Origin of the sequence: Enterobacter sp. MGH85 (genome assembly GCF_001037655.1) — a bacterium.
GTDB lineage: Bacteria > Pseudomonadota > Gammaproteobacteria > Enterobacterales > Enterobacteriaceae > Enterobacter > Enterobacter intestinihominis.
In genome coordinates, this window is the sequence record NZ_KQ089925.1 from 3,812,813 (window position 1) to 3,870,109 (window position 57,297).

The window sequence follows — 57,297 nt, forward strand, 5'->3', positions numbered from 1 at the left end:
AAAGGCCAGCGCCTGTCGCGCGATGCCCTGCGCGTGCAGCTTGACGGAGCCGGTTACCGTCATGTCGATCAGGTGATGGAGCACGGCGAATACGCGACGCGCGGTGCGCTGCTGGATCTCTATCCAATGGGCAGCGACCAGCCGTATCGTCTGGATTTCTTCGATGATGAGATCGACAGCCTGCGCGTGTTCGACGCCGACACCCAGCGCACGCTGGAGGAAGTGGACTCCATTAATCTGCTGCCCGCCCATGAGTTCCCGACGGATAAAACCGCCATCGAACTGTTCCGCAGCCAGTGGCGCGACAGGTTCGACGTGAAACGTGATGCCGAACATATCTACCAGCAGGTCAGCAAAGGCACCCTTCCGGCCGGGATCGAGTACTGGCAGCCCCTGTTCTTTAACGAACCGCTGCCGGCGCTGTTCAGCTACTTCCCGGCGAATACGCTGATTGTTAACACCGGGGATATCGACGCCAGCGCCAGCCGCTTTGAAAGCGAAACGCGCGCCCGCTTTGAAAACCGGGGCGTTGACCCGATGCGTCCGCTGCTGCCGCCGGAAATGCTGTGGCTGCGTACCGACGAGCTCAACGCCGAGCTAAAACGCTGGCCGCGTATGCAGCTCAAAACCGATTCGCTTGCCGATAAGGCGGCGAACACCAATCTCGCGTTCCGGACGCTGCCCGATCTGGCCGTCCAGGCGCAGCAGAAATCCCCGCTCGATAACCTGCGCAAGTTTCTTGATTCCTTCACCGGGCCAGTGGTGTTCTCCGTTGAGAGTGAGGGTCGTCGTGAAGCGCTGGGCGAACTACTAGGGCGGATCAAAGTTGCACCGAAGCGCATTCATCGCCTGAGCGAAGCGACCGGAAATGGTCGTTACCTGATGATCGGCTCCGCCGAACACGGATTTATTGATACGCTCAATAACCTGGCCTTGATTTGTGAAAGCGACCTGCTGGGCGAGCGCGTGGCGCGCCGTCGTCAGGACAGCCGTCGCACCATCAACCCGGACACCCTGATCCGCAACCTGGCCGAACTGCACCCCGGTCAGCCGATCGTTCACCTGGAACACGGTGTGGGTCGCTATCAGGGAATGACCACCCTCGAAGCAGGCGGCATCAAAGGTGAATACCTGATGCTGACCTACGCGAACGACGCCAAACTGTACGTGCCGGTGTCGTCCCTGCACCTTATCAGCCGCTACGCCGGTGGCGCGGAAGATAACGCGCCGCTGCATAAGCTGGGCGGCGACGCCTGGTCACGCGCGCGGCAGAAGGCGGCGGAAAAAGTGCGCGACGTGGCCGCCGAGCTGCTGGACATTTACGCCCAGCGCGCGGCCAAAGAGGGTTATGCGTTTAAGCATGATAAAGAGCAGTACCAGCTGTTCTGCGACAGCTTCCCGTTTGAAACTACGCCGGATCAGGCTCAGGCCATAAATGCCGTGCTGAGCGACATGTGCCAGCCGCTGGCGATGGATCGCTTAGTCTGCGGCGACGTGGGCTTCGGTAAAACCGAGGTAGCAATGCGTGCCGCTTTCCTGGCGGTGGAAAACAACAAGCAGGTGGCGGTGCTGGTGCCGACTACCCTCCTCGCCCAGCAGCACTTCGACAACTTCCGCGACCGCTTCGCCAACTGGCCGGTACGCATTGAGATGCTGTCGCGTTTCCGCAGCGCCAAAGAGCAGACGCAAATCCTGGAACAGGCAAGCGAAGGCAAAATTGACATTCTGATCGGCACCCACAAGCTGCTGCAAAGCGACGTGAAGTGGAAAGATCTGGGGCTGCTGATCGTCGATGAAGAGCACCGCTTTGGGGTGCGCCACAAAGAGCGCATCAAAGCGATGCGCGCCGACGTCGACATTCTGACCCTGACCGCCACGCCGATCCCGCGCACCCTGAATATGGCGATGAGCGGCATGCGCGATCTGTCGATTATTGCCACCCCGCCGGCGCGCCGTCTGGCGGTGAAAACCTTTGTTCGCGAGTACGACAATCTGGTGGTTCGCGAGGCGATCCTGCGTGAAGTGCTGCGCGGCGGCCAGGTATATTACCTGTATAACGACGTTGAAAACATTCAGAAAGCCGCCGACAGGCTGGCAGAGCTGGTGCCGGAAGCGCGCATCGCCATTGGTCACGGCCAGATGCGCGAGCGCGAGCTGGAGCGGGTGATGAACGACTTCCACCATCAGCGTTTCAACGTGCTGGTATGTACCACCATCATTGAGACCGGGATCGACATTCCGACGGCGAACACCATCATCATCGAACGCGCGGATCACTTCGGCCTGGCCCAGCTGCATCAGCTGCGCGGGCGCGTCGGGCGTTCGCACCATCAGGCCTACGCGTGGCTGCTGACGCCGCATCCGAAGGCGATGACCACCGACGCGCAAAAGCGTCTGGAAGCTATCGCCTCGCTGGAAGATCTGGGTGCTGGCTTTGCGCTGGCGACGCACGACCTGGAGATCCGCGGCGCCGGTGAGTTGTTGGGTGAAGACCAGAGCGGCTCCATGGAAACCATCGGTTTCTCTCTGTATATGGAGCTGCTGGAAAATGCCGTCGACGCGCTTAAAGCCGGACGTGAACCGTCTCTGGAAGATCTCACCAGCCAGCAGACCGAAGTGGAACTGCGCATGCCTTCCCTGTTGCCGGATGATTTTATTCCTGACGTGAATACCCGTCTGTCGTTCTACAAACGCATTGCCAGCGCGAAACGCGAAGGCGAGCTGGAAGAGATTAAAGTCGAACTGATTGACCGTTTTGGGATATTGCCCGATGCGGCGCGCAACCTGCTGGATATTGCCCGCCTGCGTCAGCAGGCGCAGAAGCTGGGCATTCGTAAGCTTGAAGGCAACGAGAAAGGCGGCGTAATTGAGTTTGCCGAGAAGAACCACGTCGATCCGATGTGGCTGATTGGCCTTCTGCAAAAACAGCCGCAGCATTTCCGTCTTGATGGCCCGACGCGTCTGAAATTTACTCAGGATCTGACGGAACGTAAAATCCGCATGGACTGGGTGCGTAACTTTATGCGTCAGTTGGAAGAGAACGCCATCGCATAACGGTTTCCCCCGCCAGCGCCCGGCTGGTGGGGGACAATTTACAAACTCTTTGCACTTCGCCCGATCTTCCCGACCATACATTCGCCATAATTATCATTAACGCCTTATAAAACAATAACCTTATCATTTGTATGGATTATGATAATGATGATTTCTTCGCGTTTTACCCGCTGGTTAACTCTGGTTGCGCTGGCCGCGACGGTTGCCGTCGCGCTCCCTGCTCGCGCCAATACCTGGCCTCTTCCGCCCGCCGGCAGCAACGTCGTAGGTGAAAACCGCTTTCACGTGGTTGAAAACGATGGCGGTTCGCTGGAAGCGATTGCTAAAAAATATAACGTCGGGTTCCTGGCGCTGTTGCAGGCCAACCCGGGCGTAGATCCCTATGTGCCCCGGGCGGGCAGCGTACTGACGATTCCGCTGCAAACCATCCTGCCGGACGCGCCGCGTCAGGGGATTGTGATAAACCTCGCCGAGCTGCGTCTTTACTATTACCCGCCGGGGAAAAATGAAGTAACCGTCTACCCTATCGGCATCGGCCAGCTGGGAGGCGATACGCTCACGCCGACCATGGTGACCACCGTCTCCGACAAGCGCGCTAATCCAACCTGGACTCCGACGGCAAACATCCGCGCCCGCTATAAGGCACAGGGTATCGATCTCCCTGCCGTGGTTCCCGCGGGCCCGGATAATCCGATGGGGCACCATGCAATTCGCCTGGCGGCATATGGTGGGGTTTATCTTCTGCACGGAACGAATGCGGATTTTGGTATCGGGATGCGCGTCAGCTCCGGCTGCATTCGCCTGCGCGATGACGACATCAAAACGCTCTACCGCGTGATCGCCCCTGGCACGAAAGTGAATATCATCAATACGCCGATTAAAGTGTCTGAAGAGCCGGGTGGCGTCCGTCTGGTTGAGATCCACCAGCCGCTATCGAAAAACATTAATGACGATCCGCAGACGCTGCCGATTAATCTGAATGCCTCGATGGTGAGCTTTAAAACGAATGCAAACACCGATGGCGCAGTGATGGAGCGGGCGATGGAAGCGCGCTCGGGGATGCCAACCGATGTCACGCGGCATCATGAGGTTGCTCAGCAGTCAATGTAGAACGGTAATAACGACAAACGCCCTGCATTAGCAGGGCGTTTTTTTTTGCAGTGGCATAACGGAGGGTTGCGTTACGCTTATTTGTAGATAACTGCGGTACCGTGCAGGGTGTTAGGACCGGTCACAGAGGTGATGCGGAATGATTTCGCACCCATTTCGTCAGCTTTTTGTGCCAGCTGATCTTCCAGAGAGCCGAGGTTAGTCCCGGCAGTGGCAGAGATGGTACCGACTTTCTGCTGGTCTGCTGGAGTGGATTGCACTTCAACAGCAGCGAAGCTTGCGAAAGAGAGTGAACTCAGAACGGCGGCAGCGATGAGGGTTTTAACGTTTTTCATGATTTTATACCTTTGGGCAGATGATGTAGTGGTCGTTAGTTATTTAGTTAACGATCGATAGGTAAATGATAGATGTGATCCAGGTCACACGTCAACCCATTTTTATAATGGTCGTTAAATTAATTTCATTTTCCTTATATTTCATAAAGATAAAATTAAATTATTTTTAAGAAATCACCGCTGGTCGTCGCAGACGTTTATTTTTATAATGACTATTCAACAAAACAACAGAGGACCAACGGCACATGACAACCGATGTCACGCGTTGCGCAAAGAAAAGCCGTGGCCGACCAAAAGTGTTCGACAGGGATGCGGCGCTCGATAAGGCCATGACGCTCTTCTGGCAGCATGGGTATGAAGCCACGTCGCTCTCCGACCTGGTGGAAGCAACGGGCGCGAAAGCCCCTACCCTGTACGCAGAGTTCACCAACAAAGAAGGCTTATTCCGGGCCGTTCTGGACAGATACATCTCGCGCTTCGCGGCAAAACACGAAGCCCAGCTATTCTGTGAAGAAAAAACGGTTGAGCAGGCATTGCAGGATTATTTCTGCGCAGTCGCAACCTGCTTTACCAGTAAAGACACGCCCGCGGGCTGTTTTATGATCAACACCTCCGCGACCCTCGCGGCATCGTCGAAAGAGATTGCCAACACGGTCAAATCGCGCCATGCGATGCAGGAGGAGACGCTCAGCACGTTTCTGGCTCAACGCCAGCAGCGCGGTGAAATTCCGGCACATTGCCGTCCGCAGGAGCTAGCCCAGTATCTGAGCTGTATTCTACAGGGGATGTCCATCAGCGCCCGTGAAGGCGCGACGCTGGAAAAACTGCAGGGGATTACGCAAATAACGCTGCGCCTGTGGCCTGAACTTCTTAAACTCTGACGCAAAAAAAAGCTCCTCAGCCTGAGCGCATGAGGAGCTAAGTTCAGAGAACATCTTTTTTACACTTTGTTATTCAGTATCAGCTGACCATTGCTGTCGAGAGGGATCTGCGTACCAGGATCTTTATCCATGCGGATTTTGCCCTGCTGATCGCTAATTTTGTAGGTTACGTCGTAGCCCAACATTTTTTCAGACTTGTCATACACGGTTTTACAGCGCTGCTGCGTTGTGGTGTAGGTATCATTTTCCTGCATCGCGCCCTGCACCTGGTTACCGGCATAACCGCCACCCAGCGCACCAACTACCGTCGCGACATCCTTACCACGGCCACCACCAAACTGATGACCAATCACCCCACCAGCAACCGCGCCCAGCACGGAGCCAGCGATACGGTTTTCATCCTGAACCGGACGACGATGGGTGACAGAAACATTACGGCACTCCTGACGAGGCGTCTTGACCGTCTCTTTGATCGGTGTAGCGGAAACCACCTGCGCATACTGCGGGCCACGATCAAGTACGTTCAGACTGGCAACGGCAGCCACACCTAACGCAGCTGCGACGCCAATCCCTATACCCGCCAACATTGATTTATTCACGGGACTTCCTCCTTTGTTGCAATTGGTAGCAATTTTGCAGCGCAATAAACGCTTCGCCAATAAGATAAAGGATCAAAAAACCGGGGGATGAGCTGGGATAGCGTCTGTTTAAGAGAACTCTTAAGCGTCAGGAGCGAAATGCACAGCATGATGTGCTAAAAATTCCCTCCGGAGAGCCCGGAGGGAGGGAGAAATTAGTGCAGCTTCAGGCGTGGGCGGATAACGCGGTTGATGCGGCCGACCAGCATCATCAGGCCGGTTTTGAAGTAGCCGTGCAGCGCAATCTGGTGCATACGGTACAGAGAAATGTACACGAAGCGGGCGATGCGCCCTTCCACCATCATGGAGCCGCGCATCAGGTTGCCCATCAGGCTGCCCACGGTGGAAAAGTTTGAGAGCGACACCAGAGAGCCGTGGTCTTTGTAGACATAGGCTTTCATCGGTTTGCCTTTCATCTGCGCCAGGATGTTATGCAGCACGAGGCTTGCCATCTGGTGCGCGGCCTGGGCGCGAGGAGGCACAAACCCGCCTTCCGGACGCGCGCAGGAGGCACAGTCGCCGATAGCGAAGATGTCCGGATCGCGCGTGGTTTGCAGCGTCGGCTCTGTCACCAGCTGGTTAATACGGTTTGTCTCCAGCCCACCGATATCTTTCATGAAATCAGGCGCTTTGATCCCCGCAGCCCAGACCATCAGGTCGGCCTGGATGTATTCGCCGTCTTTGGTATGCAGTCCGCCCTCATCCGCGCTGGTCACCATGGTCTGGGTCAGCACGCGCACGCCCAGTTTGGTCAGCTCGTTGTGCGCCGCGCCAGAAATACGCGGCGGCAGCGCAGGCAGAATACGTTCACCTGCTTCCACCAGCGTCACATTCAGCGCTTCATTAGTCAGTCCTTTGTAGCCGTAGCTGTGCAGCTGTTTGACCGCATTGTGCAACTCCGCCGATAATTCAACGCCCGTTGCGCCGCCGCCCACGATAGCAATGTTAACCTTGCCGTTAGCACCCATGTTGTTGGTGTACTTCAGGAACAGGTTAAGCATCTCCTGATGGAAACGACGCGCCTGATGCGGGTTATCCAGGAAGATGCAGTGCTCTTTTACGCCTGGGGTGTTGAAATCATTGGACGTACTGCCCAGGGCCATCACCAGCGTGTCATAGGCCAGCTTGCGCTCAGGAACCAGCAGCTCGCCTTTATCATCACGCAGCTCAGCCAGCGTGATGGTTTTATTTTCACGGTTGATGTCCACCACCGAACCCAGCTGGAACTGGAAGTGGTGGTTACGCGCATGTGCCAGATAGCTGAGCGCATCCACGCCCTCATCCAGCGACCCGGTCGCCACTTCGTGCAGTAACGGCTTCCACAGATGGCTGTGGTTACGATCCACCAGCGTGATTTTGGCTTTCTTACCGCGACCCAGTTTCTTACCCAGCTGCGTCGCCAGCTCCAGTCCGCCAGCACCACCGCCGACAATCACTATCTTTTTCAATGGCGTAGTCAACGTGACCCCCTCAAATTATTAACCAATTGTTAATTAAAAGTTATATAAATAACCCTTAATTAACAACAGGTTACTGCGCTGAAACCATTCATATTCATTGAGAATAGCACGTCAGGCGCATTGGTCATACCAAAATTGATATGTATCAAGTTTTGATGGTTTAAAAGTAGACAACTCTGACAAAAAAGAGGCCCGGCACGCTTTCACGTACCGGGCCTTTGTCAGGTTCAGGGAGTTCAGCCCAGCGTTTTAAAGGCCTTAATACGCTGCAAGTGCGGGGAAATATTTTTGAACTTGTGGGTCTGCTCTTCGTCCCAGACAATTTCGTAGTAATGATGCAGAAGTTCAGCAGCGCGGGAGCTGTCCAGCGCTTCATCGTTGCGGGAGAGGATCGCCAGACACCGGTCGCGGTTCTTTTCGCGGAAATTGCTCACGCATTTTGTTGCGATATCGGCGTACTCTTCCGGACGGTCAATCTTGCCTTCCATGTTTTCGTTTGGAAACAGGTTAGGATTAAAAATGACCTGACGGATATCGCACAAAAAACCGATGCGCTCTGCCCAGTATCCCCCCAACCCCACGCCGCAAATCAGCGGGCGATCGTCGATATTGAGCTGCAACATTTTGTCCACTTCTTTAAGCAGATGCTGCATGTCATGCTTCGGATGACGCGTGCTGTAACTGATCAGCCGGACATCCGGATCGATAAACTGCAATTGCAGCACTTTCTCATGATTACCAGGACTGTTTGAGTCAAAACCGTGTAAATAAATGATCATCGTCTCACCACGCTACGCCTTCCGGGATGAATTAAAGGGCTGCTTTATGTGCCTGCCAGCGCTCGTTCAGGGCTTCAAGCCGGGCGTTTACCGTTTTCCAGCGCGCCGAGTCCATCAGCTCCTGACGACTAAATGAACCTTTATGATACAATTGTGTAACACGTTCAGCATTGATCGGCGACAGGTTATCCAGCACGCTCACCGCCCCTTTACGATTATTGCAGACGAGGATCATATCGCAACCCGCATCCAGCGAAGCCTGCCCACGTTCGGCATAGCTTCCCATGATCGCCGCCCCTTCCATGGATAAATCGTCAGAGAAAATAACGCCATTGAAGCCCAACTCCTGACGCAGCACGGTTTTAAGCCAGTGCGGAGAGCCGCTGGCCGGACGCGGATCAACGTCACTGTAGATGACGTGCGCAGGCATAATAGCGTCCAGCTTGTTATCGGTAATCAGCGAGCGGAAAACAGACATATCTTTAGCGCGAATGTCTGCTTCCGGGCGCGGATCGCGCGGGGTTTCTTTATGGGAATCCGCCGTCACCGCCCCGTGGCCCGGGAAATGCTTGCCGGTGGTTTTCATGCCCGCATCGTGCATACCGTCAATGAAGCGCGTCGCCATTGCCAGCGCGATACGTGGATCGTCATGATACGAACGCTCACCTATTGCCGCACTAATGTGTCCTACGTCCAGCACCGGGGCGAAGCTGATATCGATATCCATGGCGATCATCTCGCTCGCCATCAGCCAGCCTGCGTCCTGCGCCAGTTGACCGCCCTCTTCAGCACCCAGCAGCGCAGCAAAAGATTGTGCGGCGGGTAAACGCGTAAACCCTTCGCGGAAACGCTGCACGCGTCCACCTTCCTGGTCGACGGCCACCACCAGGCGATTGCGTGACGCCGCGCGGATCTGGCGAACCAGCTCGCGCAACTGCGCCGGATCGTGATAATTGCGGGTGAAAAGAATCAGCCCCCCTACCAGCGGGTGCGCCAGAATTTCGCGCTCTTCCGCATCAAGCTCAAACCCTTCAACATCCAACATTACTGGACCCACACCAACCTCTCTTATCCTTTCGTTTGTAACTGACGCCAGGCATCATTTGCCAGCGCAATAAATTGTTCGTCATCTGTCTGCTGAAGGCGCATTTCAAACCATCCCGCCATCAGCATCAGCACCCACGGACGCCAGCGCGCGACCTGCCGCGCAAGAGTGAGTACATTTATGTTGGCGTTTCGGGCATAGGCGGTTATCAGCTGCACGCGCGAAGCCTCATCAGGCATCCAGACCGCAGCGAGTTCAAGCGCCACGTCACCATCCCCGGCATATTCCCAGTCGATAAGTTTCTCGCCCGCCGTGGTATGAACGATATTCCCCGCATGGACATCCATATGCAGCGGCGCCAGACGTAACGCCTTCGGCTCTCCCGCTTTACGCAGCCGCTTAAGCTGCGCCAGCCAGAAGGGCGTGCGTCGTCCAGGCGCAGCCTGCTGCCAATAGCTATCCAGTAATGGAAGTAACGTCACCTGCCAGCCCAGACGCGGCTGTCGATGCAGATGATACAGCATGGCTGCCAGCGTGGGCGTATCGGGAAGCTCGCTTTTGATCTCACCCGCAATAAACGCCACCGCCATCCAGTCCCTGATAAAGAGATGAGGTTTCGGGGCAAGGTCGGCGGGAAGGCGCTTCAGGGCGCGGAACTGGCGACGAAAATGGGCGGCAGGCGCGGCGGCATCGTGATGCTGACGTAAAACCAGCCGATGGTCGCCACGCTCAATAATGCAACTCGCGCCGCCAAGCCCGACGGGGGCTTGCGGCGCGATAACACGGTACTGGGGGAAATAACGCGTCAGGACATCATGACGCGTGCGCTTATTGTTGCGTAACGGCACCTTTACCTGACCAGATAATTTCGCCGGTTTGAACCAGCATTAACTGCATCTGCAACGACGGCGTGTTCACGTTGCCTGTCGCGTTAGAATAAAGGACATACTGCGCGCCAACGTTGCGGGCGATACCAATCGCTTTACTGCGCGAACCCAGGCTGTCCTGAGGCGACAGACCAAGCTGTTGCTTAGCGACCGCGAGCTGCTGGGCTGAGACCAGCGTAAATTTACCGTTGTTTGCCAGCGCGTTGCGCAGGGTTTCCGTCGCTTCTCCCGCATTCAGGGAACCGTTTGTACGGTTGTTCACGCTGTCCACCAGCAGCACACTGCCAGGCGTAACGCCCTGTGCCTGCAACATTTTGCCCACCATCGGCTGCATCGCGCCGTTCCAGTCATAGTGCCGCACTCGCGGCGCAGGCTGCGCGGTATCGTCCGGATGTTCGATCGGGCCAGGCTGCGCAGGAATAGTCGGTACAGACGGCACGGTTGGAACAGGTTGCGCCGGTGTTGTTGGCTGTTCCGTTCCCGGCTTCGCCTGATCCACCGGTGCAGGTTCTTCCGTTCGCGTCACACAGCCTGCCAGAAAGAGTGCGAACGCACTCAGGAGCGCATAACGGCTCATTGTTTTAATCAAGGTTCACTCCTTACAAATAAAGATAAAGTCTCACCTTATGTGCACCCAGATAGCTGGCGCTGCCGTAGAGCGTGACCGACGATCTTGCCGGGACCGTCACGCTACGCGGCGCCTCAAGCGGGTGCATCTCAAGACCTCTCACGTCATACCAGTAGAAGCGATAATGCACCGTCACTGGCTCTTGCCTTTCGTTATAGAGCGTAGAGGAGGCAGAAGACTGGATTTCGCTTATGGTCAACGAAGGATTTTCCGCCGTGATGCCCGCAGCAAGCACTGAGGACTCCATCACCAGCGTCTGTTCTTCACTGACCGGGATGGCGGGACGCGCGCTGCACCCAACCATTACCAGCGTCACGATCAGCGCTGCAATACGCCCAGTTAACATATTAAAGACCTTTATGTGCCAGCATCGGTCCCAGTGGACGTCCACCCAGAAGATGCATATGAATATGATAGACTTCCTGGCCGCCATGGCGATTACAGTTCATGATCAAACGGTATCCATCTTCAGCAATCCCTTCCTGCTCAGCAATTTTCGCGGCCACCGTAAGCATACGGCCCAGCGCAACTTCATGCTCGGTTTTAACGTCATTGACGGTCGGAATCAGAATATTGGGAATAATAAGGATGTGCGTCGGCGCCTGGGGAGAAATGTCGCGGAAAGCCGTGACCAGTTCATCCTGATAGACAATATCCGACGGAATTTCGCGGCGGATAATTTTACTGAAAATCGTTTCTTCAGCCATGACCTTTTCCTTTTAAGTTTAATCTGGCGTCGTGCGTCCGTTGTTAACACACATTGTCTGTTTTACTGTGTGACACAACACAACAGTATGAGCGAGTTTCTCCTGTCCTTTCAACCTTCTCCCGTGATTTCTTTCCTGATTATCGCCCATCTGGCTGAAGAGGCATCGCTTTAGGACATTTCTTTTCTGAAACCTGATTTCAGTTCATCCCGAAACATCTGTTTACAGCGTTAATCACAATGCGTATATTTCGCATTTGCATTTTCATGCGCATTTTTAACATAGAAAACGACGTCAGCCCGTGCTAGCGGGACTGTCGCGCACTACCTTCACCATTCACTAAGGGTTTGATGATGTCTTTCATTAATCACACCAGGGATGGGCAACGTCAGCCTGCCGCAACACCTTCGTTGCTGGCCGCCTGCATTGCTATGGCATTGACGCCAACCACCGCTTTCGCTGCTTCAACAGCCGAAGATACCGTCGTCGTTGATGGGGGTTTTGATAACACACAGGATCTTTCTGCCAGCCAGGATCAGGATTACAGCGTAAAAACCACCACCACCGGCACCAAACTGTTGCTGGTTCCCCGCGACATCCCACAGTCCGTCAGCGTTATCAGCCAGCAACGTATGGCTGACCAGAATCTGCAATCCATCGGCCAGGTGCTGACGAACACCACGGGCATTACGGCGCAGGTGCAGGACAGCGATCGTACCGTATTTTACTCACGCGGATTTTTCGTCAGCAACTACGCCTATGACGACCTTCCAACGTCCATCAGTGAAGTGTGGAACTTTGGTGATACCGCCGCCGATACCGCAATTTATGACCGCATTGAAGTGGTCCGCGGCGCCACAGGCCTGATGTCCGGGACGGGCAACCCGGCGGCGTACGTTAATATGGTGCGCAAGCATGCGGACAGCCAGGAATTTAAAGGCAACGTCTCCGCCAGCTACGGCAGCTGGGACAAGCAGCGTTACGTGCTGGATCTCCAGGCGCCGCTGGTGGAATCAGGTAAGGTACGGGGTCGTCTGATCACGGGTTATCAGGACAACGACAGCTTCGTGGATAACTACCACTACCGGAAGAAATTCCTCTACGGCGTGATGGATGCAGATGTTACCGACAGCACGACCCTCTCGGTAGGGTATGAGTATCAGGAAAGCCATACCGCGGACCCAACCTGGGGTGGGCTGCCGACCTGGTACAGCGACGGAAGTAAGACCAACTACAATCGCAGCCAGACCGTCGCGCCTGACTGGGCCTATTCAGATAAAGACAGCACCCGCATCTTCGCTAACCTGACCCAGCGTTTCGATAATGGCTGGGAAGCGCACATCAACGGCATGCATGCTGAAACCAACTTTGACTCTAAGCTGATGTATATGTCCGGTTATCCGGATAAAGAGACCGGCGCGGGCCTGGTGGGTTACGGCGGCTGGAACCGCGGGGAACGCAAACAGGATGCGGTCGATGCCTTCCTGCGCGGCGGTTTCGATCTCTTTGGCCGTCAGCACGAGATGATGTTCGGCGGCAGCTTTAGCCGTCAGCGTAACCATTACGACAACACCATGCCGGATGCAGTATACGGCATGGTTGATGTCGGCAACTTTAAGAACTGGAACGGGAACATTGCCGATCCGCAGTGGACGCCGTGGAAACTCTACAGCAAGGATGATATTCGCCAGTCTTCAGCCTATTCCTCTGCGCGTTTCTCACTCGCCGATCCGTTGCACCTGATCCTGGGGGCGCGTTACACCCAATACAACATTCGCTATAACCCCGCTGGTTCGCCGAATACCCGTCTGGAAAGCACCAAAGATGATGTCACGCCGTATGCCGGCCTGGTGTATGACATCAATGAGGACTGGTCGACCTACGTCAGCTATACCTCTATCTTCCAGCCGCAGGATAAGCGCAATGCCAGTGGACGTTATCTCGACCCTACCACGGGTAAAAGCTACGAAGCAGGGGTGAAGGCAGACTGGTTTAATACCCGCCTCACCACCTCGTTGGCGATTTTCCGCATTGAGCAGGATAACGTGGCCAGCAACACGTATACCTACATGCCGAGCGGTGAGTCGATTTATGAATCGCTGGACGGGGTGGTCAGCAAAGGGGTCGAGTTTGAGCTCAACGGTGCACTGACCGATAACTGGCAGCTGACCTTTGGCGCGACGCGTTACATTGCAGAAGATAAGAATGGCAACGCCGTCAGCTCCGATCAGCCGCGCACAACCATGAAGCTGTTCACCCGTTATCAACTGCCAATGCTGCCGGAACTGACCGTGGGCGGTGGCGTAAACTGGCAGAACAAAGTGTGGACGGACGTGGAAGGCGGTCCGGCAGGACGTTCCCGCGCGGAGCAAGGCAGCTATGGGCTGGTGAACCTGTTCAGTCGCTATCAGGTCACCAAAGACTTTGCTGTTCAGGCTAACGTCAACAACCTGTTCGACAAAGAGTATTACGACTACGTCGGATCGTATGTAGTGTATGGCGCGCCACTGAACGTTTCGGTGAGCGCGAGCTACGATTTCTGAGTATTAAGCCCGGTGGCGCTGCGCTTACCGGGCCTACCCATCACGTAGGCCGGGTTAGGCGCAGCCGCCACCCGGCACCACAAACCGCAATAATAAAAAAGGCAGCCAATCGGCTGCCTTAGTCTCCCCAGATCACAGCTTAGTTGTTGCGGATGTACTCATCCATTTCGGTTTTCAGGTTATCGGATTTCGTTCCGAAGATTGCCTGAACACCAGAACCTGCAACAACGACGCCTGCTGCGCCCAGTTTTTTCAGACCCGGCTGGTCGACTTTCGCAACGTCGGCAACGCTCACACGCAGACGAGTGATACACGCGTCCAGGTTAGTGATGTTCTCTTTACCGCCGAAAGCAGCAACCAGAGCAGGTGCCATTTCGCTGGTCACACCGGCTTTGCTGTCTTCCGTTGCATCTTCACGACCCGGCGTTTTCAGGTCCAGTGCTTTGATCAGCACGCGGAAGACGGTGTAGTACACCACTGCGTAGCCCGCACCCACGATAGGGAACAGCCACAGCTTGCTGCTGTTACCGGACAGAACGATGAAGTCGATCAGGCCGTGAGAGAAGGACGTACCGTCACGCATACCCAGCAGGATACAGATTGGGAATGCCAGACCTGCCAGTACCGCGTGGATGATGTACAGGATCGGCGCAACGAACATGAAGGAGAACTCGATCGGCTCGGTGATACCGGTCAGGAACGAGGTCAGCGCTGCGGAGATCATGATACCGCCCACTTTTGCACGGTTCTCTGGTTTAGCAGAGTGCCAGATAGCAATTGCAGCTGCCGGCAGACCGTACATTTTGAACAGGAAGCCACCAGACAGTTTACCTGCCGTTGGGTCGCCCGCCATGTAGCGTGGGATGTCGCCGTGGAACACCTGACCTGCTGCGTTGGTGTATTCACCAATCTGCATCTGGAATGGAACGTTCCAGATGTGGTGCAGACCAAATGGTACCAGGCAGCGCTCAATGAAGCCGTAGATACCGAACGCCACAACCGGGTTCTGGTAAGCTGCCCACTGAGAGAAGGTCTGGATTGCCGTACCGATTGGTGGCCAGATGAAGGACAGGACCACACCGGTGAAAATCGCGGCCAGACCAGAAATGATCGGCACAAAACGTTTACCCGCGAAGAAGCCCAGATACTCAGGCAGCTTGATGCGATAGAAGCGGTTAAACATATACGCTGCAATCGCACCGGAGATGATACCACCGAGAACACCGGTGTCCGCCAGGTGCTTAGCGGCAATCTCTTCAGCAGGTAAATGCAGTACCAGCGGCGCAACCACAGCCATGGTTTTCACCATGATGCCGTAAGCAACAACGGACGCCAGAGCGGAAACACCGTCGTTATTGGTGAAGCCCAGAGCAACACCGATAGCGAAGATCAGCGGCATGTTAGCAAAAACAGAACCGCCTGCTTCGGCCATCACGTGGGAAACTACGGCTGGCAGCCAGCTGAAGTTTGCAGAACCGACACCCAGCAGGATACCTGCGATAGGCAGTACGGATACTGGCAGCATCAGCGATTTACCGACCTTTTGCAGGTTAGCAAATGCATTCTTAAACATAATTGAGAGTGCTCCTGAGTATTTGTGCTTTTTTTTACGTTTTCACGCATTGGCCCGGGGGGAGTACCGCGCCGTGGACAGGACATCTAAGCGCCCTTTATTTATTACACAGAGTAAAATAATTCCCTCTGAGTTTGTTTGACGGCTATCACGTTTCAGTTCAAGACGGCCAAAAAACTTGCAGATATTTACATAAAGCATGTCTGGATGTGTCTAAAAACGCCATCACCGCCCCGAATGAGGCGGTGAACTTTACTCGCTTTACTTATTAATTACGAGCCTAAAAATAACAGGTGTATCAGACAGATTGCAGGCGGGCGGGGTCAATATGGAACAGGCTGGCGAAGTTTTCCGTTGTCACGCGAGCCAGTTCTTCAATACTGACACCTTTCAGAACGGCCATATACTCAGCGACATCCCGGGTCATCGCTGGCTGGTTCTCTTTGCCACGATGAGGCACCGGCGCCAGGTACGGGGAATCGGTTTCCACCAGAATACGATCCAGCGGAACATAGCGCGCCGCATCACGCAGTTGCTCAGCATTACGGAACGTGACAATCCCCGAGAACGAGATATAAAAGCCCAAATCAAGCAGCTTACCCGCCGTTTCTCTGTCTTCTGTGAAACAGTGTAGTACGCCACCGCAATCCGTCACCTTTTCTTCCCGCAGGATACCCAGCGTGTCGGCGCGCGCATCTCGGGTGTGAACGATAACCGGCTTATTCAGTTCCCGGCCAATGCGGATATGGTTACGGAAGGATTCCTGCTGGCGAGGTTTCGTTTCCGGAGTGTAGAAATAGTCCAGGCCGGTCTCGCCCATCGCCACTACGCCCTCTTCTGCGGCAAGACGGCGTAAATCCTCAACGTCGTACGCTTCATCCTGATTCAGCGGATGCACGCCGCAGGAGAAGACGACATTATCGCGCTCGCCTACCAGTTCACGCATGGAGCGGTAACCCGGCAACGTGGTCGCCACGGCCAGGCAAAATTTCACATCGCGCGCGGCGGCTTTCGCCAGCACGTCGTCTACATTTTTATGCAGGGATTGATAATCCAGGCCATCGAGATGGCAGTGTGAGTCGACTAAAAACATAATGTCTCTCTCAGAGGTGGGAAACCGGCGGTATGACGCCCGGTTGCAGGTAGTGTTCAATACGCAGTAACTGGTCGGTCAGTAAAAGCTCGCGATTGAGACCGGTTACCGTCAAAAGTTGTTCACGACTCTGGCAGATATCATGAAGGATAGCGTGCAGCGACTGCCCTGACAGGCGATTCGCCAGCGTGGTGACCAGCGCCCACACGTCAGGGTTAGTCAGAAGCGTAGCCCCCTGCTGAATTTTGAGCGCATCCAGCAGCAGCGCGGCCAGCCAGTGCAGCCGTTCCGGAGCCTGATCGCTGTTCAGCGCTGGCAGCACGCTCAGCCAGTCATGGATGTCGAGGGCTGATTCAACCGCACGACACAGCGTTTCACGCTGGGACCACACTTCGGGCTGTAATAAGGCCAGCGCAGCCGCAGGCGCACCGCTGCACAGGCGCAACGCTGAGAGCGCCGCGTCTTGTGACACCGTCACTTCCCGCTCAAGCCAGGCGAGTGCCCAGGATTCCTGAGGGACAGCAAGGTGGTGAAGACGGCAGCGACTGCGCAGCGTCGCCAGCAAGCGTTCCGGCTCGCGGCAGGAGAGGAAAAACCAGGTGTTTTCTGGCGGCTCTTCCAGGGTTTTTAACAGCGCGTTGGCTGCGGCTTCCGTGAGCAGCGCGGCATCTTTCAGCCACACCACTTTCGCCCCCCCCAGACGCGCATATTCGTACAGTTTCTCACTGACCTCACGCACCGCGTCGATACCGAGCGTATTTTTGCCCTTCTCAGGTTCGAGGGTGTAATAGTCAGGATGCGTGCCCGCCTGCATGAGCTGGCAACCCCGGCATTTACCGCAGCTTTTATGTCCTTCCGGCTGTTGGCACATCAGAAAGCGGGTGATGGCGTAAATCAACGCATCATCACCCATTCCCGGCAGCGCCTGGATCAGTAACGCATGATGCCCCCGACCAACCTGATAGCTGCCGATCAGCTGTTCAAAGTGTGGGCGCAACCATGGATACCATTTCATGCCTGCTGCTCCTGTAGCCACTGCGTAACGGTCTGCTGAATATCACATGTAACGTCTTCAAGGGATTGCGTCGCATCGATGGTACGAATGGTCTTGTCCTGCCCGGCCAGTTCAAGATAACGCGCACGGGTGCGGTTAAAGAAATCAAAAGACTCCTGTTCGATGCGGTCCAGTTCGCCGCGGGCACGGGCGCGCTTCAGGCCCACCTCAGGGGTCACGTCCAGATACAGCGTCAGGTCAGGACGGAAATCGCCCAGAACCGCGTCGCGAAGCGTAGCCAGCATGGCCTGATCGATACCCCGGCCACCACCCTGATACGCCTGGGTTGAGAGATCGTGGCGATCGCCAATCACCCATTTGCCTTCTGCCAGAGCGGGTTTGATCACCGTCTCCACCAGCTGAACGCGCGCCGCATAGAACATCAGCACTTCCGCTTTGTCGGTAATAACTTCATCGCCAACGGATTTGATATCCAGAACCAGGCTGCGCAGTTTTTCCGCCAGCTGCGTACCGCCCGGCTCGCGGGTGAAGACCATGTCGGCGACGCCAAGCGATTTCAGCGTATCCACCACCACGTTACGGGCGGTGGTTTTGCCCGCCCCTTCGAGTCCCTCAATGACAATGTATTTACTGCGCATTTTTTTCCTTAAGTGCCTTCAGATAGTCCTGAACGGAGCGATTGTGGCTGGCCAGGTTGGTATTGAACGTATGCCCCCCTTTTCCGTCAGCCACAAAATAGAGATACGGCGTTTTGGCCGGGTGCGCGGCGGCCTTCAATGATGCTTCACTTGGCGTCGCAATCGGTCCAGGCGGCAGGCCGCTAATCACGTAGGTATTATACGCCGTTGGCGTTTCCAGATCTTTTCTGGAAATCCTGCCGTTGTAGTTTTCGCCCATGCCGTAGATGACGGTAGGATCGGTTTGCAAACGCATGCCGATGCGCAGACGGTTAATAAACACCGAGGCAACCTGGTCACGTTCGGCAGCAACGGCCGTCTCTTTCTCGATGATCGAGGCCATCGTCATGAACTGGTTTTGATCTTTATAAGGCAGGCCCTCTGCTCGCCCTTTCCACGCAGCGTCTACCGCCGCGACCATTTTGTTATGCGCTCGCTTCAGAATTGCCACATCCGTCGTGCCTGCCGTATACATCCACGTATCGGGCCAGAACCAGCCTTCCACCCACTCGGGATGTTCGAATTTTAAGGCGTCTGCCACGGTCTGGTAGCGGTCATCTTTCAGCGTATGCTTGATGTACGGCGCGTCACGCAGTTGCCTGAGATAATCGCTCAGACGCATACCTTCCACAAAACGCAATGGGAACTGGGCTTCTTTACCACTCTCCAGCAGTTGCAGCATCTCGCGCACGGTCATGCCAGGGGTGAAACGATAGGTACCGGCCTTGAAATGGGACAGGTCCGGCTGAATACGCAGCAGCCACTGGAATACGCGTGGACGATTGATAATTTTGTCGTCATACAGCTGCTGACCAAGCGCCTGCCGCCCGGTCCCCGCTTTCAGGGTAAATATCGTCTCGTCTTTAATCAGGATCTGACTTTCAGCCAGCTGACGGACTTTCCACACTCCCGCTCCGCCAGCGATTCCGAACGCAACGATAAGAAGGAGGACAAAGCGTAACATTTTCTTCATGACTACCTGGTTTGCTCACATAACGGGGCCAGAAACTGGAACAGCTCGCGGGATGACCAGCACTTGCGGTCATAAGCGCGAACGGGGACAACGGGCATCAGCGCATTGCAGATAACAACTTCTTCGGCAGCCAGCAGCGCCTCTTCCTTAGCGTTAACTTCGACAACGCGAAAGCCTGCGCGTGCCAGCTGTTGCAAACAAAACTGCCGCATAATGCCGTTGACTCCGGCCTGCTCCAGCGAAGGCGTGAATACGTCACTGCCCTTCCGCCAGAGTAAATTAGCCGCACAGCATTCCGTAATGTACCCTTCGCTGTCAAGAACCAGCGCCTCCCCGGCCTCCGTCTGCTCAAGATGAGTACGAATAAGCACCTGTTCAAGACGGTTAAGATGTTTTATGCCAGCGAGCATCGGGTTTCGCCCCAGACGTACCGGGCTAAGCGCCAGGACTACGCCCTCTTCACGCCAGTGCGCGTAATGGGAAGGATAATCTGAAACGGAAAGGATCCGCGCAGGATGCTGGCAGGCAGAACCGCTATAGCCCCGACCACCGCTGCCGCGGCTGATAATGACTTTCAGGACGCCGCTTGCTTTATGTGACGCCAGCCGACGCATTTCACTTTCAAGAATGTCCCACTGCGAGAAGGGGATCAGTAATGCTTCGCAGGCTTTTTGTAAACGAAGGATATGGGCCCCGAGCAGGCACACGCCACCGTCGAGAATACGCGCGGTCGTGAAACAGCCATCGCCAAACTGGGTCGCCCTGTCGCTTGCCGGCAGCATTTCTTGCTCAAGGCCATTAATTAAAAACATAGTGGCTCCTTATGCATGGAGGCTCAGTCTGGCAGGATGTGGTTAGCCGGACAAGGGGATATCACCTAATAAAAAAGGCCCGGCAAGCGGACCTTTATTATCGTCAGCGACTAACCAGACTCAGACCTTTTTGAAGATCAGAGAACCGTTAGTCCCACCGAAGCCGAAGGAGTTACACAGGGTGTACTCCATACCGCTAACCTGGCGCGCTTCGTGGGGAACGAAGTCCAGATCGCAACCTTCATCTGGATTATCCAGGTTGATGGTTGGCGGTACAGCCTGATCGCGCAGCGCGAGAATAGAGTAGATTGATTCTACTGCACCCGCCGCCCCCAGGAGGTGACCGGTCATGGATTTCGTGGAGCTCACCAGTACACGGCTGGCAGATTCGCCGAAGATAGACTTAACCGCCTGCGCTTCTGCTTTATCGCCCGCAGGGGTAGATGTCCCGTGCGCGTTAACGTAGCCAATCTGTGCCGGCGTAATGCCCGCATCACGGATGGCGTTTTCCATCGCCAGCGCAGCACCTGCGCCGTTCTCTGGAGGAGACGTCATGTGGTAAGCATCGCTGCTCATGCCAAAGCCAACAACTTCAGCATAAATTTTCGCGCCACGTTTTTTCGCGTGTTCGTACTCTTCCAGTACGATCATGCCTGCACCGTCACCCAGCACGAAACCATCACGGTCTTTATCCCACGGACGGCTCGCCGCCTGAGGATTATCGTTTCGGGTAGAGAGCGCACGCGCTGCACCGAAGCCACCGACGCCCAGCGGGGTACTGGCTTTCTCAGCACCGCCCGCAACCATAGCATCTGCATCGCCGTACGCGATGATACGCGCGGCCTGGCCGATGTTATGCACGCCAGACGTACAGGCTGTCGCGATTGAGATGCTTGGGCCACGCAGGCCGAACATAATGGTCAGGTGACCTGCCACCATGTTTACAATCGTAGACGGAACGAAGAACGGGCTGATTTTACGCGGGCCGCCATTCACCAGAGATGTATGGTTTTCCTCGATCAGGCCAAGACCGCCAATCCCGGAGCCGATAGCAGCGCCGATACGGGTAGCGTTCTCTTCCGTAATCTCAAGGCCAGAATCCTGCATGGCCTGAACGCCAGCGACAATTCCATATTGAATGAAGGCATCCATCTTGCGCTGTTCTTTGCGCGAGATGATCTCTTCACAGTTAAAATCCTTTACTAAGCCAGCAAATTTCGTTGCATAGGCGCTAGTATCGAAATGGTCGATTAGGCTGATGCCGCTCTGACCGGCAAGGAGAGCTTTCCAGGTGGACTCTACGGTATTGCCGACAGGAGACAACATGCCAAGTCCGGTCACAACTACACGACGCTTAGACACGTTTGTCCTCCAGGGAGGGATAAAAAAAGAGATTCGTGGGACTACAAAAGATAAAACTCAGGCGGTCGAATGACCGCCTGGAGATGTTCACTTACGCCTGGTGACCGTTGATGTAATCAATGGCAGCCTGAACGGTGGTGATTTTCTCAGCTTCTTCGTCCGGAATCTCAGTATCAAACTCTTCTTCCAGAGCCATTACCAGCTCAACGGTGTCAAGAGAATCTGCGCCCAGGTCTTCAACAAAGGAAGCGGAGTTCACAACTTCTTCCTGCTTAACGCCCAGCTGTTCGCCGATAATTTTCTTAACGCGTTCTTCGATAGTGCTCATACTCTTAAATTTCCTATCAAAACTCGCTTTCGCGATGGTTTTCGTAGTGTATAAAATGTTGAAAAATTTGCAACTAAATCCCGGCAGGTCTTACCACGATTTTACGTTATTTTGAGGCCATTTGCCCAAATAACGCAAATATTTTCGATCGTGATTAAACCATGTACATCCCGCCGTTGACGTGGAGGGTTTCACCAGTGATGTAACCCGCTTCGTCAGAGGCTAAAAATGCAACCGCGCTGGCGATTTCTTTAGGGTCGCCAAGACGACCCGCTGGAACTGCCGCCAGCGTACCCGCACGCTGATCATCGGTCAGCGCACGCGTCATGTCCGTTTCAATAAAGCCCGGAGCAACAACGTTTACAGTAATTCCGCGGGACGCGACTTCGCGCGCCAGCGACTTACTGAAACCGATCAGACCTGCTTTCGCCGCAGCGTAGTTAGCCTGACCAGCATTTCCCATGGTACCAACCACAGAACCTACAGTGATAATACGTCCATGACGCTTTTTCATCATAGCGCGCATTACCGCTTTTGACAGACGGAATACCGATGACAGGTTGGTTTCGATAATATCGTTCCACTCATCATCTTTCATTCGCATCAACAGGTTGTCGCGAGTGATCCCGGCATTATTGACCAGAATATCCACTTCGCCAAACTCTGCGCGAATATTTTCCAGAACAGATTCGATAGATGCTGGTTCAGTCACATTCAGTACCAGACCTTTGCCGTTCGCACCCAGATACTCGCTGATGGCCTGTGCGCCATTCTCGCTGGTCGCAGTCCCGATCACCGTCGCGCCGCGCGCAACCAGTGTTTCAGCAATAGCACGCCCGATACCGCGGCTTGCGCCGGTCACCAGGGCAATTTTTCCTTCAAAACTCATGGTATTCCTCTTTTATTGCGAGAGTGCCGCTTTCATTGCTTCCGGCTCGTTAATCGCCGAGGCAGTCAGGGTGTCTACAATACGTTTTGTCAGACCGGTAAGTACCTTACCTGGACCGACTTCATACAGATGTTCAACGCCCTGAGACGCCATAAATTCAACGGTTTTGGTCCACTGAACTGGGCTGTAGAGCTGGCGAACCAGCGCGTTACGGATAGCCTCCGGCGCGGTTTCGCACTTCACATCGACGTTATTCACAACGGAAATCGTCGGTGCGTTAAAGGTCATTTTTTCCAGCTCAACCGCCAGCTTATCGGCAGCGGGCTTCATCAGCGCACAGTGAGACGGCACGCTCACCGGCAGCGGCAGTGCACGTTTTGCACCCGCAGCTTTACAGGCAGCGCCTGCACGCTCAACCGCTTCTTTATGACCCGCGATAACTACCTGGCCTGGCGAGTTAAAGTTTACCGGAGAAACGACCTGACCTTCAGCAGATTCTTCACAGGCTTTAGCAATAGAAGCATCATCCAGACCGATGATGGCAGACATGCCGCCCGTGCCTTCTGGCACCGCTTCCTGCATAAACTTACCACGCAATTCAACCAGACGGACCGCGTCAGCGAAGGCAATCACCCCTGCGCAGACCAGCGCAGAGTATTCACCCAGGCTATGACCCGCCATCAGCGCCGGCGTTTTGCCGCCCTGCTGCTGCCATACGCGCCACAATGCGACGGAGGCTGCCAGCAGTGCCGGTTGAGTCTGCCAGGTTTTGTTCAGCTCTTCAGCTGGGCCCTGCTGGGTCAGCGCCCACAGATCATAACCCAGCGCGTCAGAAGCTTCACGGAAAGTCTCTTCAATAACCGGATAGTTTGCTGCCATTTCAGACAACATCCCAACAGTTTGTGAGCCCTGTCCCGGGAACACAAAAGCAAATTGCGTCATTTTTTAATCCTTATCCTAGAAACGAACCAGCGCGGAACCCCAGGTGAACCCACCACCAAAGGCTTCAAGCAAGACCAGTTGGCCCCGTTTAATTCGTCCATCGCGTACCGCTTCGTCAAATGCGCACGGTACCGATGCCGCAGAGGTGTTGCCGTGGCGATCAAGCGTCACCACAACGTTATCCATAGACATGCCCAACTTCTTCGCCGTCGCGCTGATAATACGCAGGTTAGCCTGATGCGGTACCAGCCAGTCGAGTGCGGCGCGATCCAGATTGTTCGCTTCCAGCGTCTCATCAACAATGTGAGCGAGTTCGGTCACGGCCACCTTGAACACTTCATTACCCGCCATTGTCAGGTAAATCGAACTGTCCGGATTAACGCGATCGGCGTTAGGCAGCGTTAACAGCTCGCCGTAGCGACCGTCAGCGTGCAGGTGCGTGGAGATAATGCCTGGTTCTTCGGACTGCCCCAACAGTACCGCGCCCGCGCCATCGCCAAAAATAATGATTGTGCCGCGATCGGTTGGATCGCAGGTACGCGCCAGCACATCAGCACCGATCACCAACGCATATTTTACGGCACCCGATTTAACATACTGATCGGCGATGCTCAGCGCATAGGTGAAACCCGCGCACGCCGCTGCAACATCAAATGCCGGGCAGCCTTTGATGCCGAGCATGTTCTGCACCTGGCACGCTGCGCTTGGGAAGGCATGCGTGGCAGATGTTGTCGCCACCACAATAAGCCCGATCTGTTCTTTATCAATGCCAGCCATCTCAAGCGCTCGCTGAGCGGCTTCGTAGCCCATGGTGGACACAGTTTCGTCTGGCGCGGCGATACGACGTTCACGGATACCTGTGCGCGTGACAATCCACTCGTCAGACGTATCTACCATTTTTTCAAGATCGGCGTTGGTACGCACTTGTTTTGGCAGGTAGCTGCCGGTACCTAAAATCTTCGTATACATGTACGCTCAGTCACTTTTAGCTAATACAGATCCCAGGCGAGCGGCAATCCTCTGAGGGACTTGTCGCTGCACCGCCTGCACTGCCTGTTCAATCGCGACGGTAAATGCTCGCTGATTGGCGGCGCCATGACTCTTAATCACGATGCCGCGCAATCCTAACAGACAGGCGCCATTATACTGGTCGGGGTTGAGGTGACTGAATCGCCGCGTCAGGCTTTTTTGTAACCAACGCTTTAATAAAATCAGCCACCAGGACCTTTTTTTACCTTCTCCCTGCGATTTCAGCAGAGAAAGGAACATTCGTACGACCCCTTCCATGGTCTTCAACGTCACGTTTCCGGTGAAGCCATCACACACTAATACATCCGTTTTGCCCGTCAGCAACTCATTGGCTTCGAGATAACCAATATAGTTGATGGAGGGAACCTGTTTGAGTATTTCCGCAGCGTCGCGGATACTGTCCAGGCCTTTGGTCTCTTCTTCACCAATATTCAATAACGCAACGCGGGGATTGGTAATCCCGACCACGTCTTCTGCCAGCACCGACCCCATCACGGCAAACTGAGCCAGCATTGTACTATCACAATCTACGTTAGCGCCCAGATCGAGCACCACCGTTTTGCCCTTCTGCTGATGCGGTAACACCGTCACCAGCGCCGGACGCTCAATGCCCTCAATCGGCTTGAGCAATAATTTCGACAGCCCCATCAGCGCGCCAGTATTTCCCGCGCTGACGCAAGCCTGCGCTCGCCCTTCTTTCACCAGCTCCAGCGCCATGCGCATAGAGCTGCCGCGGCTATTACGAATAGCCTGCGATGGCCGGGCATCACTGGCAATAACTGACTGCGCAGGAATAATCTGCAGACGCGAACGTTGTTCAAAGTCAGCTTTTGCAAGTAATGGCGTGATTGTGTCGGGATTACCGACTAAAAGAAGTGTGAGTTGCGAATTAGAATTCAGTGCCTGCAATGCTGCAGGCACTGTCACGGTAGGGCCAAAATCTCCCCCCATGACATCTAACGCCAGGGTTAGACGTGTCAAGGTATCGTCGCAGCCTGGTTCGGTAAACTCCCCGTTTTCACGGGGAAGTTCCTCACTAAGCCTAATCACGCTGACGCGTGATTACTTAGTGATAACCTTGCGGCCGCGGTAGAAACCGTCAGCGGTGATGTGGTGACGCAGGTGTTTCTCACCAGAAGTCTTGTCTACAGACAGGCTGGTAACTGCGGTCAGCGCGTCATGGGAACGACGCATGCCACGTTTGGAACGGGTTGGTTTATTCTGTTGTACGGCCATGGACCTTACTCCTCAATTACTTACGCTTTAAGCTGGCTAATACGGCAAATGGATTTGGTTTTTGCGCTTCATCAGGCAGTTCCCCAAAGACCATGTCCGCCTCGGACACTTCACAGTGTTCAGAATCATGCACCGGAACGACTGGCAGGGAGAGGATGACTTCATCTTCAACCAGCGCCAGAAGATCGATTTCACCGAATTCGTTAACCTCAATCGGTTCATACGCTTCCGGGAGTGCTTCAGCCTGTTCGTCAGAACGAACCGGGCTGAAACAATACGTTGTGTGAACATGCTGTACAAACGGTTTCCCGCAGCGCTGACATTCGAGCGTTACCGTCACCTTTGCATCACCGGTTAAAACGGCGAGGCGCTGGTTGTCGATAGCGAACGACATGGAGCACTCTACATCACTGTCCACACTGACTACAGATTCGGCAATACGCTCAGCCTGATCGGAAGAATAGATTCCTTCGTAATCGAGGCGTTTTTGAGCCGTACGAACCGGATCAAGAGTCAGGGGTAATTTTACCTTTTGCATAGGGCGCGCATATTAACTTTGTAACGTCATAGAGTCAAAGAAAAAGGCAACCAGAGCTGCCTTTTGCCAATTATTCGCACACATTGCGGCCTGTAGTTTAAAATGGCTGGCATCGATACGCTATATCTGGTGATAAAAATATGCCAAATCTCGTCCTTGCTTCCACTTCACCTTATCGCCGAATGCTGCTGGAAAAGCTCGGGATCCCGTTTGAATGCGCCGCGCCGGAGGTGGATGAAACGCCACAGCCGGGCGAGTCACCGCGTCATCTGGTGACCCGTCTCGCGAAAGAGAAAGCACAGTCGCTGGCCGTACGTTACCCCGCTCATCTGATTATAGGCTCCGATCAGGTTTGTGTGCTGGGCGGCGAAATCACCGGTAAACCGCATACGGAAGAAAACGCCTGCCAGCAGCTTTTGCGTGCGCGAGGCAGTATCGTGACCTTTTATACCGGCCTGGCGCTTTATAATTCGGCCTCCGGTCATCTGCAAACCGAGTGCGAGCCATTTGATGTGCACTTCCGTCATCTCAGTGATGAGGAGATTATGGATTACGTGCGTCGGGAACGTCCTCTGAACTGCGCAGGGAGTTTCAAAAGTGAAGGACTGGGAATTGCACTGTTCGACAAGCTGGACGGGCGGGATCCCAACACGCTGGTGGGGTTGCCGCTGATTGCGCTGTGCCAGATGTTAAGGCGAGAAGAGTGTAATCCGCTGACGATGTGATTTTTGCCCAGCGGCGCTTCGCTTGCATGGGCCTACGGATTTCGTAGGCCGGGTAAGCGCAGCGCCACCCGGCACATAATCAGCCGCGCAGAACTTTCAGGCAGCGTTTCAACTGCTCATCCAGCGGCGCTTCAATACGGATAACTTCACCGGTATTAGGATGGGTAAACTTCAGCGCTGCCGCATGCAGGAACAGACGCGACAGCCCCGTACCCGCCAACTGCTTATCAAACTCGCGATCGCCATAGCGATCGTCGAACGCAATCGGATGGCCTGCAAACTGGGTATGGACGCGAATCTGGTGAGTACGCCCCGTCACCGGACTACAGCGCACCAGCGTGGCGAATTCGTAGCGCTCTTCTACTTTAAATCGCGTCTCAGACGGTTTCCCTTCCTGATTAACACGAACAATGCGCTCACCGCTTTGCAGAATATTTTTCAGCAGCGGCGCCTGCACCACTTTCACGTGGGACTGCCACTGGCCGCGCACCAGCGCCAGATAATCTTTCTGCATCCCTTTTTCGCGCAGCTGTTCATGCAGGGAACGCAGTGCAGAACGTTTTTTCGCCACCAGCAGCACGCCTGAGGTATCACGGTCAAGACGGTGAACAAGTTCGAGGAAACGCGCTTCCGGGCGCAGCGCACGTAAACCTTCGATCACGCCGAAGCTCAGACCGCTCCCCCCGTGTACCGCCGTTCCGGACGGTTTATTCAGCACCAGAATGTGGTCGTCCTCATAAAGGATAACGTCGCTCAAAGCCGCGACTTTTTGCAGCTTCGGAGAAACGACCTCTTCTTCACGCTCTGCAACACGTACCGGTGGAATGCGGACTTCATCGCCCGCCTCGAGCTTGTACTCGGGCTTCACACGTTTTTTGTTCACCCGCACCTCACCCTTACGCAAGATGCGATAAATCATACTTTTTGGCACACCCTTCAATTGGGTGCGCAAAAAATTATCGATACGTTGCCCCGCCTCGTCGTCGGCGATGGCAACCATTTTTACGGCTGGAGTCTCTGTTTTCATGGTTGGCGATTCTAAATAGCGTCTGACATTAGCGCCACTCATTTTTCTATGCTTATATTTACTTTTATCCGGACCACTCCCCTTTCGCGCAATCGATTTGGTGGTTATTAAACCAATCACCCCGTTGAAGTGAAGAAACTGTGAGTAACCGGGTGATAATTGGTAAAAGTCATCTTGCTATAACCCGGCGAGCAGTGGAATAATGAATCCGTTTTCCGCGTTAAATCCGGGTTTTGTAAGGATGTCGACGGAATGACCAATTTTGTCTGACCGATCATCCACGCAGCAATGGCGTAAGACGTATTGATCTTTCAGGCAGTTAGCGGGCTGCGGGTTGCAGTACTTCCCGGTATAAGGATTGTTCTCTGGAGAGTTTTCCCAGGCAATTCCCCTGATAATTGCGCTGTGTTTCCCTATGAAATACAGGCAACCGACACTCTGCGCCTCTTAAGCGAGCGACAACCGTGAGGTTGGCGACGTGAATAGACACGAGGCCATCGGTTCATACCCCGGAAAGCGTCACCTTGCCCGCAGCTTTGTCGTCAATGTAAGAATAACGAGTAAGTTACGATGAAAAGAATGTTAATCAACGCAACTCAGCAAGAAGAGTTGCGTGTCGCCCTTGTGGATGGGCAGCGCCTGTACGATCTGGATATCGAAAGTCCTGGACACGAACAGAAAAAAGCGAACATTTACAAAGGCAAAATCACCCGCATTGAACCAAGCCTTGAAGCTGCATTTGTCGATTACGGTGCTGAGCGTCACGGTTTCCTTCCTCTCAAAGAAATCGCCCGCGAATATTTTCCTGCAAACTACAACTCCCATGGCCGTCCGAACATCAAAGATGTTCTGCGTGAAGGTCAGGAAGTTATCGTCCAGATCGATAAAGAAGAGCGTGGCAACAAAGGCGCCGCGCTGACCACCTTTATCAGTCTGGCAGGAAGCTATCTGGTATTGATGCCAAACAACCCGCGTGCGGGTGGCATCTCTCGCCGTATCGAAGGCGATGACCGTACCGAGCTGAAAGAAGCACTGGCAAGTCTTGAACTGCCAGACGGCATGGGCCTTATCGTGCGCACCGCAGGCGTTGGCAAATCTGCCGAAGCGTTGCAGTGGGACCTGAGCTTCCGCCTGAAACACTGGGAAGCCATCAAGAAAGCGGCAGAAAGCCGTGCTGCGCCGTTCCTGATCCACCAGGAAAGCAACGTCATCGTGCGTGCCTTCCGTGATTATCTGCGTCAGGACATCGGTGAAATTCTGATTGATAACCCGAAAGTGCTTGAGCTGGCTCGCCAGCACATCGCCGCGCTGGGTCGCCCGGATTTCACCAGCAAAATTAAACTGTACACCGGTGAAATCCCGCTGTTCAGCCATTATCAGATTGAATCCCAGATCGAGTCTGCCTTCCAGCGTGAAGTGCGTCTGCCGTCCGGCGGTTCTATCGTTATCGATACCACCGAAGCGTTGACCGCCATCGACATCAACTCCGCGCGAGCAACCCGCGGCGGCGACATCGAAGAGACCGCCTTCAATACCAACCTTGAAGCCGCTGATGAAATCGCCCGCCAGCTCCGCCTGCGCGACCTGGGTGGTCTGATCGTTATCGACTTCATCGACATGACCCCGGTTCGCCATCAGCGTGCGGTTGAAAACCGTCTGCGTGAAGCGGTGCGCCAGGATCGCGCGCGTATCCAGATCAGCCATATTTCTCGCTTTGGCCTGCTGGAGATGTCCCGTCAGCGCCTCAGCCCGTCTCTGGGTGAGTCCAGCCATCACGTCTGCCCGCGCTGTTCCGGTACAGGTACCGTGCGTGACAATGAATCTCTCTCCCTCTCTATTCTGCGTCTGATTGAAGAAGAAGCGCTGAAAGAGAACACCAAAGAGGTTCACGCTATTGTTCCAGTGCCGATTGCCTCCTACCTGCTGAACGAAAAACGTGCAGCGGTGAGCGCAATCGAAGCGCGTCAGGGCGGCGTTCGCTGCATCATCGTGCCAAACGACGAGATGCAAACCCCGCACTATCACGTGCTGCGCGTGCGCAAAGGCGAAGAGACAAGCACCCTCAGCTACCTGCTGCCGAAGCTGCATGAAGAAGAAATGGCGCTGCCGTCTGATGAAGAGCCTGCCGAGCGTAAACTGCCTGAGCAGCCAGCTTTAGCGACCTTCATCATGCCGGAAGCACCGCCAGAAGCGACGCTGGAAAAACCAGCGGAAAAACCTGCTGTGCAGAAAGTGGCTCCTGCCGCGCCAAAAGCGCAGCCTGAGCAGCCTGGTCTCCTGAGCCGCATCATCGGTGCGCTGAAAAAAATGTTTGCCGCCGAAGAAGTTCAGCCTGAGGAGCCGAAAGAAGCGCCAAAAGAAGCGAAACCAGAGCGTCAGCAGGACCGTCGTAAGCGTCAGAACAACCGTCGCGACCGCAACGACCGTGGCGATCGTAATGAGCGCCGTGATAATCGTTCCGATAACAACGAAGGCCGTGAACAGCGCGAGGACAACCGTCGCAACCGTCGCGAGAAGCAACAGCAGAACGTTGAAGATCGTGAGATTCGCCAGCAGGCGGGCGATGAGTCCGAGAAGAGCAAACAGCGTGACGAGCAGCAGCCTCGCCGCGAGCGTAACCGTCGTCGTAACGATGACAAACGCCAGGCTCAGCAGGAAGTCAAAAACCTGAATCGCGAAGCGCCTGTAGAACAGCAGGACACTGAGCAGGAAGAGCGTACTCAGGTTATGCCGCGTCGTAAGCAGCGCCAGCTGACCCAGAAAGTACGTGTGGGTGTTGTTCAGGCCGAAGAAAACGACGTTATCGCGGTTGAAGCGGCTGAAAGCACAACGGGTACTCAGGTTGCGAAAGTTGACCTGCCAGCCGTAGTGGAAAATCAGGTTGAGCAGGACGAAAGCAGCGAAAACCGTGATAACGCAGGTATGCCGCGTCGCTCCCGCCGTTCTCCACGCCATCTGCGCGTGAGCGGTCAGCGTCGCCGTCGTTATCGTGACGAGCGTTACCCGACCCAGTCTCCAATGCCAATGACCGTGGCGTGCGCGTCACCTGAGATGGCATCCGGTAAAGTCTGGATCCGTTATCCGGTTGCACGTCCGGAGCAGGCTGTTGAAGAACAGGCTGTGACCGAAGAGGTGATTGCACCGGTCGTCGCAGTGGAAGACGTCGTGACTGAAGCGGCAACCGTGGTCGAACCGCAGGTTGTTGAAACAGCGCCGCCGCAGGCTGTGGAAGTGGAAACGACCCATCCTGAAGTGATTGCTGCACCGGTTGATGCCGCACCGCAGATCATTGCCGAAGAAGATACCGTGGTGGCTGAAGAAGTCGCGGAAGACGCTAAGCCTGTATCCGCAGCAGAAGAGCCCGCAGACGTTGCCGTCGAAACGGTGACGGAAGAGGTTGTTCAGGACGTCGAGATTCAGGTTGAACCTGTTGTCGAAGAGGTCAAAGCGCCTGAAGTGAAATCTGAGCCGGTTGAGATCGTTGAAGCTGTAGCGCCTGCTCACATTGCTACCGCGCCAATGACTCGTGCCCCGGCACCTGAGTACGTGCCTGAAGCACCACGCCATAGTGACTGGGTTCGTCCGGAATTCAACTTCGAAGGTAAAGGTGCTGCCGGTGGTCACAGTGCGACGCACATGGCTACTGCCCCAGCTACTCGTCCTCAGCCTGTTGAATAACGCACGCTAAGACTGAAAGCCGACCTTCGGGTCGGCTTTTTTATGGCTGTTGCAGGGGCTTTCTCATCCCGGTGACCTCCGGCATTATCTGCCGCATCAGCTCCAGAAAACGCCGCAAGCGCGCCGGATAATAGCGTGACCAGGGATAAACCAGATGTACCGGTAGCGCTGCTGGCTGCCACTCTGGCAGTAAATGCACCAGTCGCCCTTCCCGAATATCATCCTGTACCGTCCAGCTGGATACCACCGCCACGCCTAGCCCGGTGAGTGCCGTATTGCGCGCTACATACAAGCTGTCGGTACTCAGGCGTGGCGTAATGGTAACTCTCGCCGGGGTGGGTGTTGCCTCGTGGAAGAGCTCCACATGGCGTTGATAAAAAGAGCTAATGGCAATCCAGGGGAGATGTTGCAGATCGCCCGGCGTGTTAACCGCGGGAAAACGGGCAAGGAGTGCCGGTGACGCTACCACCGAGCGCGGCACTTCAGCCAGTAGCACAGACACGGTTGCCGGATCGACTTCCACGCCCACCCGAATAGCACAGTCAAGGTTGTCGCCGAGGAAATCAACCGAGCGATCGTTAAGCATCCACTCAACAGAAAGCTGGGGATAGCGCTGCAAAAATTGGGTTAACGGTTTTAGTAGCTGATCCTGGCCAAACGCGTGAGGGGCGCGCACCCTCAGCACCCCGACCGGTTCATCTTCCGTCTGCCCCACCTCGTCTTCCAGCGCCAGCCAGCTGTCAATCACCCGTCTGGCATGCTGATAGCAGCGTTCACCGTCATCGGTCAGCCGTGTCGTATGGGTTGTGCGCAGCATCAGGCGCACGCCCAGCATGGTCTCGAGCGACTGCAACCGTCGGCTCACCGTGGCCTGGGTTGTTGCCAGCTGACGTGCCGCCGCAGAAAGGGACCCCGCCTCCACAATGCGAACAAAGGTTCGCATCAGTTCTACCCGATCTATACGCTCAGTCCGTTTCATATCATTTACACCTATACGCTACACGTATAAGCGTTTTACCACCGCGCCCGCTACCGTCGCAAGGCGTACTGATAAAATATAGCCGCACACGACGAATGAGGAACATCTTATGAACACAACCACCATCCGGGCCGTAAGCCGCTGGGTAATCTTAATGCTGGCGCTCGGTGCGGGCTTCAGCGTGGCATCCATCTATTATGCCCAGCCTCTGCTGCCGCTGATGGGCTCAGACCTGCACCTGAGCATCGAAGGCATGGGCATGGTCCCGACGCTCACCCAGGCGGGTTATGCCTTAGGCATCCTGTTTCTGCTCCCGCTCGGCGATCGTTATGACCGCAGAACGTTGATCCTGATAAAAAGTGCAGCTCTGGCGCTGTTCCTGCTGAGTTGTAGCCTGACCGGACAACTGCACTCCCTACTGCTCACCAGCCTGCTGATTGGCATGGCCGCCACCATGGCGCAGGATATTGTCCCGGCCGCAGCGATCCTCGCGCCGGAAGGCAAACAGGGAAAAACAGTCGGCACGGTGATGACCGGCCTGCTGCTGGGGATTTTGCTCTCCAGAACCGTGAGCGGCGTGGTGGGTGAAGCCTTTGGCTGGCGAGTGATGTATCAGCTGGCCGCAGCAAGCATTGCCTTTATCGGCGTGGTGATGTGGGCCGTGCTTCCCCGCTTCGCCGTTCATTCCACGCTGAGCTACCCGGCGCTGCTGCGCTCCATGGAACACCTCTGGCGTCGCTACCCGGCGCTGCGTCGGGCTGCGCTGGCTCAGGGTTTTCTGTCGATTGCCTTTAGTGCATTCTGGTCGACGCTGGCGGTCATGCTGCTGGAACGGTATCACCTTGGCAGCGCCGTGGCGGGTGGTTTTGGTATTGCCGGAGCCGCAGGCGCGCTGGCCGCACCGCTGGCAGGCGGTCTGGCCGATAAGCTGGGCGCCGGTAAAGTGACCCAACTGGGTGCCGCGCTGGTGACCCTCTCGTTTGCCCTGATGTTCCTGATGCCAGCCCTGGGTGTACACGGCCAGTTGCTCCTGATTGCCCTCTCCGCGGTCGGTTTCGATCTCGGTTTGCAGTCCAGCCTCGTGGCGCACCAGAACCTGGTCTACAGCCTTGAGCCGCAGGGCCGTGGGCGCCTTAACGCCCTGCTGTTTACCGTCATTTTCATCGGAATGGCGCTGGGTTCGGCATTAGGCAGCAATATCTATACGCTGGCAGGCTGGACGGGCGTGGTAGCACTGGCAACCCTGTGTGGTGCCATTGCGCTGGCTATCAGAGTGATTGAAAGCGCCCGGGTGGTGTCCGCTCAGGCAGAAAGTGTGTAAAAAAAATGCCCAACCCGGACGGGTTGGGCAGTCAAAACATGCCCAGTTTCAAGACATGTCAAACAGGTCAGAGTCTTATCTGTTCATCTGGAACAAAGACATACCCTGCATATCGCTAAAGGCTTTATACGAGGCCTGCAAAGCCGCCTGCTGCATGGTGTAGGAAGAAATCACCGAGTTCCAGTCCACGTCAACCAGGTCGCTCATCTGCTGAGTCTGGCCCAGCGCGCGGTCTTCACCCAGAGAATCCAGCTTGCCCAGCTCGTCCAGCTTGATGCCGAGGTCGGCGCGCACGGTCAACACGTTGTTGAGGGAGTTGCTCAGGCCACGGTTGGCTTTATCAATAGCCGCCGTAAATGCTTCAGCCTTCGTTTCGTCATCGCCAATCGGCTTATTCAGCGCTTCAATTGCGGAGTCGAGGATCTTGAACAAATTCGTTTCCGGCGCACTACCATCTGGCTCTGGCTTCGCATTGCTGGTGAAGCTATCGAAAACTTCAGTGCCCGTATGGCTGATTTGCATCGTGCGCGCAGAGTCAACCTGCTGGCTGATTGGCGTTCCGCCGCCCTTATAATCACCCGTAGCCTGGTCGAAAGCCGCCGCTTCGGTCTTGTAACCGGAAAAAATATAGCGACCGTTACCGTCCGTGCTGTTAGCCAGGTTCATGAGCTGATCGCGAATACCTTGCAGGTTCGTTGCCAGCGAAGCGCGGTCATCGTCACTTAACGTACCGTTGCCCGCATTGACAATCTTTTCCTGAGCAGCCTGGATAGCGGTTGTCACTTGCGATAACACGTTTTCTTCCAGCGAGACTTTCGTCGTAGCGAAGGAGCGCGCCAGCGCATACTGGCTATTTTGCGTTTGGGCCTGAGAGAGCACAACGGCCTGCGAAGCGGCAATCGGATCGTCAGACGGACGGTTGATACGCTTCCCCGTAGACATCTGCTCGCCGTAGCTGAGCCAGAGGCTTTGGGAGTTCGTCACGCCGCGCATGCTTTGCTCATACATCATTTGAGTACTAATACGCATTTTTTATGCCTCAGCCTTAGCGGATATTGATCAATGCATCAAACAGCGTGCTCGCCGTTTGCAGCACCTGCGCATTCGCCAGATAGTACTGCTGATAGCGTTGCAGGTTGCCATACTCTTCATCCAGGTTAACCCCGGAGATTGACTGCTGTTGTTTGGTCAGCTGCGTAACAACGTTAACTTTGGTTTCGCTGCTGGTTTTCAGCGACGCCGTGGTGCTGCCCACCGTACTGACCAGCGCGGCATAAGCATCGTTAAAGGTTTTGTTCCCCCCCACCAGCTTGGCGCTCTGCAAATCCAGCAGCTTTTGGCCATTGGTATTGTCGCTTTCGCCGCTTCCTTGCGCGGAGGCCATCGCCAGTTTGGACTCGTCGCTGATCGCAACGTCCATATTCACGATAACGTCATTCACCGGCTTCACGATAAAGCTGTCTTTATTATTGGCCGAGCCGCTAATGTTGACGTTGAGGCCATCAAACGACAGATTACCGCTGGTATCCGGCATAGCCGTGAAGCTGGTGTTGTCTGACAGACGGGTGATGGTCCAGTCAGTACCGTTATACTCAACTTTGTAGTTTGTCGCCTGGACCTTGGTACTGTCCGTCATCGTTGCCGTCACGGACGCGCTTCCGGTGTTCTTACCGTTACTCAGCACTGCCGGGGAGCCAAAATCAAACAGCTTGCCGCCTTTATCCCCGTTGGCATCAAAGCCCGCCTGGTGCTGGGTATTCATGGCATCCGCAAACGCCAGCGCCATCTGGTTAAGCGTATTTCGCGCCTGATCCAGATCCTGAGAACGGAACGTTAACAGCCCCCCAAGCGACCCCGTGGTGATCTGTTTTTCCGAGATCTCCACGTTGCCCGCTGCGGCATCCACATACGCAATCGTTGTACGTGCAGGGTCCGCGCTGGATTTCACCGCAGCCAGCTGGCTGGCGTTGCTGCCCTGTACCAGGGTGTAGCCGTTGGCGATAGAGATGTTGTAGGTGCCGCTGTCCTGTACGGTCACGTCCACACCGACAATTTTGTTCAGCTCACTCACCAGCTGATCGCGCTGATCGAGCAGTTCGTTCGGGGATGCGCCCGCCCCTACGCCAGTCAGCCGGGAAATCTGATCGTTAAGGTTAGCAATCTGCTTCGCGTAGTTATTGATCTGATCGACGCTGGTAGAAATCGCCGTATTGACCTGCGCATCCTGATCGCGGAGATATTGATCGTTAGTTTTGAACTGGTTTACCAGACCATCTGCCTTCCCGAGTACCGTCTGGCGTGCAGCCGGATCTTCTGCGTTACTCACCAGCGTTTGCAGGCTTTTAAAGAAATCCTGGAGGTTGGCAGAAAGCGAGTTCGTGGTATCCGACAGCACGTCGTCAATTTTCGACATCTGCTGGTAGCGCGTGGTCAGGCCGCTGCTCTGGTTCTGCGCCGCGCGCAGCTGGTTGGTAATAAACGCATCATATTCACGCTGAACGCCGGAGACATAGACCCCGTTACCCACCCAGCCGCCGCCGGTCAGGGTGCTGTTTGATGCGCCCAGAATGGTAGTCTGGCGGGTATAACCTGCCACGTTGTAGCTTGAAATATTATTACTGACGGTATTGAGTGCCGACTGCGCAGCACTGAGGCCACTCATGGCGCTGTTAATCAAACTGGACATGGGGGTTCCTTTTATACGTTCAGACACGAGTCCTGATGAAGGTTATCGGCAACCTCCACCGGGACTTGAGAACTTTCAGAACAGATTTTCGAGATCTGTGCTATACGCTTTGCTGACCTTCTCAGACATGGATTTCAGCTGTTGGATCATGCTGGTCAGCTTGCGTGCATAGTTTGGATCGGTCGCGTAGCCGGCATTCTGCAATGCCTGAGCGCCCTGCTCTGGCGTGGTGGCCTGGGTCACGGCGGTGTAGCGCGGATTCCGGCTCAACAGCCCGACATAATCCGACAACGCTTCCAGATACGAGCTGTAGACGCGGAATTTGGCTTTCACCTTCACTGCCGCACCGTTCTCATATTCGGTGGTGGTAATTTCCGTGGTCGGCCCCTTCCAGCTGGAGGTGGCCTTCACGCCAAAGATGTTGAAGCTCGGCTCGCCGTTCTCCCTGCGGATCTGACGTTGCCCCCAGCCCGACTCCAGCGCCGCCTGCGCCAGAATCAGATGGTGTGGCACGCCGCTTTCTTCACTGGCAAGACGTGCCGGCAGGGAGAGCTGCGCCAGGAAGTCTTTGCTGTCGCCGGAGAGCGGCTCGTCACGCGCTTCTGTCGGCTTCGGCATCGCCTTACGCACCATCTGGGTCAGCGCCTGATTTTGATAACTGGTCACCTTTTCCAGATCAAACTTCAGCGGCACCTGCGGCGGAGCCTCTTCAGGTGGCAGCCCCTGAGCGGCTGCGGTCTGTTTCACAATCATGTCCGCCAGGCCGAGCCCCTTTCCGGCGGTCATTTGCTGGGCAATCTGCTGATCGTACATGCTGGTGTAAAGCCGTGTGGAATCGCTGCTGAACATGCCATCTTTCGGCAGGGTTTCACGCATGCTTTTCAACATCATCTGCACGAACATGCCTTCCACCTGACGGGCAACCGGGCGGATATTCGCCGCCGGATCCTTGCCCGCTTTGGTTTTGAGCTCGTTGAGCGACTGGGCATCCCAGGCGGCACTGGTCAACAGTTTGCTATCGGTCAGCATTTAGATGATTTCCAGTTTAGCGCGCAGGCAGCCTGCACTTTGCATGGATTGCAGAATGGACATCAGATCCATTGGCGTTGCACCCAGCGCGTTCAGGGCACGTACCACGCTGTTCAGGTTGGCGCTGGAGCGCACGCTCTGCAACGATCCGCCGCTCTGTCGTAAATCAATCTGCGTTTGCGGGGTCACTACCGTCTGACCGCCACCAAACGGGGTATCCGGCTGGCTGACGTTGGCCGAGCGGTTAACCGTGACGGAGAGATTGCCCTGCGCCACGGCGCAGCTGTCCAGCGTCACTTCGCGGTTCATCACCACCGATCCGGTACGGGAGTTGATAATGACTTTTGCATCCTGCACCGACACGTTCACTTCCATATTCTGGATATCGGCCAGCATCCGCACCTGGTTGCTGCTACCGGTTGACGTGCGGATCTGCACGGTGCGGGCATCCAGCGCGGTGGCGCTGCCGTAACCCCGGCTGCGGTTGATGGTGTCAGCAATCTGCTGCGCCATCGTGAAGTCTTCGTTATTCAGTTGCAGGTTAATGGTGTTGCCGGTGCCGAACTGGGTCGGCAGCTCACGTTCGATGATCGCGCCGTTGGTAATACGTCCCCCGTTCAGCTGGTTCACCTGCACGCTGCTGCCGCCCGCCGACGCACCTGCCCCGCCAACCAGAATGTTGCCCTGCGCCAGAGCATACACCTGGCTGTCGACGCCTTTCAGCGGCGTCATCAACAACGTACCGCCGCGCAGGCTTTTGGCGTTACCCATCGACGAGACAACCACGTCGATGGTTTGCCCCTGACGCGCAAAGGCCGGATAAGACGCGGTCACCATCACCGCCGCCACGTTTTTCAGCTGCATGTTGGTCCCCGCCGGTACGGTAATACCGAGCTGAGAGAGCATGTTGTTCAGGCTCTGGGTGGTGAACGGCGTCTGGGTCGTCTGGTCACCCGTCCCATCCAGCCCCACCACCAGGCCGTAGCCAATCAGGGAGTTTTCGCGCACGCCCTGCACGCTGGTGAGATCGCGAATGCGATCGGCCTGCGCAACGGTAGCGACCAGCGACAGCGCCACGGCGAAGAGAAATTTATACATAGGTCACCTCGCTTACATCGGCGATAAGTTAAGGAAGAAGCGTTGCAGCCAGCCCATATTTTGCGCTTCGTTGATGTAGCCGTTGCCGACGTACTCAATGCGCGCATCCGCCACCTGTGTGGACGGTACGGTGTTGGTGCCGCTGATGGTGCGAGGGTTAACCACACCGGAGAAGCGAATGAATTCCGTACCCTGGTTAATGGCGATCTGTTTTTCGCCCACCACGTGCAGGTTGCCGTTCACCAGAACCTGGTCAACCGTTACCGTCAGCGTTCCGCTGAAGGTATTGCTGGCGTTCGCGCCACCTTTACCGTTAAAGGTGTTGCCGCCGGAGGCTTCCACATCCGCACGGGCGTTGCCGAACAGCCCTTGCAGATAGCGCGGTACGGTGTCGAAGCCAAAATTGGTTTTGCCGTCGCGGCTGGCGTTCGCCGACGAGCTCTTGCTCGCGCTGACGTTTTCCTGCAACACAATGGTCAGCGTATCGCCGACGTTACGCGGACGACGGTCTTCAAACAGCGGCTGATAACCGTAGTTAATCGGCTGCGCAGTCTGGAAAATAGAGCCGTTCACCACCGGCGAGGGGCCGGGAACGGGTTGGGCGGTAGTCGCACCCTGTACCAATGGTTTAGACGGGATCCAGGCACACCCGTTGAGGGTGACAGCCAGAACAGTCAGGATCGGATAACGAAACGCCGCGTTTTTTTGCATTGCCTTCATCTTCGAAAACAGGGAGCCGGTGCGACGTATACCGCACCGGGCTACACCTTAGAGTTGCGTCAGTTTTTGCAGCATCTGGTCGGTCGTCGACACTGCTTTACTGTTAATTTCATAGGCGCGCTGGACCTGGATCATATTCACCAGCTCTTCCGCCACGTTAACGTTCGAGGTTTCCACATACCCCTGGTACAGCAGCCCCGCACCGTTCAGGCCGGGGGTACTTTCATTTGGCGTGCCGGAAGACTGCGTTTCGGTGTAGAGGTTCTCACCGATGCTTTCCAGTCCGGTATCGTTCATGAAGGTCGTCAGGTTGAGCTGACCAACCTGAACCGGCGCGGCCTGACCTTGCTGAGTGACGCTGACGATACCGTCACGGCCAATGGTGATGCTCAGCGCGTTCGCCGGGATGGTGATCGCAGGCTGAACCTGGAAGCCGCCCGCCGTCACCAGCTGACCATTCTGATCCACCTGGAACGAACCATCGCGGGTATAGGCGGAGGTCCCGTCAGGCAGTTGCACCTGGAAGAAACCCTGACCTTTGATGGCAACGTCTTTGCTGTTGTTGGTCTGGGACAGGTTGCCCTGGCTGTGCAGACGCTCGGTGGCGACAGGGCGTACGCCGGTACCAATTTGCAGACCGGACGGCAGCGTGGTTTGCTCAGAAGACTGCGCCCCTGGCTGACGAATCGTTTGATAAAGCAAATCTTCGAAAACCGCACGCTGGCGCTTGAAACCATTGGTGCTGACGTTTGCCAGGTTGTTGGCAATTACATCCATATTGGTTTGCTGTGCGTCCAGACCGGTTTTCGCGATCCATAAAGAACTGATCATAGGGAGTCCTGTTAACTCATAGCCAGAAGTTGGTTAGCCTTGCCTGCGTTTTCATCGACGCTGCTGATGATTTTCATCTGCATTTCGAAGCGGCGGGCGCTGGCGATCATGTCGGTCATGGCTTCGACCGGTTTGACGTTACTGCCTTCCAGCACGCCGGACATCACGCGGATGGTCGGGTCGGCCTGTAACGTGGCGCCACGCGTGGCCTGCGCCGCCTGAGTCAGACGGAACATTCCGTCATCACCACGCTGCACTTCATTGCCTTCCGCTTTCACCAGCTTCAGACGACCGACAGGCGCAACGGTGTTCGCCGGGTCGCCCGGATTCAACGCCGAGATCGTCCCGTCTGCCGCAATGGTCAGCTCTGACCCTTCCGGCACCGTCAGCGGACCGGCTTCGCCCATCACCGGATGCCCCTGAATCGTCAGCTGTCCGGTGGCGCTCACCTGAATGTTACCGTTGCGGGTATACCCTTCTGCGCCGTCAGCCGTTTGCACCGCCAGCCAGCCGTCCTGCTGAAGGGCAACGTCCAGCGGACGCGCGGTGTAATCCATCTGGCCTGGCGTCATGTCGGCGCCCGGCGTGGAGGCGGTGACCAGCGTACGCGTGGGCAATGACAGCCCTTCTACCGGCACCGCACGCAGTGCGTTGAGCTGTGCACGAAAACCAGGCGTGGAGGCGTTCGCCAGGTTGCTGGCGGTAACAGCCTGCTGATTGAGCGTCTGGCTTGCAGCCCCCATCGCTGTATATATTGCGTGATCCATTGCGCTTTCCCGTCAGCCGCTTAACGCAGGTTAACCAGCGTGTTGAGGATCTGATCCTGGGTTTTGATGGTCTGCGCGTTGGACTGGTAGTTACGTTGCGCGACAATCATGTTCACCAGCTCTTTACTCAGATCGACGTTGGAGGCTTCAAGCGCGCCGTTGGTCAGCGTGCCGAAGTTACCGGAACCCGCGGTACCCAGCAGGGCAACACCGGAAGACTGCGTGGCGGACCAGACGTTATCCCCTTCGGACTTCAGGCCTTCGTTGTTGGCAAAGTTAGCCAGCACGATCTGGCCCAGCACCTGGGTCTGTTCGTTGGAGTAGTTACCGACAACGGTGCCGTCATCGTTGATCTGGTAGCTCACCAGATCGCCCGGCTTATAGCCGTTCTGGCTCGTCGCCACGATGTTGTTCGCACCGGTGTTCTGTTGCATGGAGCTCTGGAAGCTCAGAGAGAACTCGGCAGGCTCCGCACCGCTAATGATGCCAGTAGTAATGTTGATAGCTGGGGTGGCGTTTGGCGTAGCGCTTATCACGCCAGCAGCGTCGTAGTTATAAACACCCGCCAGGTTACCGTTACTGTCGAAGCTCATCTGTGCCGCTTTTTTTGCAGGAGAACCCGCTACGCTGCCATCCTGGGTATACACATCCCATTTGTTGTCAGTTGTTTTGACATAGAACAGGTTCATGTTGTGCGCATTACCCTGGCTGTCAAACACCGTCACGGTGCCTTTCTTGTTGTAAGAGTCAGGGTTGGCCGGGTCGAATGCGACGGTTGGCGCGGTATCGGTGGAGTTCAGGTTGATCTGCTGAGAGGCCGTGGTGGTGGACTTCGCCGCCATCAGCGTCGTTGGGATGGTGATCGCCTGCGGATTCGCACCGGTTTGCACCGTCGGCGGCGTGCCGGCAACCGGATAACCGGTTAACTGTAGCCCCTGCATGTTCACCAGGTTACGGTTTTCATCCAGCTTGAACTGGCCGTTGCGGCTGTAGAACACGGAACCGTTGGCATCCACCATACGGAAGAAACCGTTCTGGCTGATGGCGACATCCAGACCACGACCGGTGTTGGTGGTCGTCCCGTCGGTGAAGTCCTGGGTGATACCCGCAACCTTCACGCCCAGGCCCACTTTAGAGCCTGCAAACATATCTGCAAAAGACGCAGAACCGGATTTAAAACCATAGGTCGCGGAGTTGGCGATGTTGTTGCCAATGACGTCCAGGTTGGTGGCCGCAGCATTCAGGCCGCTGACCGCTTGAGAAAAGGCCATGACTTACTCCTGATAAGTATGAAGGCTTAGATAATCTGCCGAACTTCGTCGAGTGTGGTGGTACCGGAGGTACCCAAATCCAGTTTGTTGCCATCGCTACCTTTGATGACGCCCTGAACCAGGGCAAACTGTAGCGGCTGAGCCACCAGCTGCGTGGTGCCGTTGCTGGCGCTAATCGCAACCTGATACGAGCCGTTAGGCGCTTTAGTGCCGTCGGTCAGGCTGCCATCCCAGGTAAAGGTATGAACGCCCGCTTTAAGCTCGCCAATCTCAATCGTGCGCACCACGTTGCCGCTGGCGTCTTTGATGGTGGCGGTGACTTTGTCGGCCGGTTGCTGCAACTCAACGCCAAACGGCGTTGTGGTGGTGGTGGACGTGCCATCGGTGGTGCTGGTGCCCGCCAGAATCGTGGTCCCCGGGATCATCACCCCGTGACCGATCAGGTTGGCGGCCTGCAAGGACTGGCTGTTATCGATTTGACCGGAGACCGAGCCGAGCGTGGTGTTCAGTTTCTCAATGCCGCTGACGGTACTGATCTGCGCAAGCTGCGTGGTCAGTTCGTTGTTCTGCATCGGATTGGTCGGGTCCTGATTTTTCAGCTGTGCCACCAGCAGGGTCAGAAAGCTGCTCTGTAAATCGGAGGCATTGCTCCCGGTGAGAGAGCTGGAACCGGTCGCACTGCTGGTGCTGTTGACGCCGGTATTTGTCGGGTCATTCACGTTTACGGCGATGGACATGCGTGTCTCCTTTACTGGCCGAGAGTGAGTGTTTTGAGCATCATGCTCTTCACGGTATTAAGCACTTCGACGTTTGCCTGGTAGCTGCGTGACGCGGACATGGAGTTCACCATCTCACCGACCACATCCACGTTCGGCATTTTCACGTAGCCGCTGGCATCCGCGAGCGGGTTGCCTGGCTCGTAAACCAGCTTGTCGGGCGCCTGGCTCTCAACCACGTCCGCCACTTTCACGCCGCCCGTTGCCGCACCCGGTGCAGCATCAACCTGGAAGACGACCTGTTTAGCGCGATACGGTTGTCCGTCAGGTCCGGTCACGCTGTCGGCGTTGGCCAGGTTACTGGCTGCCACGTTCAGTCGTTTGGACTGCGCCGTTAATGCCGAACCGGCGATATCAAAAATATTCAGCAAGGCCATTTACTAATTGCCCCCCTGCAGGACGGTCATCATGCCTTTGATTTGCCCGCCGAGTAGCGTCAGGCCTGTCTGGTATTGCAGGCTGTTATCGGCAAACTGTGTGCGTTCCCGGTCCATGTCGACGGTGTTGCCATCAAGCGAGGGCTGATCGGGGACACGATAAAGTAAGTCAGTTGATGGCGCGGTCATCGCCTGAGCGGGAATATGCCGTGAGGATGTCAGGGCAAGTGAGACACCCGTCCCTTCGGCACGTCCACGCTCCATCACTTTTTTGAGTTCACTGGAAAAATCAATATCGCGCGCCTGATACCCGGGGGTGTCCGCGTTGGCGATATTGGCGGCTAAAATTTCCTGCCGCTGGGCGCGTAAGTTGAGCGCTTCCTGCTGAAAACGTAACGCGGCGTCGAGTTTATCGAGCATGTCTCCTCCGCTGATGAGAAAATTTCAGTTCACAGCTTAAATCTCACCCCGTCCCCCCTATCGACGGAATAAGCGCAAAATGCGTCGCTATTTGTTGCGTTGATGGAAAACCACTGCGGGTAGAATTTGCTTAATTCTGGACATGGTGGAACGTGCGATGCGGACTTTTAAACGTGGCCTTGCGGCGACCCTGCTGCTTTTGAGCCCTCTTGTGCAGGCTGAGGGGTTAGAGAACCAGCTCAATGCATTCTTTGCGCAGAAGCTGGCCGGTTTCAGCGATGACGTACGCGTGACCGTACGCACCCCGCCTAACCTTTACCCTTCCTGCGAAGCCCCGTCATTTAGCGTGACCGGCAGCACCCGATTATGGGGCAACGTGAATGTGCTGGCGCGTTGCGCCAACGAAAAACGTTATTTACAGGTTGCGGTTCAGGCGACAGGCAATTATGTTGTCGCCGCCGTTCCCATTCCCCGGGGCAGCCTGCTGCAACCAGACAGCGTAACGCTGAAGCGAGGCCGTCTGGATCAGCTTCCACCGCGGACGATGCTGGATATTAACCAGGCTCAGGAGGCAGTCAGCCTGCGCGATGTCGCTCCTGGACAGGCGATACAGCTCTCTATGCTGCGCCAGGCGTGGCGGGTGAAGGCGGGACAACAGGTGATGGTGGTCGCCAATGGCGAAGGCTTTAGTATCAACAGTGAAGGAAAAGCGCTGAATAATGCCGCAGTGGCGCAAAATGCCCGGGTCAGAATGTCCTCAGGCCAGGTGGTCAGCGGCACGGTCGGTCCTGATGGGAATATTCTGATTAACCTGTAATCTTTTTAAAGATTTCGCGGCGACTGCCGATAAATATTCAACAAATGATGATGTCAGGCGCAAACGCCGCGAACCCTCGATGAGGACAACACTATGAGCATTGATCGTACATCAGCCCTGAAGCCGGTTAGCACTGTACAACCTCGCGAAACGAATGAGGCTGCCCCGCAAAAAACGCGTCTGGAAAAAACCTCGACGGCTAACAGCACCAGCGTCACGCTGAGCGATGCGCAGTCGAAGCTAATGCAGCCAGGCAGCAGCGATATCAACATGGAACGAGTTGAAGCGCTGAAAACGGCTATCCGTAACGGCGAACTGAAAATGGATACCAGCAAAATCGCTGATGCGCTGATTCAGGACGCACAGAGTTTCCTCCAGAGTAACTAACCGTATGAGTCGACTGTCAGAAATACTGGATCAGATGACGGTGGTCCTGAACGACCTGAAAACGGTGATGGACGCAGAACAGCACCACCTCTCTTCTGGTCAAATCAACGGCAGCGCGTTGCAACGCATTACTGAAGATAAAAGCTCGCTGCTGGCGACCCTGGATTATCTGGAAAAACAGCGACGCGCTGAGCAAGACACGAAACGCAGCGCCAATGATGAGATCAACGAACGCTGGCAGACCATTACAGAAAAAACCCAGCATCTTCGCGATCTCAACCAGCATAACGGCTGGCTGCTGGAAGGTCAGATTATCCGTAATCAGCAGGCGCTTGAGGTGTTAAAGCCCTATAAAGAGCCGGGGCTGTACGGTGCGGATGGTCAAACGGCCACGGCACGTATCACGGGCGGGAAAAAGATTTCGATTTGACGCACTAGCGGCATGTCATGAAGCGGGGAGCACCTTCTGGTGACTCCCCTTTTGGCGTTTATACCGTGCGGCGGGTAAACTCTTTCACCTTGAAGCCAAGCACCGCCAGCGTGGCAAAGTACACCACCACCCCGACCACCACCACGGCCATCAGACGCATCAGGCGGTAAGGCATGGTGCCCTGCGCCCATTCAGGCATGACATACAACATGCCAACCAGCGCGGCCGCCATCACTACTACCGCGATCGCCAGACGCAGCAGGAAGCTTGCCCAGCCCGGCTGCGGGGTGAAGATATCCTGCTTACGCAGCTGCCAGTACAGCAGCCCGGCGTTGAGACAGGCCGCCAGACCAATCGACAGTGACAGACCCGCGTGTTTCAGCGGACCAATAAACGCCAGGTTCATCAGCTGCGTCATGATCAGCGTCACAATGGCAATCTTAACCGGCGTTTTGATGTCCTGACGTGAATAGAAGCCGGGCGCAAGCACCTTCACGACAATCAGCCCCATCAGCCCCACCGAGTAGGCTACGAGCGCACGCTGGGTCATGGCGGCATCAAAGGCGGTGAATTTTCCATACTGGAACAACGACACCGTCAGCGGTTTCGCCAGGATCCCCAGCGCCACCGCGCTTGGCAGCGCCAGCAGAAAACAGAGACGCAGACCCCAGTCCATCAGGCGGCAGTATTCATCGTGGTTGCCGCTGGCGAAACTTTTCGACAGCGACGGCAGCAGAATAGTCCCCAGCGCCACGCCCAGCACCCCGGATGGAAACTCCATCAGCCGGTCGGCGTAGTACATCCAGGACACCGAGCCCGACACCAGGAAAGAGGCGAAGATGGTATTGATGATGAGCGAGATCTGGCTGACGGACACGCCGAGTATTGCCGGTCCCATCTGTTTGATAACGCGCATTGCGCCCGCATCTTTGAAATTAATGCGCGGCAGAACCAGCATGCCGATCTTTTTCAGGTGCGGGAGCTGGTAAGCAAGCTGTAACACCCCGCCGACGGTCACGGCCCAGGCCAGCGCCAGCACCGGTGGGTTAAAATGCGGCGCGGCGAACAGCGCAAAGCCAATCATGCTGACGTTAAGGAACGTGGGGGCAAAGGCCGGCACGGAGAAGCGGTTCCAGGTATTCAGGATGGCACCCACCAGCGACGCCAGCGAAATCAGCAGAATATAGGGGAAGGTTATCCGCAGCAGTTGCGTCGTCAGGGCAAATTTATCCGCCGTGTCGGCAAAGCCCGGCGCCGTTACCATGATTACCCAGGGCGCTGCCAGCATCCCCAGTACGGTCACGATCGCCAGCGCCAGCGTCAGTAAACCGGAAACGTACGCCACAAAGACGCGGGTGGCATCTTCGCCCTGCTTGCTTTTATATTCCGCGAGGATCGGGACAAATGCCTGTGAGAAAGCCCCTTCGGCAAAAATACGGCGCAGCAGGTTCGGCAGCTTGAACGCAACGAAAAAGGCGTCAGTCGCCATCCCTGCGCCAAAAACCCTTGCCACAATGGCATCGCGAGCAAAGCCAAGCACGCGGGAAAACATGGTCATCGAGCTGACGGCCGCCAGCGATTTTAATAAGTTCATTAACGTGAAGTTCCACAACCCTACGGATTTCCAGGACGGATAAGCGAAAGCGCCACCCGGCAAAGCCAACAAGCGGCGCTTAGTCTAACCGGATTTCAACGAATTACTATCGGCAGATGTTACAGCGAGTTATTCCGACATGGCTTCGCGCCAGAGTCGTTCCACGATGCGCTGCGCCAGAATGGCCTGCTCCCCGGACGTTTCAGGAACCGTCTGATTCTGTACGCAGGTAATGAAGTGACGCGCGCAGCCCACAAAGCCACGCTGCTCCAGGGTGCTCTGCCAGCCGGGAACGGGTAACGCGAGCACGCCATTGCCCTTCTCTTCCCGCCACTCTCGCATATCGGTGACGTCATACAGCGCGCCATCCGTAACGGCCTGCACGGACTCGCGCTGGCTGCCCGCCCGACGATGCATGCTGGTCGTCACCTGTAAATGCTCAACGGCAAAATGATGTTCGGCGTAAACCATTTCACCCTGCTCGTTGGTCAGCAGCGTGCCGCTTTGCAGCTGGGCTTTTCCGTTACTCAGCCAAAGGGCCGTATCCACGACGTGGAGATAATCATCCAGCAGCGTGAACCGCAGATCGTTCGGCCCCACGCTGTCGGTACGGTGCTTATCCATACGCAGAGAGGCAAACGAGCCGGACTGCGCTTTAAGCTGCTGATAGAGCGGCGCAAAACGGCGGTTGAAGCCGACCATCAGCGTCAGCTTTTTACGCGCGGCCAGCTCAATCAGTCGTTCAGCATCCTGCACATTTTCCGCCAGCGGCTTATCAACGCAGACGTGAACGCCTGCGTTCAGCAACTCGCTCACCACCTGGAAGTGCGTCGCGGTTGAGGTATGCACAAATACCGCATCACATTCACGGGCTAAATCCTGGAGTGAGCCAGCATAAGGGATGCGCCAGGTTTTGCAGATGCGCTCTGCTTTCTCGCGAGTGGGCGACCACGCCCCTTGCAGCGTCCAGTCTGACGCGGCGCCTAAAACGGGCAGCCATGCTTTTTGCGCAATCCCGCCCAGCCCCACCACTCCAATGCGTAATGTAGTCACGGTTAATCTCCCAGGTGTGCGAGTAAAGCATCCAGACGCTGCTTCAGCCCGGCAACCTCGTCTTCCAGGGCTGCCACGCGCGCAGTCAGGCTGTCGTTTGATGCTGGCGTGTCGGATTCGACGGCCAGCGTAGAGGTCTCCACGTCGCCGCTAAACAGGTGCATGTAGCGGCTTTCACGCTTGCCCGGCTCGCGGGCCAGACGCACCACGTAAGGACCGTCCTCGCGTGAGGCTAATCCCTCCAGCGTCTGTTCAACGTCCTGCATATCCTGAAACTCATGCATGCGGGAGGCGCGTGTGCGCAGTTCACCCGGCGTCTGCGCCCCGCGCAGCAGCAGCGTGGTGATAACCGCCACTTCTGCGGCGCTGAGTTTTAAATCGCCAAATTCGGAATTACAAAAGCGCTGTTCATATTTAGTGACGCGATTACCGAAGCCGCTGACGGTGCGCAGGTAGTGGCGCTTCACCAGCTCATCAAGGATATCCTGCACCTCGTACTCGCCAAGGTTCATCACTGGCTCACGGTTCGTCTTTTGGTTGCAGGCCATCGTGACGGCATTCACGGAAAGAGGATACTGTTCCGGCGTCGTAACCTGCTTTTCCAGCAGGCAGCCAATCACGCGCGCTTCGGCGCCATTTAACTGATATTTCATCTTTTCTCCTTAACGACCCGCGGTCCACTCCTGCGTGGTGAGCGCGGTGAGGACATGGTCCCGCCACTCGCCGTCAATCAGCAGATAATCTTTGGCATAGCCCTCTTTCTCAAACCCCAGGCGGGCCAGCAGATCGCCGCTGCGCTTATTGTGCGGCATGTAGTTCGCCATAATGCGATGGATATGTTGCGTGCGCTGCATGTAGCGAATCGCCGCCGTCAGCGCCTCAAACATGAGCCCCTGCCCCTGCCATTTCTGGCCGATGGAATACCCGAGATAGCAGGCGTGAAACGACCCGCGTACTACGTTTGAAAAATTGGCAATGCCAACGATCTCTTTCTCTTCCGGATCGAGAAGCGCGAAATAAAACGCACTTCCCTGTTTGTGAAATTCCGCAATCATACTGAGGCGCGCCTGCCAGCCAGAGGGGTAGCAATGGCTCTCGTCCCGAACGGGTTCCCAGGGTTTTAAAAACTGGCGATTCTCGGCGTAATAATCCGCCAGACGCCAGGCATCACGCTCATGCACCAGACGAACGACCAGCCTGTCCGTCGTCAGACGCACTTTTGGCACATTACTGCGATAGCCAAACATCGATACCACTCCTTCCCGTCGCTTCTGCTCTGCCTGTTAGCTTTACTATACCTGCGCCTGTGCCTTCTGTGAAAACAGTGACATACCATTTTTATCGCTTTTCACATTTTTCGATGAGAACTCTCTATCAAAGCACCTTTTTGATAAAAAAATATTGTCGCCAGCAGGTATGTGAAAAAGCGCGGCGACACCGCAGAATATTAGCGTGCTCACCTTTTATTTTCCCTGGAGGGAAAATGTCCCGCGTATCACAGGCCAGGAGCCTGGGTAAATATTTCCTGCTCGTCGATAACATGCTGGTCGTGCTCGGCTTTTTTGTCGTTTTTCCACTTATATCGATTCGTTTTGTCGATCAAATGGGCTGGGCGGCGCTGATGGTCGGGATCGCGCTGGGCTTACGCCAGTTTGTACAACAGGGTCTTGGCGTGTTTGGCGGGGCAATAGCCGACCGCTTCGGTGCGAAACCGATGATCGTCACCGGCATGCTGTTACGTGCGGCGGGATTCGCCACGATGGCAATCGCTCATGACCCCTGGCTGCTGTGGTTCTCCTGTTTCCTTTCCGGGATTGGCGGCACCCTTTTCGACCCACCGCGTACCGCGCTGGTGGTTAAGCTTATCCGTCCGCAACACCGGGGTCGTTTCTTCTCAATTTTGATGATGCAGGACAGCGCTGGCGCGGTAGTGGGCGCCCTGCTGGGAAGCTGGCTGCTGCAATACGATTTCCGCCTGGTCTGCGCCACCGGCGCGGTGCTGTTTATTCTCTGCGCGCTGTTTAACGGTCTGTTTCTGCCTGCATGGAAGCTGTCGACGGTAAAAGCGCCGGTGCGGGAAGGGCTTGACCGCGTGCTGAGCGATAAACGCTTCGTCACCTATGTTTTAACGTTGACCGGCTACTACATGCTCGCCGTGCAGGTCATGCTGATGCTGCCGATTATGGTTAACGATATTGCCGGCACGCCGGCGGCGGTAAAATGGATGTATGCCATTGAGGCCTGCCTTTCTCTGACTCTGCTCTATCCGATTGCCCGGTGGAGCGAGCGCCGTTTCCGGCTTGAGCACCGTCTGATGGCCGGGCTGTTGCTGATGACGCTGAGCATGATGCCCATCGGCCTGGTGAGTTCACTCCAGCAGCTGTTTATGCTGATTTGCACCTTCTATATTGGCTCAATCATTGCCGAGCCGGCCCGTGAAACCCTGAGCGCGTCACTTGCCGACGCCCGGGCCCGTGGCAGCTACATGGGCTTCAGCCGTCTCGGACTGGCGCTTGGCGGCGCGCTGGGTTACACCGGTGGCGGCTGGCTGTTTGATGCCGGAAAAGCGCTCCATCAGCCGGAGCTGCCGTGGGTCATGCTCGGTATGGTCGGCTTTATGACGCTGATTGCCCTCTGGTGGCAGTTCAGTGATAAACGCAGCACCCGCGGGATGCTGGAGCCTGGCGCCTGACCTTCTGGGGGAGGATATTTACCTCCCTTCACTATCAGTTTTTTCTGCTGGTTTCTCCAGGATCACCCTGACATACTGGCGTATCAGGACAGATGCGCCGATTTTATGTTGAGGAACACCATGAAAAAGATCGTTATTGCCGCTGCGTTAATTGTCAGTGGGCTGCTGGTGGGATGTAACCAGCTTACGCAGTACACCGTCAGTGAGCAGGAAATTAATCAGGCGCTGGAAAAACATAATAACTTTTCAAAAGATATCGGCGTGCCCGGCCTTGCGGATGCACATATCGTCCTGACGAATCTCGCCAGCCAGATTGGGCGCGAGGAGCCTAACAAAGTCACCCTGTCCGGCGATGCCAGCCTGGACATGACCTCGCTCTTCGGCAATCAGAAAGCGGATATCAAACTGAAGCTCAAGGCGCTGCCGGTCTTTAATAAAGAGAAAGGGGCAATTTTCCTGCAAGAGATGGAAATCGTCGATGCGGTCGTCACGCCGGATAAAATGAAACCGGTGCTGCAAACGCTGATGCCTTATCTCAACCAGTCGTTACAGAACTATTTCAACCAGCAGCCCGCCTACGTTCTGAGCGAAGACAAGAGTAAGGGCGAATCTCTGGCGAAAAAATATGCCAAAGGGATAGAGGTGAAACCGGGTGAAATCATCATTCCTTTCACCGACTAAATACTCCGGGCGCTCAGGCGCCCGTTTTTTTTAACGGAATAGTGTGCAAACGAAAACGTTTCCGCTTATGATTTGTGTCCGGCAAAAACAGCCATCTTATGACTGATCCCTTTCAAGCCGGAGCTTCCATGACTGTACAATCCCAGGTTCTCAAAATCCGCCGCCCAGACGACTGGCATATCCATCTTCGTGATGGCGACATGCTGAAAACCGTCGTGCCGTATACCAGCGAAATTTATGGCCGTGCGATTGTTATGCCTAACCTGGTTCCGCCAGTCACCACCGTCGAGGCCGCGATCGCCTATCGCCAGCGTATCCTTGACGCCGTTCCGGCCGGGCACGATTTTACTCCGTTGATGACCTGCTACCTGACGGACTCGCTGGATCCCAATGAGGTTGAGCGCGGATTTAACGAAGGTGTGTTCACCGCCGCGAAGCTCTACCCGGCAAACGCCACCACCAACTCCAGCCATGGGGTGACGAGCATCGACGCCATCATGCCCGTTCTGGTGCGAATGCAAAAACTGGGAATGCCACTGCTGGTGCACGGGGAAGTGACCCACGCTGACATTGATATTTTCGATCGCGAAGCGCGTTTTATCGAAACGGTCATGGAGCCGCTGCGCCAGCGTCTTCCTGGGCTGAAGGTAGTGTTTGAACACATTACGACCAAAGATGCCGCAGAGTATGTCCGGGATGGAAACGAATTGATTGCCGCCACCATCACCCCGCAGCACCTGATGTTTAACCGTAACCACATGCTGGTGGGTGGCGTTCGCCCACATCTGTATTGTCTGCCGATCCTCAAGCGCAATATCCACCAGCAGGCGCTACGTGAGCTGGTCGCCAGCGGCTTCCCGCGCGCGTTCCTCGGCACGGATTCCGCCCCGCATGCCCGTCATCGAAAAGAGGCGAGCTGCGGCTGTGCAGGCTGCTTTAACGCCCCGACCGCCCTGGCAAGTTACGCAACCGTCTTTGACGAGATGAATGCGTTAGGCCATTTCGAAGCCTTCTGCTCCCTTAACGGCCCGCGTTTCTACGGTCTGCCGGTTAATGACACGTTCATTGAGCTGGAGCGCAAAGAAAGCCAGGTTGAAGCGTCGATTGCGCTCACCGACGATACGCTGATCCCCTTCCTGGCAGGTGAAACCGTAAGCTGGACGGTAAAAAGCTAAAAAATTGTCATCCCCCTGTTGTCAAACCGTCAATATAACTGTATAAATAAACAGTATATTACACAGGGGGCATTTATGCGTATTGAAGTCACCATTGCCAAAACCACCGTCCTGCCTGCTGGCGCACTCGACGCTCTGGCGGGTGAGCTATCCCGACGTATTAACAGCACTTTTCCTGAAAACGATGGCGCCATAACGGTACGTTATGCGACAGCAAACCATCTTTCCGTCATTGGCGGCGCGAAAGAAGACAAAGACCGCATCAGCGAAATTTTGCAGGAAACATGGGAAAGCGCCGACGACTGGTTTATCACTGATTAAAATTTGCTCCCTCATTGTGTTTTTTTGCCGGGTCGCCCCGGCTTTTTTTCGTTTCGTCTCCTGAAAGTTCAAAATATTTCAGTATCTTCTTAGAAAATCGTGAACAAGATGACGTTTTATTGTTCGAACAATCCTAAAAAGCAGAAAAATGTGTTGCTACCCGTTTATTTTTTCCTGCGGAACCCTTATTAATTGATATACTGAAAAAGCTTTCAGAAAAACATGCATTGAACCTCAAAGTCGTTGTCTTCTAACACGCATTAAGGGGGTTATAATGGAAAAGAATAATGAAGTCATCCAGACCCATCCACTCGTTGGCTGGGATATCAGCACCGTAGACAGCTACGATGCGCTGATGCTGCGTTTGCACTACCAGACCCCGAATCAGCTAAACCGTGACGAAGCGGAAGTTGGACAGACGCTGTGGCTTACAACAGACGTCGCCCGTCAGTTTATTTCTATTTTGGAAGCAGGCATCGCAAAAATAGAATCTGGCGACTACCAGGAAAATGAGTATAAACGGCATTGACCTTATGCCCCTTTTCCCTCAACAGGCACCCTCGCGGTGCCTTATTTATTTCGCTCTTGTATAAGCCCACATAGTTAATTACTCTGCTAACAAAGCGTTAGTAAAGAGAAGCCTATGAAATACGATTTGATCATTATCGGAAGCGGCTCCGTTGGATCTGCAGCCGGTTATTACGCTACGCAGGCGGGTCTGAATGTGCTGATGATTGACGCCCACCTTCCCCCTCATTCTGAAGGAAGCCATCACGGCGATACCCGTCTTATCCGTCACGCTTACGGCGAAGGTGAGCGCTATGTACCGCTGGTGCTTCGGGCTCAGACGCTGTGGGATGAGCTGGCCGCAGTCACCGAAGAACGCATTTTTGAGCGCACCGGGGTTATTAATCTGGGGCCCGCCAACTCCACGTTTCTGGCGAATGTCGAGGAGAGCGCGAAAGCCTACCGTCTGGACGTTGAGCGTCTGGATGCGAACGACATAATGGCGCGCTGGCCGGAAATTTCTGTCCCTGAAGACTACATTGGATTGTTTGAAGCCAATTCCGGGGTACTGCACAGCGAAACGGCCATTAAGACCTGGATTGATCTCGCCGCCAAAGCGGGCTGCGCACAGTTGTTTAACTGTCCGGTCACGGGTATCACCCACCATGCCGGGGGTTCAACCGTCACCACGTCTGAAGGTGAATATACCGCCACGCGCCTGCTGGTGAGTGCAGGAACGTGGGTGACGAAACTGCTGCCGGATCTGCCCATCCAGCCGGTACGCAAAGTCTTCTCCTGGTTCCAGTCTGACGGGCGTTACAGCAGCCAGAACAAATTCCCGGCGTTCACGGGCGAGTTACCTAATGGCGACCAGTACTACGGTTTCCCCTCGGAAAAAGACGCGCTCAAGATTGGCAAACATAACGGCGGACAGGTCATTTCCTCTGCGGAAGAACGCAAGCCGTACGGAGCCTATCCGCAGGATGGTTCCGAAGCCTTCACGTTCCTGCGTAATATTCTGCCGGGCGTAGGCGGGTTGCTTTATGGCGCAGCGTGCACCTATGACAATACGCCAGATGAAGACTTCATCATCGACACCCTGCCTGGGCACGACAACACCCTGATCGTAACCGGGCTCAGCGGTCACGGGTTTAAATTTGCCTCTGTGTTAGGTGAAATCGCCGCCCAGTTTGCTCAGGGGATTGCGCCTTCGTTTGATCTCAAACCCTTCGCGCTCTCGCGCTTTAGCCGATAATACCGCTACAGGCTCCGAATAACCGGAGCCTGATTTGCGAGAGGATCATGATGCGCAGACTGGTGAATTACCTTATCAATAACATCCGCGAGCAATTCATGCTCTACATTGTCCTTTGGTCGCTGCTGGCGATTGTTGACGTCATCTTTATTGTATTCTTCTGAAAACCATCACTGACGTTTATTGACACTCCTTTAAACTTATTTAACTTATAGTTTTTATAAAAAGTCATCTCAAATTTATTGAACGAAGCGATTGAAATACATTGCGGAAACATATTCAAATTCGCTGAAATAAAATAACTAAATAACATTATTCCTTTTTTTCAGTTGCATTATTTAATTAATCCGGCCATTTTTATTGCTCAGTCATTTGAGAACGGAAATTCATATGCAATGGCGTAACTCCTCCAGCCGCTACGGAATAATATCCATGTGTTTACACTGGCTATTTGCACTTGCTGTCTATGCCATGTTTGGTCTCGGCCTCTGGATGGTGACATTAAGCTATTATGACGGTTGGTATCATCAGGCCCCCGAATTGCACAAAAGCATTGGGGTTCTGCTGATGATGGGTCTGGTTTTTCGCGTGATCTGGCGACATCTCTCTCCGCCCCCTCCTGCCCCCAAAAGCCATGGCCGTCTTACCCGCATAAGCGCTGTTGGCGCACATATCGCACTCTATGCCCTGCTGTTCGCCATTCTGATCAGCGGTTATCTCATTTCGACCGCAGACGGCAAACCGATCAGCGTGTTTGGGCTCTTTGACGTCCCTGCCACGCTGGCTGACGCCGGTTCACAGGCTGACACCGCAGGTGTGGTTCATCTGTGGCTGGCATGGAGCGTGGTGATCCTGTCTGTTCTGCATGGCCTTGCGGCCCTGAAACACCACTTTATCGATAAAGACGATACGCTGAAGCGCATGCTTGGCCGTTCGTCAGTTGACTCTGGAGCATAAAATGAAAAAACGCCTGTTGGGTATCGCATTAGGTTCGCTGTTATTTACCACCGGTTCGGCCATTGCCGCCGACTATAAAATTGATAAAGAAGGCCAGCATGCCTTCGTCAATTTCCGTATTCAGCATCTGGGTTACAGCTGGTTATATGGTACGTTCAATGATTTCGATGGCACATTTAGTTTCGACGAGAAAAACCCTGCTGCCGATAAAGTAAACGTCACCATTAATACTAACAGCGTCGACACTAATCACGCCGAGCGTGATAAACATCTGCGCAGCGCTGAATTCCTGAACGTAGGCAAATTCCCGCAAGCTACTTTCGCGTCGACAGAAGTGAAGAAAGACGGTGATAAGCTCGCTATTACCGGTAATCTGACGCTGAACGGCGTAACAAAACCGGTAACACTGGATGCGAAATTAATCGGCCAGGGAGACGATCCGTGGGGCGGAAAACGTGCTGGCTTTGAAGCCGCCGGCAAAATTCATCTGAAAGATTTTAATATCACCACAGATTTAGGACCGGCATCGCAGGATGTAGAGCTGATTATTTCGGTGGAAGGCGTTCAGCAGAAGTCATAAAACAGGCCCGGCAGGCTTTTACGCCGCCGGGCAATGTTTTACTCCGGGTCTGGAATACCCAGTTTGGTATTCAGTCGGCCCCGGGATTTATTAAAGATCTTATTCCCGTTCTCGCGCCCGGCACGGCGACGACGTTGCTCTTCTTCAGGCAAGATACTCTCTTCACTGCACAGCTCGCTACAGCAGCCATTAAACTTCTCGGCACATGCAGGACACTGAATAAACAGAAGATGACAACCGTCGTTTTTGCAGTTGGTATGCGTGTCGCACGGCGTACCGCACTGGTGGCAGTGAGCGATTACGTCCTCTGAAATTCGCTCGCCCATACGCTCATCAAACACAAAGTTTTTACCGATAAAACGCACCGGTAACCCCTGTTCGCGGGCGCGGCGGGCATATTCAATGATCCCACCCTCAATATGCCAGACTTTATTAAAACCGTTGTGTTTCATCCAGGCACTGGCTTTTTCGCAGCGGATCCCCCCTGTGCAATACATAACGATCTTTTTGTCTTTATGCTCCTGCATCATCTCAACCGCTTTCGGCAGCTGTTCACGGAAAGTGTCGGCAGGAATTTCCATCGCATTCTCGAAGTGGCCCACTTCATAT

60 protein-coding genes (2 of these 60 only partly in view) are annotated in these 57,297 nt (G+C 55.2%); 19 read left to right on the plus strand and 41 right to left on the minus strand.

Annotated features, from left to right (window positions below; all coding sequences use genetic code 11):
- On the plus strand, positions 1–3,054 hold the 3' portion of the coding sequence (gene mfd / locus SK51_RS18130; RefSeq protein ID WP_023305875.1) for a transcription-repair coupling factor. Its footprint begins 393 nt before the window's first position; 3,054 of the gene's 3,447 nt are visible here — the last part of the coding sequence; its start codon lies beyond the left edge, outside the window; it ends in the stop codon at positions 3,052–3,054.
- Positions 3,055–3,198: 144 nt separating this feature from the next.
- Positions 3,199–4,164: a L,D-transpeptidase LdtC gene (gene ldtC, locus SK51_RS18135; RefSeq protein WP_022650791.1), complete on the plus strand. Its 966-nt coding sequence runs from the start codon at positions 3,199–3,201 to the stop codon at positions 4,162–4,164.
- 77 nt (positions 4,165–4,241) lie between these two features.
- Here ldtC and bhsA read toward each other — a convergent pair whose 3' ends face one another.
- Positions 4,242–4,499, minus strand: coding sequence for a multiple stress resistance protein BhsA (gene bhsA / locus SK51_RS18140; RefSeq protein ID WP_006809234.1), 258 nt, complete (start codon positions 4,497–4,499; stop codon positions 4,242–4,244).
- A 245-nt stretch (positions 4,500–4,744) separates the two neighbouring features.
- Between bhsA and SK51_RS18145 the strand changes: the two genes are divergently transcribed.
- Complete coding sequence (locus SK51_RS18145) at positions 4,745–5,380, plus strand: TetR/AcrR family transcriptional regulator (protein ID WP_023305873.1); 636 nt, start codon at positions 4,745–4,747, stop codon at positions 5,378–5,380.
- A 59-nt stretch (positions 5,381–5,439) separates the two neighbouring features.
- Here SK51_RS18145 and SK51_RS18150 read toward each other — a convergent pair whose 3' ends face one another.
- From SK51_RS18150 to hinT, 8 genes are all read right to left on the minus strand, one after another.
- Positions 5,440–5,979, minus strand: coding sequence for a glycine zipper 2TM domain-containing protein (locus SK51_RS18150; RefSeq protein ID WP_048206914.1), 540 nt, complete (start codon positions 5,977–5,979; stop codon positions 5,440–5,442).
- 194 nt (positions 5,980–6,173) lie between these two features.
- Entirely contained in the window at positions 6,174–7,478 is a 1,305-nt protein-coding gene (locus SK51_RS18155) for an NAD(P)/FAD-dependent oxidoreductase (protein ID WP_017693633.1), read from the minus strand.
- Between the two features lie 236 nt (positions 7,479–7,714).
- Complete coding sequence (gene ycfP, locus SK51_RS18160) at positions 7,715–8,257, minus strand: alpha/beta hydrolase YcfP (RefSeq protein WP_022647750.1); 543 nt, start codon at positions 8,255–8,257, stop codon at positions 7,715–7,717.
- 31 nt (positions 8,258–8,288) lie between these two features.
- Entirely contained in the window at positions 8,289–9,314 is a 1,026-nt protein-coding gene (gene nagZ, locus SK51_RS18165; RefSeq protein WP_022647749.1) for a beta-N-acetylhexosaminidase, read from the minus strand.
- Positions 9,315–9,325: 11 nt separating this feature from the next.
- Entirely contained in the window at positions 9,326–10,150 is an 825-nt protein-coding gene (gene thiK / locus SK51_RS18170) for a thiamine kinase (RefSeq protein WP_023305871.1), read from the minus strand.
- The gene (gene lpoB / locus SK51_RS18175) at positions 10,131–10,775 is read right to left on the minus strand and encodes a penicillin-binding protein activator LpoB (RefSeq protein ID WP_085929697.1); all 645 of its coding nucleotides are present in this window, start codon (positions 10,773–10,775) and stop codon (positions 10,131–10,133) included. Before lpoB ends, thiK begins: the two co-directional genes overlap by 20 nt.
- A 13-nt stretch (positions 10,776–10,788) precedes the next feature.
- The gene (locus SK51_RS18180) at positions 10,789–11,163 is read right to left on the minus strand and encodes a YcfL family putative periplasmic lipoprotein (protein ID WP_022647747.1); all 375 of its coding nucleotides are present in this window, start codon (positions 11,161–11,163) and stop codon (positions 10,789–10,791) included.
- A 1-nt stretch (position 11,164) separates the two neighbouring features.
- Complete coding sequence (gene hinT / locus SK51_RS18185; RefSeq protein WP_006809243.1) at positions 11,165–11,524, minus strand: purine nucleoside phosphoramidase; 360 nt, start codon at positions 11,522–11,524, stop codon at positions 11,165–11,167.
- Between the two features lie 353 nt (positions 11,525–11,877).
- On the opposite strand from hinT, the gene fhuE reads away from it, so the two are divergent.
- The gene (fhuE, locus tag SK51_RS18190; RefSeq protein ID WP_032622149.1) at positions 11,878–14,067 is read left to right on the plus strand and encodes a ferric-rhodotorulic acid/ferric-coprogen receptor FhuE; all 2,190 of its coding nucleotides are present in this window, start codon (positions 11,878–11,880) and stop codon (positions 14,065–14,067) included.
- A 139-nt stretch (positions 14,068–14,206) separates the two neighbouring features.
- Here fhuE and ptsG read toward each other — a convergent pair whose 3' ends face one another.
- The 14 genes from ptsG to yceD form a co-directional block, all read right to left on the minus strand.
- The gene (gene ptsG / locus SK51_RS18195) at positions 14,207–15,640 is read right to left on the minus strand and encodes a PTS glucose transporter subunit IIBC (RefSeq protein WP_006809245.1); all 1,434 of its coding nucleotides are present in this window, start codon (positions 15,638–15,640) and stop codon (positions 14,207–14,209) included.
- 298 nt (positions 15,641–15,938) lie between these two features.
- Entirely contained in the window at positions 15,939–16,733 is a 795-nt protein-coding gene (locus tag SK51_RS18200) for a metal-dependent hydrolase (RefSeq protein ID WP_023299800.1), read from the minus strand.
- 10 nt (positions 16,734–16,743) lie between these two features.
- Complete coding sequence (gene holB / locus SK51_RS18205) at positions 16,744–17,748, minus strand: DNA polymerase III subunit delta' (protein ID WP_023299799.1); 1,005 nt, start codon at positions 17,746–17,748, stop codon at positions 16,744–16,746.
- Entirely contained in the window at positions 17,745–18,386 is a 642-nt protein-coding gene (gene tmk / locus SK51_RS18210; RefSeq protein WP_022647743.1) for a dTMP kinase, read from the minus strand. Before tmk ends, holB begins: the two co-directional genes overlap by 4 nt.
- Positions 18,376–19,398, minus strand: a complete 1,023-nt coding sequence (yceG, locus tag SK51_RS18215; RefSeq protein WP_023305870.1) for a cell division protein YceG — start codon at positions 19,396–19,398, stop codon at positions 18,376–18,378. Before yceG ends, tmk begins: the two co-directional genes overlap by 11 nt.
- Before the next feature lie 2 nt (positions 19,399–19,400).
- Positions 19,401–20,210, minus strand: a complete 810-nt coding sequence (gene pabC / locus SK51_RS18220; RefSeq protein ID WP_023305869.1) for an aminodeoxychorismate lyase — start codon at positions 20,208–20,210, stop codon at positions 19,401–19,403.
- 120 nt (positions 20,211–20,330) lie between these two features.
- The gene (gene fabF / locus SK51_RS18225) at positions 20,331–21,572 is read right to left on the minus strand and encodes a beta-ketoacyl-ACP synthase II (protein WP_022647740.1); all 1,242 of its coding nucleotides are present in this window, start codon (positions 21,570–21,572) and stop codon (positions 20,331–20,333) included.
- Between the two features lie 91 nt (positions 21,573–21,663).
- Entirely contained in the window at positions 21,664–21,900 is a 237-nt protein-coding gene (gene acpP, locus SK51_RS18230; RefSeq protein ID WP_003857954.1) for an acyl carrier protein, read from the minus strand.
- A 154-nt stretch (positions 21,901–22,054) separates the two neighbouring features.
- Positions 22,055–22,789, minus strand: coding sequence for a 3-oxoacyl-ACP reductase FabG (fabG, locus tag SK51_RS18235; protein WP_022647739.1), 735 nt, complete (start codon positions 22,787–22,789; stop codon positions 22,055–22,057).
- 12 nt (positions 22,790–22,801) lie between these two features.
- Positions 22,802–23,731 (minus strand): ACP S-malonyltransferase, encoded by a 930-nt coding sequence (gene fabD / locus SK51_RS18240; RefSeq protein WP_022647738.1) that lies wholly within the window; start codon positions 23,729–23,731, stop codon positions 22,802–22,804.
- A gap of 15 nt (positions 23,732–23,746) precedes the next feature.
- Entirely contained in the window at positions 23,747–24,700 is a 954-nt protein-coding gene (locus SK51_RS18245; protein ID WP_003857960.1) for a beta-ketoacyl-ACP synthase III, read from the minus strand.
- A 6-nt stretch (positions 24,701–24,706) separates the two neighbouring features.
- Positions 24,707–25,741, minus strand: a complete 1,035-nt coding sequence (gene plsX, locus SK51_RS18250) for a phosphate acyltransferase PlsX (RefSeq protein ID WP_152811225.1) — start codon at positions 25,739–25,741, stop codon at positions 24,707–24,709.
- A gap of 81 nt (positions 25,742–25,822) precedes the next feature.
- The gene (gene rpmF, locus SK51_RS18255; protein ID WP_003857964.1) at positions 25,823–25,996 is read right to left on the minus strand and encodes a 50S ribosomal protein L32; all 174 of its coding nucleotides are present in this window, start codon (positions 25,994–25,996) and stop codon (positions 25,823–25,825) included.
- A 16-nt stretch (positions 25,997–26,012) separates the two neighbouring features.
- Positions 26,013–26,534 carry a 23S rRNA accumulation protein YceD gene (gene yceD / locus SK51_RS18260; RefSeq protein ID WP_003857966.1) on the minus strand — a complete coding sequence of 174 codons (522 nt, stop codon included), beginning with the start codon at positions 26,532–26,534 and terminating at the stop codon, positions 26,013–26,015.
- A gap of 140 nt (positions 26,535–26,674) precedes the next feature.
- On the opposite strand from yceD, the gene SK51_RS18265 reads away from it, so the two are divergent.
- Positions 26,675–27,259, plus strand: coding sequence for a Maf family protein (locus SK51_RS18265; RefSeq protein WP_032671032.1), 585 nt, complete (start codon positions 26,675–26,677; stop codon positions 27,257–27,259).
- Between the two features lie 79 nt (positions 27,260–27,338).
- Here the strand turns inward: SK51_RS18265 and rluC are convergent, their stop codons facing one another.
- The gene (rluC, locus tag SK51_RS18270) at positions 27,339–28,286 is read right to left on the minus strand and encodes a 23S rRNA pseudouridine(955/2504/2580) synthase RluC (protein WP_003857970.1); all 948 of its coding nucleotides are present in this window, start codon (positions 28,284–28,286) and stop codon (positions 27,339–27,341) included.
- A gap of 570 nt (positions 28,287–28,856) precedes the next feature.
- Here rluC and rne point away from each other — a divergent pair.
- A complete protein-coding gene (gene rne / locus SK51_RS18275) occupies positions 28,857–31,964 on the plus strand; it encodes a ribonuclease E (RefSeq protein WP_023305866.1) in 3,108 nt (1,035 codons plus the stop codon).
- A 40-nt stretch (positions 31,965–32,004) separates the two neighbouring features.
- Here rne and SK51_RS18280 read toward each other — a convergent pair whose 3' ends face one another.
- On the minus strand, positions 32,005–32,943 hold the full coding sequence (locus SK51_RS18280) for a LysR family transcriptional regulator (protein ID WP_023305865.1): 939 nt from the start codon (positions 32,941–32,943) through the stop codon (positions 32,005–32,007).
- A 109-nt stretch (positions 32,944–33,052) separates the two neighbouring features.
- On the opposite strand from SK51_RS18280, the gene SK51_RS18285 reads away from it, so the two are divergent.
- Positions 33,053–34,264, plus strand: coding sequence for an MFS transporter (locus SK51_RS18285; RefSeq protein WP_048206921.1), 1,212 nt, complete (start codon positions 33,053–33,055; stop codon positions 34,262–34,264).
- 75 nt (positions 34,265–34,339) lie between these two features.
- On the opposite strand, the gene flgL is transcribed toward SK51_RS18285, so the two are convergent.
- The 11 genes from flgL to flgB form a co-directional block, all read right to left on the minus strand.
- Positions 34,340–35,293, minus strand: a complete 954-nt coding sequence (gene flgL / locus SK51_RS18290) for a flagellar hook-associated protein FlgL (RefSeq protein ID WP_023299791.1) — start codon at positions 35,291–35,293, stop codon at positions 34,340–34,342.
- Positions 35,294–35,309: 16 nt separating this feature from the next.
- Positions 35,310–36,950, minus strand: coding sequence for a flagellar hook-associated protein FlgK (gene flgK / locus SK51_RS18295; RefSeq protein WP_023305863.1), 1,641 nt, complete (start codon positions 36,948–36,950; stop codon positions 35,310–35,312).
- Positions 36,951–37,025: 75 nt separating this feature from the next.
- Complete coding sequence (gene flgJ / locus SK51_RS18300) at positions 37,026–37,979, minus strand: flagellar assembly peptidoglycan hydrolase FlgJ (RefSeq protein WP_023305862.1); 954 nt, start codon at positions 37,977–37,979, stop codon at positions 37,026–37,028.
- Positions 37,980–39,077: a flagellar basal body P-ring protein FlgI gene (locus tag SK51_RS18305; RefSeq protein ID WP_022647728.1), complete on the minus strand. Its 1,098-nt coding sequence runs from the start codon at positions 39,075–39,077 to the stop codon at positions 37,980–37,982. It abuts the gene before it with no gap.
- A gap of 12 nt (positions 39,078–39,089) precedes the next feature.
- Positions 39,090–39,788, minus strand: coding sequence for a flagellar basal body L-ring protein FlgH (gene flgH, locus SK51_RS18310; RefSeq protein ID WP_023305861.1), 699 nt, complete (start codon positions 39,786–39,788; stop codon positions 39,090–39,092).
- 57 nt (positions 39,789–39,845) lie between these two features.
- The gene (flgG, locus tag SK51_RS18315; protein ID WP_000625853.1) at positions 39,846–40,628 is read right to left on the minus strand and encodes a flagellar basal-body rod protein FlgG; all 783 of its coding nucleotides are present in this window, start codon (positions 40,626–40,628) and stop codon (positions 39,846–39,848) included.
- An 11-nt stretch (positions 40,629–40,639) separates the two neighbouring features.
- Positions 40,640–41,395 carry a flagellar basal body rod protein FlgF gene (locus SK51_RS18320; protein ID WP_022647727.1) on the minus strand — a complete coding sequence of 252 codons (756 nt, stop codon included), beginning with the start codon at positions 41,393–41,395 and terminating at the stop codon, positions 40,640–40,642.
- 20 nt (positions 41,396–41,415) lie between these two features.
- A complete protein-coding gene (gene flgE, locus SK51_RS18325; RefSeq protein WP_023305860.1) occupies positions 41,416–42,666 on the minus strand; it encodes a flagellar hook protein FlgE in 1,251 nt (416 codons plus the stop codon).
- A gap of 26 nt (positions 42,667–42,692) precedes the next feature.
- Positions 42,693–43,403, minus strand: a complete 711-nt coding sequence (gene flgD / locus SK51_RS18330; RefSeq protein ID WP_003857994.1) for a flagellar hook assembly protein FlgD — start codon at positions 43,401–43,403, stop codon at positions 42,693–42,695.
- An 11-nt stretch (positions 43,404–43,414) separates the two neighbouring features.
- Positions 43,415–43,819, minus strand: coding sequence for a flagellar basal body rod protein FlgC (flgC, locus tag SK51_RS18335; RefSeq protein ID WP_003857997.1), 405 nt, complete (start codon positions 43,817–43,819; stop codon positions 43,415–43,417).
- Positions 43,820–43,822: 3 nt separating this feature from the next.
- Entirely contained in the window at positions 43,823–44,239 is a 417-nt protein-coding gene (flgB, locus tag SK51_RS18340; RefSeq protein WP_022647724.1) for a flagellar basal body rod protein FlgB, read from the minus strand.
- Positions 44,240–44,396: 157 nt separating this feature from the next.
- Between flgB and flgA the strand changes: the two genes are divergently transcribed.
- The 3 genes from flgA to flgN all read left to right on the plus strand — a co-directional run bounded on the left by flgA (position 44,397) and on the right by flgN (position 45,873).
- Positions 44,397–45,056, plus strand: coding sequence for a flagellar basal body P-ring formation chaperone FlgA (flgA, locus tag SK51_RS18345; RefSeq protein WP_022647723.1), 660 nt, complete (start codon positions 44,397–44,399; stop codon positions 45,054–45,056).
- Between the two features lie 93 nt (positions 45,057–45,149).
- A complete protein-coding gene (gene flgM, locus SK51_RS18350; protein WP_003858002.1) occupies positions 45,150–45,443 on the plus strand; it encodes a flagellar biosynthesis anti-sigma factor FlgM in 294 nt (97 codons plus the stop codon).
- Between the two features lie 4 nt (positions 45,444–45,447).
- A complete protein-coding gene (gene flgN / locus SK51_RS18355) occupies positions 45,448–45,873 on the plus strand; it encodes a flagella biosynthesis chaperone FlgN (protein ID WP_022647721.1) in 426 nt (141 codons plus the stop codon).
- Positions 45,874–45,931: 58 nt separating this feature from the next.
- Here flgN and murJ read toward each other — a convergent pair whose 3' ends face one another.
- The 4 genes from murJ to rimJ form a co-directional block, all read right to left on the minus strand.
- Positions 45,932–47,467 carry a murein biosynthesis integral membrane protein MurJ gene (gene murJ / locus SK51_RS18360; RefSeq protein ID WP_023305858.1) on the minus strand — a complete coding sequence of 512 codons (1,536 nt, stop codon included), beginning with the start codon at positions 47,465–47,467 and terminating at the stop codon, positions 45,932–45,934.
- A gap of 129 nt (positions 47,468–47,596) precedes the next feature.
- Positions 47,597–48,520 (minus strand): Gfo/Idh/MocA family protein, encoded by a 924-nt coding sequence (locus SK51_RS18365; protein ID WP_023305857.1) that lies wholly within the window; start codon positions 48,518–48,520, stop codon positions 47,597–47,599.
- Between the two features lie 2 nt (positions 48,521–48,522).
- The gene (locus SK51_RS18370; protein WP_023305856.1) at positions 48,523–49,173 is read right to left on the minus strand and encodes a YceH family protein; all 651 of its coding nucleotides are present in this window, start codon (positions 49,171–49,173) and stop codon (positions 48,523–48,525) included.
- Between the two features lie 9 nt (positions 49,174–49,182).
- Positions 49,183–49,767 carry a ribosomal protein S5-alanine N-acetyltransferase gene (gene rimJ / locus SK51_RS18375; protein ID WP_003858007.1) on the minus strand — a complete coding sequence of 195 codons (585 nt, stop codon included), beginning with the start codon at positions 49,765–49,767 and terminating at the stop codon, positions 49,183–49,185.
- A gap of 236 nt (positions 49,768–50,003) precedes the next feature.
- Here rimJ and mdtH point away from each other — a divergent pair, with 236 nt between their 5' ends.
- The 9 genes from mdtH (at position 50,004) to SK51_RS18420 (ending at position 56,688) form a co-directional block, all read left to right on the plus strand.
- Positions 50,004–51,212 (plus strand): multidrug efflux MFS transporter MdtH, encoded by a 1,209-nt coding sequence (mdtH, locus tag SK51_RS18380; protein WP_022647718.1) that lies wholly within the window; start codon positions 50,004–50,006, stop codon positions 51,210–51,212.
- A 120-nt stretch (positions 51,213–51,332) separates the two neighbouring features.
- Positions 51,333–51,893, plus strand: coding sequence for a lipoprotein (locus SK51_RS18385; RefSeq protein WP_023305855.1), 561 nt, complete (start codon positions 51,333–51,335; stop codon positions 51,891–51,893).
- 128 nt (positions 51,894–52,021) lie between these two features.
- Entirely contained in the window at positions 52,022–53,068 is a 1,047-nt protein-coding gene (pyrC, locus tag SK51_RS18390) for a dihydroorotase (protein WP_048206926.1), read from the plus strand.
- Positions 53,069–53,143: 75 nt separating this feature from the next.
- Positions 53,144–53,389, plus strand: coding sequence for a DNA damage-inducible protein I (dinI, locus tag SK51_RS18395; RefSeq protein WP_022647715.1), 246 nt, complete (start codon positions 53,144–53,146; stop codon positions 53,387–53,389).
- A 274-nt stretch (positions 53,390–53,663) separates the two neighbouring features.
- Positions 53,664–53,918, plus strand: a complete 255-nt coding sequence (gene bssS, locus SK51_RS18400; protein WP_023299782.1) for a biofilm formation regulator BssS — start codon at positions 53,664–53,666, stop codon at positions 53,916–53,918.
- Positions 53,919–54,032: 114 nt separating this feature from the next.
- A complete protein-coding gene (gene solA / locus SK51_RS18405) occupies positions 54,033–55,151 on the plus strand; it encodes an N-methyl-L-tryptophan oxidase (protein ID WP_023305854.1) in 1,119 nt (372 codons plus the stop codon).
- A gap of 50 nt (positions 55,152–55,201) precedes the next feature.
- Positions 55,202–55,315 carry a DUF2770 family protein gene (locus SK51_RS18410; protein ID WP_023305853.1) on the plus strand — a complete coding sequence of 38 codons (114 nt, stop codon included), beginning with the start codon at positions 55,202–55,204 and terminating at the stop codon, positions 55,313–55,315.
- Between the two features lie 226 nt (positions 55,316–55,541).
- Complete coding sequence (locus SK51_RS18415; protein ID WP_022647712.1) at positions 55,542–56,108, plus strand: cytochrome b; 567 nt, start codon at positions 55,542–55,544, stop codon at positions 56,106–56,108.
- A 1-nt stretch (position 56,109) separates the two neighbouring features.
- On the plus strand, positions 56,110–56,688 hold the full coding sequence (locus SK51_RS18420) for a YceI family protein (RefSeq protein ID WP_022647711.1): 579 nt from the start codon (positions 56,110–56,112) through the stop codon (positions 56,686–56,688).
- A 38-nt stretch (positions 56,689–56,726) separates the two neighbouring features.
- On the opposite strand, the gene trhO is transcribed toward SK51_RS18420, so the two are convergent.
- A protein-coding gene (gene trhO, locus SK51_RS18425) for an oxygen-dependent tRNA uridine(34) hydroxylase TrhO (RefSeq protein ID WP_022647710.1) crosses the window boundary here: on the minus strand, positions 56,727–57,297 show its 3' portion. 479 nt of this gene lie beyond the right edge of the window; the window shows 571 of its 1,050 coding nt (coding positions 480–1,050); its start codon lies beyond the right edge, outside the window; its stop codon occupies positions 56,727–56,729.

Bases quoted from the DNA above. Each gene is read 5' to 3' on its own strand.
- ldtC (WP_022650791.1), top strand. From the start codon at position 3,199: ATGATGATTTCTTCGCGTTTTACCCGCTGGTTAACTCTGGTTGCGCTG.
- bhsA (WP_006809234.1), bottom strand. From the start codon at position 4,499: ATGAAAAACGTTAAAACCCTCATCGCTGCCGCCGTTCTGAGTTCACTC.
- SK51_RS18145 (WP_023305873.1), top strand. From the start codon at position 4,745: ATGACAACCGATGTCACGCGTTGCGCAAAGAAAAGCCGTGGCCGACCA.
- ycfP (WP_022647750.1), bottom strand. From the start codon at position 8,257: ATGATCATTTATTTACACGGTTTTGACTCAAACAGTCCTGGTAATCAT.
- SK51_RS18180 (WP_022647747.1), bottom strand. From the start codon at position 11,163: ATGTTAACTGGGCGTATTGCAGCGCTGATCGTGACGCTGGTAATGGTT.
- hinT (WP_006809243.1), bottom strand. From the start codon at position 11,524: ATGGCTGAAGAAACGATTTTCAGTAAAATTATCCGCCGCGAAATTCCG.
- fhuE (WP_032622149.1), top strand. From the start codon at position 11,878: ATGTCTTTCATTAATCACACCAGGGATGGGCAACGTCAGCCTGCCGCA.
- ptsG (WP_006809245.1), bottom strand. From the start codon at position 15,640: ATGTTTAAGAATGCATTTGCTAACCTGCAAAAGGTCGGTAAATCGCTG.
- SK51_RS18200 (WP_023299800.1), bottom strand. From the start codon at position 16,733: ATGTTTTTAGTCGACTCACACTGCCATCTCGATGGCCTGGATTATCAA.
- holB (WP_023299799.1), bottom strand. From the start codon at position 17,748: ATGAAATGGTATCCATGGTTGCGCCCACACTTTGAACAGCTGATCGGC.
- tmk (WP_022647743.1), bottom strand. From the start codon at position 18,386: ATGCGCAGTAAATACATTGTCATTGAGGGACTCGAAGGGGCGGGCAAA.
- yceG (WP_023305870.1), bottom strand. From the start codon at position 19,398: ATGAAGAAAATGTTACGCTTTGTCCTCCTTCTTATCGTTGCGTTCGGA.
- pabC (WP_023305869.1), bottom strand. From the start codon at position 20,210: ATGTTTTTAATTAATGGCCTTGAGCAAGAAATGCTGCCGGCAAGCGAC.
- acpP (WP_003857954.1), bottom strand. From the start codon at position 21,900: ATGAGCACTATCGAAGAACGCGTTAAGAAAATTATCGGCGAACAGCTG.
- fabG (WP_022647739.1), bottom strand. From the start codon at position 22,789: ATGAGTTTTGAAGGAAAAATTGCCCTGGTGACCGGCGCAAGCCGCGGT.
- fabD (WP_022647738.1), bottom strand. From the start codon at position 23,731: ATGACGCAATTTGCTTTTGTGTTCCCGGGACAGGGCTCACAAACTGTT.
- SK51_RS18245 (WP_003857960.1), bottom strand. From the start codon at position 24,700: ATGTATACGAAGATTTTAGGTACCGGCAGCTACCTGCCAAAACAAGTG.
- rpmF (WP_003857964.1), bottom strand. From the start codon at position 25,996: ATGGCCGTACAACAGAATAAACCAACCCGTTCCAAACGTGGCATGCGT.
- yceD (WP_003857966.1), bottom strand. From the start codon at position 26,534: ATGCAAAAGGTAAAATTACCCCTGACTCTTGATCCGGTTCGTACGGCT.
- SK51_RS18265 (WP_032671032.1), top strand. From the start codon at position 26,675: ATGCCAAATCTCGTCCTTGCTTCCACTTCACCTTATCGCCGAATGCTG.
- rluC (WP_003857970.1), bottom strand. From the start codon at position 28,286: ATGAAAACAGAGACTCCAGCCGTAAAAATGGTTGCCATCGCCGACGAC.
- rne (WP_023305866.1), top strand. From the start codon at position 28,857: ATGAAAAGAATGTTAATCAACGCAACTCAGCAAGAAGAGTTGCGTGTC.
- SK51_RS18280 (WP_023305865.1), bottom strand. From the start codon at position 32,943: ATGAAACGGACTGAGCGTATAGATCGGGTAGAACTGATGCGAACCTTT.
- SK51_RS18285 (WP_048206921.1), top strand. From the start codon at position 33,053: ATGAACACAACCACCATCCGGGCCGTAAGCCGCTGGGTAATCTTAATG.
- flgL (WP_023299791.1), bottom strand. From the start codon at position 35,293: ATGCGTATTAGTACTCAAATGATGTATGAGCAAAGCATGCGCGGCGTG.
- flgK (WP_023305863.1), bottom strand. From the start codon at position 36,950: ATGTCCAGTTTGATTAACAGCGCCATGAGTGGCCTCAGTGCTGCGCAG.
- flgJ (WP_023305862.1), bottom strand. From the start codon at position 37,979: ATGCTGACCGATAGCAAACTGTTGACCAGTGCCGCCTGGGATGCCCAG.
- SK51_RS18305 (WP_022647728.1), bottom strand. From the start codon at position 39,077: ATGTATAAATTTCTCTTCGCCGTGGCGCTGTCGCTGGTCGCTACCGTT.
- flgH (WP_023305861.1), bottom strand. From the start codon at position 39,788: ATGCAAAAAAACGCGGCGTTTCGTTATCCGATCCTGACTGTTCTGGCT.
- flgG (WP_000625853.1), bottom strand. From the start codon at position 40,628: ATGATCAGTTCTTTATGGATCGCGAAAACCGGTCTGGACGCACAGCAA.
- SK51_RS18320 (WP_022647727.1), bottom strand. From the start codon at position 41,395: ATGGATCACGCAATATATACAGCGATGGGGGCTGCAAGCCAGACGCTC.
- flgE (WP_023305860.1), bottom strand. From the start codon at position 42,666: ATGGCCTTTTCTCAAGCGGTCAGCGGCCTGAATGCTGCGGCCACCAAC.
- flgD (WP_003857994.1), bottom strand. From the start codon at position 43,403: ATGTCCATCGCCGTAAACGTGAATGACCCGACAAATACCGGCGTCAAC.
- flgC (WP_003857997.1), bottom strand. From the start codon at position 43,819: ATGGCCTTGCTGAATATTTTTGATATCGCCGGTTCGGCATTAACGGCG.
- flgB (WP_022647724.1), bottom strand. From the start codon at position 44,239: ATGCTCGATAAACTCGACGCCGCGTTACGTTTTCAGCAGGAAGCGCTC.
- flgA (WP_022647723.1), top strand. From the start codon at position 44,397: ATGCGGACTTTTAAACGTGGCCTTGCGGCGACCCTGCTGCTTTTGAGC.
- flgM (WP_003858002.1), top strand. From the start codon at position 45,150: ATGAGCATTGATCGTACATCAGCCCTGAAGCCGGTTAGCACTGTACAA.
- flgN (WP_022647721.1), top strand. From the start codon at position 45,448: ATGAGTCGACTGTCAGAAATACTGGATCAGATGACGGTGGTCCTGAAC.
- murJ (WP_023305858.1), bottom strand. From the start codon at position 47,467: ATGAACTTATTAAAATCGCTGGCGGCCGTCAGCTCGATGACCATGTTT.
- SK51_RS18370 (WP_023305856.1), bottom strand. From the start codon at position 49,173: ATGAAATATCAGTTAAATGGCGCCGAAGCGCGCGTGATTGGCTGCCTG.
- rimJ (WP_003858007.1), bottom strand. From the start codon at position 49,767: ATGTTTGGCTATCGCAGTAATGTGCCAAAAGTGCGTCTGACGACGGAC.
- mdtH (WP_022647718.1), top strand. From the start codon at position 50,004: ATGTCCCGCGTATCACAGGCCAGGAGCCTGGGTAAATATTTCCTGCTC.
- SK51_RS18385 (WP_023305855.1), top strand. From the start codon at position 51,333: ATGAAAAAGATCGTTATTGCCGCTGCGTTAATTGTCAGTGGGCTGCTG.
- pyrC (WP_048206926.1), top strand. From the start codon at position 52,022: ATGACTGTACAATCCCAGGTTCTCAAAATCCGCCGCCCAGACGACTGG.
- dinI (WP_022647715.1), top strand. From the start codon at position 53,144: ATGCGTATTGAAGTCACCATTGCCAAAACCACCGTCCTGCCTGCTGGC.
- bssS (WP_023299782.1), top strand. From the start codon at position 53,664: ATGGAAAAGAATAATGAAGTCATCCAGACCCATCCACTCGTTGGCTGG.
- solA (WP_023305854.1), top strand. From the start codon at position 54,033: ATGAAATACGATTTGATCATTATCGGAAGCGGCTCCGTTGGATCTGCA.
- SK51_RS18410 (WP_023305853.1), top strand. From the start codon at position 55,202: ATGCGCAGACTGGTGAATTACCTTATCAATAACATCCGCGAGCAATTC.
- SK51_RS18415 (WP_022647712.1), top strand. From the start codon at position 55,542: ATGCAATGGCGTAACTCCTCCAGCCGCTACGGAATAATATCCATGTGT.
- SK51_RS18420 (WP_022647711.1), top strand. From the start codon at position 56,110: ATGAAAAAACGCCTGTTGGGTATCGCATTAGGTTCGCTGTTATTTACC.